47 protein-coding genes and 1 pseudogene (1 of these 48 only partly in view) are annotated in these 57,671 nt (G+C 48.7%); 14 read left to right on the top strand and 34 right to left on the bottom strand.

The genetic code is table 11. From position 1 onward, the window contains the following. Positions 1 to 206 precede the first annotated feature (206 nt). From IMY23_RS19710 to IMY23_RS20380, 7 genes are all read right to left on the bottom strand, one after another. Positions 207 to 659, bottom strand: a complete 453-nt coding sequence (locus IMY23_RS19710) for an OsmC family protein (RefSeq protein ID WP_186631834.1) — start codon at positions 657 to 659, stop codon at positions 207 to 209. A 24-nt stretch (positions 660 to 683) separates the two neighbouring features. After that, positions 684 to 2,078 (bottom strand): dihydrolipoyl dehydrogenase, encoded by a 1,395-nt coding sequence (gene lpdA / locus IMY23_RS19705; RefSeq protein ID WP_186631831.1) that lies wholly within the window; start codon positions 2,076 to 2,078, stop codon positions 684 to 686. 199 nt (positions 2,079 to 2,277) lie between these two features. Beyond that, positions 2,278 to 4,230 carry a heavy metal translocating P-type ATPase gene (locus IMY23_RS19700; protein ID WP_186631895.1) on the bottom strand — a complete coding sequence of 651 codons (1,953 nt, stop codon included), beginning with the start codon at positions 4,228 to 4,230 and terminating at the stop codon, positions 2,278 to 2,280. Between the two features lie 93 nt (positions 4,231 to 4,323). Next, positions 4,324 to 4,944 (bottom strand): hypothetical protein, encoded by a 621-nt coding sequence (locus tag IMY23_RS19695; RefSeq protein WP_186631828.1) that lies wholly within the window; start codon positions 4,942 to 4,944, stop codon positions 4,324 to 4,326. 37 nt (positions 4,945 to 4,981) lie between these two features. After that, complete coding sequence (locus tag IMY23_RS19690; RefSeq protein ID WP_186631825.1) at positions 4,982 to 6,229, bottom strand: efflux RND transporter periplasmic adaptor subunit; 1,248 nt, start codon at positions 6,227 to 6,229, stop codon at positions 4,982 to 4,984. 1 nt (position 6,230) lies between these two features. Further along, positions 6,231 to 10,625 (bottom strand): CusA/CzcA family heavy metal efflux RND transporter, encoded by a 4,395-nt coding sequence (locus tag IMY23_RS19685; protein WP_192823919.1) that lies wholly within the window; start codon positions 10,623 to 10,625, stop codon positions 6,231 to 6,233. A gap of 109 nt (positions 10,626 to 10,734) precedes the next feature. Further along, positions 10,735 to 11,052 (bottom strand): DUF6660 family protein, encoded by a 318-nt coding sequence (locus tag IMY23_RS20380; protein ID WP_369426491.1) that lies wholly within the window; start codon positions 11,050 to 11,052, stop codon positions 10,735 to 10,737. A gap of 850 nt (positions 11,053 to 11,902) precedes the next feature. Here IMY23_RS20380 and IMY23_RS19680 point away from each other — a divergent pair. After that, a complete protein-coding gene (locus IMY23_RS19680) occupies positions 11,903 to 12,490 on the top strand; it encodes a hypothetical protein (protein WP_192823918.1) in 588 nt (195 codons plus the stop codon). Positions 12,491 to 12,534: 44 nt separating this feature from the next. On the opposite strand, the gene IMY23_RS19675 is transcribed toward IMY23_RS19680, so the two are convergent. The 6 genes from IMY23_RS19675 to IMY23_RS19650 form a co-directional block, all read right to left on the bottom strand. Then, positions 12,535 to 13,581, bottom strand: a complete 1,047-nt coding sequence (locus IMY23_RS19675) for a cytochrome-c peroxidase (RefSeq protein ID WP_186631816.1) — start codon at positions 13,579 to 13,581, stop codon at positions 12,535 to 12,537. 11 nt (positions 13,582 to 13,592) lie between these two features. Beyond that, the gene (locus IMY23_RS19670; RefSeq protein WP_192823917.1) at positions 13,593 to 14,360 is read right to left on the bottom strand and encodes an MbnP family protein; all 768 of its coding nucleotides are present in this window, start codon (positions 14,358 to 14,360) and stop codon (positions 13,593 to 13,595) included. Between the two features lie 258 nt (positions 14,361 to 14,618). After that, the gene (locus tag IMY23_RS19665) at positions 14,619 to 15,734 is read right to left on the bottom strand and encodes a cytochrome-c peroxidase (RefSeq protein WP_186631808.1); all 1,116 of its coding nucleotides are present in this window, start codon (positions 15,732 to 15,734) and stop codon (positions 14,619 to 14,621) included. Positions 15,735 to 16,101: 367 nt separating this feature from the next. Next, positions 16,102 to 16,968, bottom strand: a complete 867-nt coding sequence (locus tag IMY23_RS19660; RefSeq protein WP_186631805.1) for a phosphatase PAP2 family protein — start codon at positions 16,966 to 16,968, stop codon at positions 16,102 to 16,104. A 301-nt stretch (positions 16,969 to 17,269) separates the two neighbouring features. After that, positions 17,270 to 18,058 (bottom strand): histidine phosphatase family protein, encoded by a 789-nt coding sequence (locus IMY23_RS19655; RefSeq protein WP_186631803.1) that lies wholly within the window; start codon positions 18,056 to 18,058, stop codon positions 17,270 to 17,272. A 749-nt stretch (positions 18,059 to 18,807) separates the two neighbouring features. After that, complete coding sequence (locus IMY23_RS19650) at positions 18,808 to 19,137, bottom strand: YnfA family protein (RefSeq protein ID WP_186631799.1); 330 nt, start codon at positions 19,135 to 19,137, stop codon at positions 18,808 to 18,810. A 126-nt stretch (positions 19,138 to 19,263) separates the two neighbouring features. Here IMY23_RS19650 and IMY23_RS19645 point away from each other — a divergent pair, with 126 nt between their 5' ends. Then, positions 19,264 to 20,145: a nucleotidyl transferase AbiEii/AbiGii toxin family protein gene (locus tag IMY23_RS19645; RefSeq protein ID WP_192823916.1), complete on the top strand. Its 882-nt coding sequence runs from the start codon at positions 19,264 to 19,266 to the stop codon at positions 20,143 to 20,145. Here IMY23_RS19645 and IMY23_RS19640 read toward each other — a convergent pair. Further along, positions 20,132 to 20,998, bottom strand: coding sequence for a hypothetical protein (locus tag IMY23_RS19640; RefSeq protein WP_192823915.1), 867 nt, complete (start codon positions 20,996 to 20,998; stop codon positions 20,132 to 20,134). The two genes, IMY23_RS19645 and IMY23_RS19640, sit on opposite strands and share 14 nt — an antisense overlap. Positions 20,999 to 21,439: 441 nt before the next feature. On the opposite strand from IMY23_RS19640, the gene IMY23_RS19635 reads away from it, so the two are divergent. From IMY23_RS19635 to IMY23_RS19625, 3 genes are all read left to right on the top strand, one after another. After that, positions 21,440 to 21,865, top strand: a complete 426-nt coding sequence (locus IMY23_RS19635) for a hypothetical protein (RefSeq protein WP_192823914.1) — start codon at positions 21,440 to 21,442, stop codon at positions 21,863 to 21,865. A 441-nt stretch (positions 21,866 to 22,306) separates the two neighbouring features. After that, positions 22,307 to 22,750: a DUF6122 family protein gene (locus IMY23_RS19630; protein ID WP_192823913.1), complete on the top strand. Its 444-nt coding sequence runs from the start codon at positions 22,307 to 22,309 to the stop codon at positions 22,748 to 22,750. Between the two features lie 205 nt (positions 22,751 to 22,955). After that, entirely contained in the window at positions 22,956 to 23,204 is a 249-nt protein-coding gene (locus IMY23_RS19625; protein ID WP_192823947.1) for a plasmid recombination protein, read from the top strand. Between the two features lie 14 nt (positions 23,205 to 23,218). On the opposite strand, the gene IMY23_RS19620 is transcribed toward IMY23_RS19625, so the two are convergent. Next, positions 23,219 to 24,430: a peroxiredoxin gene (locus IMY23_RS19620; RefSeq protein ID WP_192823912.1), complete on the bottom strand. Its 1,212-nt coding sequence runs from the start codon at positions 24,428 to 24,430 to the stop codon at positions 23,219 to 23,221. Between the two features lie 101 nt (positions 24,431 to 24,531). Between IMY23_RS19620 and IMY23_RS19615 the strand changes: the two genes are divergently transcribed. From IMY23_RS19615 to IMY23_RS19585, 7 genes are all read left to right on the top strand, one after another. Next, positions 24,532 to 25,248 (top strand): IS1 family transposase, encoded by a 717-nt coding sequence (locus IMY23_RS19615; protein ID WP_192820093.1) that lies wholly within the window; start codon positions 24,532 to 24,534, stop codon positions 25,246 to 25,248. Positions 25,249 to 26,114: 866 nt separating this feature from the next. Continuing rightward, a complete protein-coding gene (locus tag IMY23_RS19610) occupies positions 26,115 to 26,567 on the top strand; it encodes a hypothetical protein (RefSeq protein ID WP_192823911.1) in 453 nt (150 codons plus the stop codon). 121 nt (positions 26,568 to 26,688) lie between these two features. Continuing rightward, a complete protein-coding gene (locus IMY23_RS19605; RefSeq protein ID WP_192823910.1) occupies positions 26,689 to 26,958 on the top strand; it encodes a hypothetical protein in 270 nt (89 codons plus the stop codon). A gap of 216 nt (positions 26,959 to 27,174) precedes the next feature. Further along, the gene (locus IMY23_RS19600) at positions 27,175 to 28,719 is read left to right on the top strand and encodes an efflux RND transporter periplasmic adaptor subunit (protein ID WP_192823909.1); all 1,545 of its coding nucleotides are present in this window, start codon (positions 27,175 to 27,177) and stop codon (positions 28,717 to 28,719) included. A gap of 14 nt (positions 28,720 to 28,733) precedes the next feature. Next, the gene (locus IMY23_RS19595) at positions 28,734 to 31,835 is read left to right on the top strand and encodes an efflux RND transporter permease subunit (RefSeq protein WP_192823908.1); all 3,102 of its coding nucleotides are present in this window, start codon (positions 28,734 to 28,736) and stop codon (positions 31,833 to 31,835) included. Beyond that, complete coding sequence (locus IMY23_RS19590) at positions 31,819 to 32,169, top strand: DUF3147 family protein (RefSeq protein WP_192823907.1); 351 nt, start codon at positions 31,819 to 31,821, stop codon at positions 32,167 to 32,169. The genes IMY23_RS19595 and IMY23_RS19590 overlap by 17 nt, the downstream gene beginning before the upstream one ends. 16 nt (positions 32,170 to 32,185) lie before the next feature. Continuing rightward, the gene (locus IMY23_RS19585; protein ID WP_192823906.1) at positions 32,186 to 33,370 is read left to right on the top strand and encodes a TolC family protein; all 1,185 of its coding nucleotides are present in this window, start codon (positions 32,186 to 32,188) and stop codon (positions 33,368 to 33,370) included. Positions 33,371 to 33,578: 208 nt separating this feature from the next. Here the strand turns inward: IMY23_RS19585 and IMY23_RS19580 are convergent, their stop codons facing one another. The 6 genes and pseudogenes from IMY23_RS19580 to IMY23_RS20085 form a co-directional block, all read right to left on the bottom strand. Beyond that, positions 33,579 to 33,875, bottom strand: coding sequence for a helix-turn-helix domain-containing protein (locus IMY23_RS19580; RefSeq protein WP_370589924.1), 297 nt, complete (start codon positions 33,873 to 33,875; stop codon positions 33,579 to 33,581). 169 nt (positions 33,876 to 34,044) lie between these two features. Beyond that, on the bottom strand, positions 34,045 to 36,450 hold the full coding sequence (locus tag IMY23_RS19575; RefSeq protein WP_192823904.1) for a TonB-dependent receptor: 2,406 nt from the start codon (positions 36,448 to 36,450) through the stop codon (positions 34,045 to 34,047). A gap of 440 nt (positions 36,451 to 36,890) precedes the next feature. Continuing rightward, a complete protein-coding gene (locus IMY23_RS19570) occupies positions 36,891 to 37,592 on the bottom strand; it encodes a TVP38/TMEM64 family protein (RefSeq protein WP_225986689.1) in 702 nt (233 codons plus the stop codon). Positions 37,593 to 37,703: 111 nt separating this feature from the next. Next, positions 37,704 to 38,288, bottom strand: a complete 585-nt coding sequence (locus tag IMY23_RS19565; RefSeq protein ID WP_192823903.1) for a LysM peptidoglycan-binding domain-containing protein — start codon at positions 38,286 to 38,288, stop codon at positions 37,704 to 37,706. A 486-nt stretch (positions 38,289 to 38,774) separates the two neighbouring features. Next, entirely contained in the window at positions 38,775 to 41,075 is a 2,301-nt protein-coding gene (locus IMY23_RS19560; RefSeq protein ID WP_225986848.1) for a copper-translocating P-type ATPase, read from the bottom strand. A 50-nt stretch (positions 41,076 to 41,125) separates the two neighbouring features. Then, positions 41,126 to 44,290 (bottom strand): annotated as a pseudogene (locus tag IMY23_RS20085) (efflux RND transporter permease subunit). A 935-nt stretch (positions 44,291 to 45,225) separates the two neighbouring features. On the opposite strand from IMY23_RS20085, the gene IMY23_RS19545 reads away from it, so the two are divergent. Next, positions 45,226 to 45,426: a hypothetical protein gene (locus tag IMY23_RS19545; protein WP_192823900.1), complete on the top strand. Its 201-nt coding sequence runs from the start codon at positions 45,226 to 45,228 to the stop codon at positions 45,424 to 45,426. A gap of 134 nt (positions 45,427 to 45,560) precedes the next feature. On the opposite strand, the gene IMY23_RS19540 is transcribed toward IMY23_RS19545, so the two are convergent. From IMY23_RS19540 to IMY23_RS19515, 6 genes are all read right to left on the bottom strand, one after another. Beyond that, entirely contained in the window at positions 45,561 to 46,031 is a 471-nt protein-coding gene (locus tag IMY23_RS19540) for a DUF4440 domain-containing protein (protein WP_192823899.1), read from the bottom strand. Positions 46,032 to 46,192: 161 nt separating this feature from the next. Next, positions 46,193 to 48,544: a multicopper oxidase domain-containing protein gene (locus IMY23_RS19535; protein WP_192823898.1), complete on the bottom strand. Its 2,352-nt coding sequence runs from the start codon at positions 48,542 to 48,544 to the stop codon at positions 46,193 to 46,195. Then, the gene (locus tag IMY23_RS19530; RefSeq protein WP_192823897.1) at positions 48,541 to 49,707 is read right to left on the bottom strand and encodes a DUF2231 domain-containing protein; all 1,167 of its coding nucleotides are present in this window, start codon (positions 49,705 to 49,707) and stop codon (positions 48,541 to 48,543) included. Before IMY23_RS19530 ends, IMY23_RS19535 begins: the two co-directional genes overlap by 4 nt. 663 nt (positions 49,708 to 50,370) lie before the next feature. Beyond that, complete coding sequence (locus tag IMY23_RS19525) at positions 50,371 to 51,030, bottom strand: DUF305 domain-containing protein (protein ID WP_192823896.1); 660 nt, start codon at positions 51,028 to 51,030, stop codon at positions 50,371 to 50,373. 26 nt (positions 51,031 to 51,056) lie between these two features. After that, the gene (locus tag IMY23_RS19520; protein ID WP_192823895.1) at positions 51,057 to 51,347 is read right to left on the bottom strand and encodes a DUF6122 family protein; all 291 of its coding nucleotides are present in this window, start codon (positions 51,345 to 51,347) and stop codon (positions 51,057 to 51,059) included. Positions 51,348 to 51,383: 36 nt separating this feature from the next. Next, on the bottom strand, positions 51,384 to 51,719 hold the full coding sequence (locus IMY23_RS19515; RefSeq protein WP_192823894.1) for a four-helix bundle copper-binding protein: 336 nt from the start codon (positions 51,717 to 51,719) through the stop codon (positions 51,384 to 51,386). 460 nt (positions 51,720 to 52,179) lie between these two features. On the opposite strand from IMY23_RS19515, the gene IMY23_RS19510 reads away from it, so the two are divergent. Beyond that, the gene (locus tag IMY23_RS19510) at positions 52,180 to 52,938 is read left to right on the top strand and encodes a DUF305 domain-containing protein (RefSeq protein WP_370589918.1); all 759 of its coding nucleotides are present in this window, start codon (positions 52,180 to 52,182) and stop codon (positions 52,936 to 52,938) included. Positions 52,939 to 53,068: 130 nt separating this feature from the next. On the opposite strand, the gene IMY23_RS19505 is transcribed toward IMY23_RS19510, so the two are convergent. The 7 genes from IMY23_RS19505 to IMY23_RS19475 all read right to left on the bottom strand — a co-directional run. Beyond that, positions 53,069 to 53,401, bottom strand: coding sequence for a four-helix bundle copper-binding protein (locus IMY23_RS19505; RefSeq protein ID WP_192823892.1), 333 nt, complete (start codon positions 53,399 to 53,401; stop codon positions 53,069 to 53,071). A 113-nt stretch (positions 53,402 to 53,514) separates the two neighbouring features. Then, the gene (locus IMY23_RS19500; RefSeq protein ID WP_192823891.1) at positions 53,515 to 54,081 is read right to left on the bottom strand and encodes an AraC family transcriptional regulator; all 567 of its coding nucleotides are present in this window, start codon (positions 54,079 to 54,081) and stop codon (positions 53,515 to 53,517) included. Positions 54,082 to 54,131: 50 nt separating this feature from the next. Continuing rightward, positions 54,132 to 54,740 (bottom strand): DUF2911 domain-containing protein, encoded by a 609-nt coding sequence (locus IMY23_RS19495; RefSeq protein WP_192823890.1) that lies wholly within the window; start codon positions 54,738 to 54,740, stop codon positions 54,132 to 54,134. A gap of 45 nt (positions 54,741 to 54,785) precedes the next feature. After that, the gene (locus IMY23_RS19490) at positions 54,786 to 55,589 is read right to left on the bottom strand and encodes a PepSY domain-containing protein (RefSeq protein WP_192823889.1); all 804 of its coding nucleotides are present in this window, start codon (positions 55,587 to 55,589) and stop codon (positions 54,786 to 54,788) included. 173 nt (positions 55,590 to 55,762) lie between these two features. Next, positions 55,763 to 56,452: a hypothetical protein gene (locus tag IMY23_RS19485; RefSeq protein WP_192823888.1), complete on the bottom strand. Its 690-nt coding sequence runs from the start codon at positions 56,450 to 56,452 to the stop codon at positions 55,763 to 55,765. A 38-nt stretch (positions 56,453 to 56,490) separates the two neighbouring features. Next, the gene (locus tag IMY23_RS19480) at positions 56,491 to 57,567 is read right to left on the bottom strand and encodes a YncE family protein (RefSeq protein WP_192823887.1); all 1,077 of its coding nucleotides are present in this window, start codon (positions 57,565 to 57,567) and stop codon (positions 56,491 to 56,493) included. Between the two features lie 10 nt (positions 57,568 to 57,577). Next, positions 57,578 to 57,671, bottom strand: the 3' portion of a protein-coding gene (locus IMY23_RS19475; protein ID WP_192823886.1) for an efflux RND transporter periplasmic adaptor subunit. Its footprint extends 1,238 nt past the window's final position; only the last 94 of its 1,332 coding nucleotides appear in the window; the start codon falls outside the window, past its right edge; the stop codon is at positions 57,578 to 57,580.

Genomic DNA, 57,671 nt, shown 5'->3' with positions numbered 1-57,671 from the left:
TCCCGCCACCTCTAACGACCCCTAATGCCCCTTAAAGGACAGCGTGCGCCGCTCTTTTTTGTTGCCCGGGTCGAGTTGCGGTTCTTTTTCTTCTTGTTCCTCCATTTCTGCTCTTTCAAGGGAACAGCTCACCTGGGTTTTCCGATTGGTGACTGCTCCGACGGTTCATCGGCTCATCCAAAGACTCTAAAGATTAAACCATTCATCTATACCACCGGCTTTACGATTACCTCTGTTAAGACCGAATTGGAGATAAAGCAGTCGTTATGAGCCCTGTGATGCAGGGCGGCTATCTGGTCAGGAGTGGGCAGATTCTCTCCGCTAAAAGTCACCTTGGGGTTTAAAGTAACCTGTAAAACCGCCATCTTCCCTTGGGCATTTTTACCCACCGAAGCAACCGCCTCGTCTTCGTAGCGCCCTACGGTAAATTTCTGAAAGGCAGCAAGGGCCAGAAAGGTGAGCAGGTGGCAGCTGGCTAGGGAGGCGGCAAAGGCTTCTTCCGGATTGACCAGTTCGGCCTTGCCTAAGTACTCCGGCGCAGCAGAGGCTTCTACGGCACTGCCCCCGCCAAAGGTCCAGGTATGGGTGCGGCTGTACGTTTTATACGTGAAATCGGTATTGGGACCCGACCATAGCAGGTTTGCTCTGTATTCGCTCATTTCTTTGTTAATTATAGGTTTTTATCAAATATGGATGGCCTGGTTGTTTACCGCCAGGCAAGCCTCTTTCAATGTCTCGTAAAAGGTAGGGTGCCCATGGGACATCCGGGCGATATCCTCAGCAGAGGCACGGTAGCTCATCGCGGCGACGGCCTCCCCGATGATGTCGCTGACCCGGGGGCCGATCATATGGATACCCAGGATTTCATCCGTTTTAGCATCGGCTAGTACTTTAATCTGGCCATCCAAATCGTCATTCATCCGGGCGCGGGCATTGGCCCGGAACGGGAATACCCCGGTCCGGTAGGCGCGCCCGTTAGCCTTCAACTGTTCTTCTGTATAGCCCACGGTGGCTACTTCCGGCCAGGTGTACACGATACCAGGGATAAGCAGGTAATCCAGGTGCGGCTTCTGGCCGGCCAGGCGTTCGGCCACATAGACGCCCTCCTCTGAGGCCTTGTGTGCCAGCATCGCCCCTTTCACCACATCGCCGATGGCATAGATGCCCGGCACATTCGTTTCCAGGTATTCATTTACCTCGATGCGCCCCCCTTTGTCGGTTGTGATGCCAACGTTTTCCAGTCCCAGTCCCTCCGTGTAGGGTTTTCGGCCCACGGCCATCAGGCAATAATCCCCCTCCAGGTTCAGGGTATTGCCCGCGGTATCCTCCGCCGTGACGGTTACCCCAGTTTCGGTGCTTTGGGCGCCGGTTACCTTGTGGCTGAGGTAGAAGTCCATCCCCAGCTTTTGTAGTGACTTTTTCAGTTCCTTACCCATGGTCAGGTCCATGCTGGGGATGATGGCATCGGTATATTCCAGCACACTGACTGTGGAGCCAACGCGCGCATACACTGACCCCAGCTCCATGCCAATGACCCCGCCTCCGATTACCAGCAGGTGCCGGGGGATTTCCGGTAAAGTCAGTGCCTCTGTGGAGGAGATAATCCTTTTCTTATCGATGGTGATACCAGGCAAGGAGCTGGGCTTGGAGCCCGTCGCCAGAACAATGTGCTTAGATTCAATTACTGAAGGAGGCCCTTCCGCTCCCTGAATGCTCACCGTCCGGGGTGTCAGCAAGGTTGCTTTGCCGCGTAAGACCTCTACCTTGTTCTTTTTCATCAGGTAGTCTACCCCCGCCACTGTTTTCTGGACCACGTCCGCTTTGTGGGCGAGCATCTGGGGGAAATCCAGTTGCAGGTTCTCCAGTCGGATGCCATGGTTTTTGAATTTGTGCTGGGCATTGTGAAAATGCTCGGAGCTATCCAATACAGCTTTGGAGGGGATGCACCCTACATTCAGGCAAGTGCCGCCCAAGGTGTCATATTTCTCTATGATAACTGTCTTGAAACCTAGTTGGGCGCAACGTATGGCTGCGACGTAGCCGCCCGGGCCAGAACCTATGATTGCAACATCGTACATAAGCAATTGAATTTAGAGGTTAATAGATTTTTGAAAACCACAGCGCGCGGATTAATCAAAGCGGTATAAAGCGCAAACATGAGTAGTTGCACTGCCATTTTGAAACGTGCAAAACCGTGCAACAATTTTTAAAGAGGTTAAATAACCCACATGGTTGTCCCTTGTCACCCGTCGTAGACCTGAATAAGCCTAAACCTTCCTATACTTTCATTCGCTGAATCCGCACCGCATTTAAGATGGCCAACAGAGCGACGCCCACATCGGCGATAACAGCCTCCCACAGGGTGGCCACACCCCCAGCACCCAAGGCCAGCACGATTACCTTGACGGTCATCGCCAAAATGATGTTCTGCCAGACGATGCTGCGGGTTATCTTCCCCACCTTGATGGCGGACACGATCTTAGACGGTTGGTCGTTCTGGATCACCACATCAGCGGTCTCTATGGTGGCGTCGCTGCCCAGGCCCCCCATGGCGATCCCGGCATCGGCCAGGGCCACCACCGGCGCGTCATTCACACCGTCACCCACAAAGGCGATGTGCCTGCCCTGGTCCTTCAACGCCTGCACCTTGGCCACTTTGTCCTCCGGGAGGAGGTTCCCGAACGCGGTGTCAATGCCCAGTTTTTTGGCCACTTCATCGACCACCGTCTGTTTGTCACCGGAGAGCATCACGGTCTGGATGTTCAAGGCGTGCATATCCCTGATAGCCTGGGCCGCATCCTCCTTTATCTCGTCTGCAATGGTGATATACCCGGCGTACAGCCCGTTCACCGCCACCACCACTATGGTGTTGACGATGCCCTCGATCTCCGCAGGGTAGGGTATGTTGAATTTCTTAAGGAGTTTGGTGTTGCCCGCCAGCACCTGCTTCCCATCAATCGTGCCTTTGAGCCCGTGGCCCGATATCTCCTCTACCTGCTCTATTCTGGAAGCCTGGGTGGCCTGGGCCCCGGCGAATTCCGCAATGGCCTTGGCGATCGGGTGGGTGGATTGCGTCTCGATGGCGGCGGTCAGGCTGATAAGCTCTTTTTCCTCCAGGCCATGGGCCACCACCTGCTGCACTTTGAAGACGCCGTGCGTCAAAGTGCCGGTCTTGTCCATCACCACCGCATTTACCCTGGTCATCACATCCAAGAAGTTTGATCCCTTGAAAAGGATCCCGTTCCGGGAAGCCAGCCCGATCCCACCGAAATAACCCAGGGGAATGGACACCACCAGCGCACAAGGGCAGCTTATCACCAGGAAAACCAGCGCGCGGTAAAACCAGACATTGAAGTCATAGTCGTCCATTATGAAATAGGGCACCGCGCATACGGCCAAGGCCAGAAAGAAGACGATGGGCGTGTAGACTTTAGCGAAACGGGAGATGAAGAGCTGGGTCTGCGACTTTCTGGCCGTCGCATCCTGCACCATTTCCAAAATCCTGCTCAGCTTGCTGTCCCGAAACAAGGAGGTGACCTGGACCTCGGCCACGGTATTGAGGTTGATCATCCCGGCGTACACTTTCTCTCCCTTCGCCTTTGTGTCGGGTTTGCTCTCCCCGGTCAGGGCGGCGGTGTTGAAGGATGCCTTCTCTGAGAGCAGCTCGCCGTCCAGGGCCACTTTCTCCCCGGATTTCATCTGGATGGTCTCCCCAATCTGTACTTCCTTTGGGTCCACTACCATAGCTGTTCCGCCCCTGATGACAGAGACCTCATCGGGGCGTATATCCAGCAACGCCTTTATGCTGCGCTTCGCGCGGTTGACGGCCGCGTCCTGGAACCACTCCCCTATGGAGTAGAAGACCATGACGGCCACACCCTCGCTGTAGGAGCCGATGGCGAAGGCACCGAGCGTGGCGACGCTCATCAGGAAGAACTCATTGAAGAAGTCGAGGCGCATGGCCTTGCGGAAGGCGAGGTCCAGCACTTTATAGCCAGCAAGCAGGTAGGCAGCGCCGTAAATGGCAAGGCCCAGTGGAGCGGGTGGGACGTAGCCGAAGCCATACTCCAAAGTGAGCATGACCACTAGGACTGCCAGGGACAGTAGAAGCGCCCAGTGGCTTTTCCACCCTGAGGACTCCCCGGCTCCATGGTCATGGCCGTCATGGTCACCGTTCTTCTCCACGTCGGCGTGGTTGACCGCATGCGGGTCTTTGTCTTCGTCCATCATCTTCTGGGCCGTTAGGAATGCTGTATTATAAGTTGGTTTGCGCTCTTCGCCGCCGTGAGATTCCTGTATCATATAAGTGGAATTAAAGATTGACTATTCATAAAAAAAGGTGGCCAGTCCCAAGACGATCAGCACGCCACCCATGATGGCGTGCCCGTGCCTCTCCAGCACCACTCCTCTGAAGCGGCCGATGCCCCGGTACCCCAAAGCGACAAGCCCCAGCATTAACGGCAGCGTCACAAAAACGAAAACCGTCGCCACCAGCAGGATTCCCTGCCACCCATGGGTGGCGGCTGTCAGGAAATAGGAACTTATCTCCAAACAGGGCGAGAAAAACAGGGCCACCGTCATGGTGGTGAACCAGCTCCGGACGGAAGGCGCCTTCCTGAGCGAGGATAGGTCCTTGGGAGCCTTGTCTGGGTGGGAGTAGGCGGTACCCAGTACAAACATGCCCATTACGACCAAGGCCAAGGGGGTAGCGTTACGGGCAAAGGAGGTAAACTCCTCAGACAGCCTGATACCCAGGTACCCGATCAGCCCGCCCAATAGGAGCGTGCCTCCAATGTGGGCGAGGCCCGCCAACAGGGTGGCCCGCAGCGTGGTGGCTAGTGGCCAGCCCTCTGAGCGCCCAATAGCCACCAAAGCCATCCAGTGGCTGGGGATCAGGGCATGGATCAGGCTGATCAGGAAACTATCCAGCAGGACATGCAGCATGGCGATTGACTAAAACTGAAAATTCTCCCTAAATCGTTTAATGGCCACCGCTCTCGCCTTTGTTGCCCTGCGCCGCGACATAGTAGGCGCCTTTGGTGACGAGTTGAGAGCCAGCCGGTATAGGGTTCAAAAGCTTTACCTCCGTGTATCCGGCATCCATGGCGCCCGTCTGAACCCCGATCTTGGTAAAGACCCAGTCCGGGGCGAGTTCCCCCTCATGTTCTTCTTCTGAGCTTTCAGCCTTAGGCTCAGGAGAGTGGGTGGCACGCGTAGCGGCGAACACGAATTTCAGCTCTCCTTCTGTTATGATGGCCTCATCCGGGAGCGCCGGCACGGTCGCCTCAGAGGTAAGGATACGGCCGCTCACGAACATGCCGGGAAGCAGGGTCGCCTCCTGGTTGTCGTTGATCTGGGCGTGTACCACCACCGTCTTGGTATCGTTCTCAAAGGATTTCCCCACCGAGAAGATGGTGGCCTCATATGTCTTGGAAGGGTTGGAGGTCAGGGAGAAGAGAACCTTCTGGCCGTTCTTGACCTGGGCGATGTCCTTCTCAAAGACCTGAAGGTCAATCTGGATGTGGTGGTTGTCCACTACCTGGAAAAGCTCCTTGGCTGGCTCAACCAAGGCGCCGATGTTTACCTTTATCTGATGTACATAGCCGTGCATGGGTGAAACCACCGATACCGAACGGATCAGGGAGCCTACCCTGATGCGGCTGGCGGATATGCCAATTTGGCCCAAGCGGCTGGCCAAAGAGGAAACCTCCGCCTGACGCGCCCTGTACTCGGCCTCGGCCAACTGGTACTTTTTGGCCGCAATCACATTCTCCTTCAATAATTCCCGTTGGCGCTCATAATCGATCTTGGCATAGTTAAGGGCGCTTTGGGCTTTCAGGTACTCCTCCTGGAGCTGGATGATGCTGGGGTGTTCGATGCTGACCAACCGTTGTCCCTTTTTCACGAACTGCCCCTGGGTGACGAAGATCTCCCGCACGATTCCCTCCGTCAGGCTGGAAATGGTGGCTTTGTTCTGAGGGGGGAGGTCCAGCATCCCGTTAGCCTGTATTCCGCTTTTAAGGGGCCGGTTCTCAATGCCTCCCAATTTTATCCCCACCGCATCCATTTGGGCCTGGGTCAGCCCGATGGACTCTTCTTCCCCGGCTTCACCCTCGGCATGGGTTTCATCGGTTTTTTCTTCGGCCTTCGGCCCATCCTGGCAAGAACTAAATGCTAGGATCACGCCAAACAGAAGGGGGAAAACACTTGATTTTATATGTTTCATCATCTTAATTGCTCTTTAAATAAAACTCTAATTGAATAACGGACTGGTTGAACTGGGACAGAACGTCAAGGTACTGCAACCGGATACGATGGGCCTGGTTTATGTTTTGGATGTACTCGGTGTACTCAGTTTCCCCTAGCCTGAAGCCCTTGCTGGCATATTCAATAATCAAGTTTGCCTGCGGCAATGCCTTGTCCTCATAGTACCGCAGGGCCTGCCTGCTCCTTTCGTAATCCTGGGTGAACCGCAACAGCTCTGTCTGCAAGGCCAGCCGCCGACTCTCGTACTGAGCGGTGGCTACCTGCTCCGCAAGGGAGGCGGCCCTCACCCGGGCGCGTTGGGCCCTGGAGAAGATGGGAATGCCTACCCCGAGTTCCACGGACTGGAATCGCCTGCCGGCCCCAAAGTACTCTTCCTCCCCAGAGACATTCTGGAAACCTTGGATGGTCTGGCTCCTCAGCCCAACCGAGAGCTCGGGCAGGAGCCGGCTTCTTTCCACTTGGGTCTGGGCCTGGCTGACCGCCATCTGGTTCCTGAAAATGGCAACCTCTGGATGGCTACTGAGCCAGGAGGTGTCTGCAGGCAAGATCAGCTCCCCTGACCGTGGCTCTGGCTGGAAGCTGACCGTGTCGGGGATGAAGAGCGAGCGAAGCAGGCGCTGCTGGACGGCAGTAACCTCTGAGCGGGTGGATTCCAAGGCGGTTCGGGCCTCCATGGCCTGGGCCTCGGCCGCGATCTTCTCCAGGTAGTTGGTCTCCCCCGCTTTGAAGCGGAAACCGGCGGCGCGCTCAAATTCCTGAGCCAGACTGTCTTGGATGCTCAGCATTTTGAACCTCTGGGAAAGGATAATCCATTCATTGTAGGCAAGCTTCACATCCCGGACCACGGTCCGCCTAGTCAGCAGCAGTTGCTGCTCCATGCCGCCGACCTGCTGTAAGGCCAGCCGAGCCTGGCTCCGGTACACGCCCGGCAAAGAGAAGCCTTGGGACAAAGTCAGTGCGTTGTCATTGGCCGCACTGTTTATTTGCCCGTACTCCCCCGTCAGAACCGTCTTTGGCAGATCGAAGCTTGCCCGGCGCAGCGCCTGCTGTTGCTCCACGGCCAGGGTGCCGGCGCGAACAGCAGGGCTGTTCTTCAGGGCCAGGTCTATTGCTTGGTTAAGAGTGACAGTGCCACTCACAGGATTAGGGCTAGTCTGGGCGCTCACCGGCAGGGCCAAACCGAAAACAACCAGAACAAGCACCAGAAAGCCAACTATTCCTCCCTGGCTACTGTCACCTTCCGTCTTTTTCATTTTTTCCACATAACTGTACATGATAGGAAGAAGGAAAAGGGTGAGCAGCGTGGAAGTGATAAGGCCCCCGATCACCACCGTGGCCAGCGGTTTCTGCACCTCTGCCCCGGCCGAGCCGGAAAGCGCCATGGGAAGGAAGCCTAGTGAGGCCACCGCCGCTGTCATGATCACCGGGCGCAGCCGGACCTTAGTGCCTTCCATGATTCGAGTGTACGGATCTTTCCATCCTTCCTTTTTCAATTGGTTGAAATACCCTATCAGAACGATTCCGTTCAATACCGCCACGCCGAAGAGGGCGATGAACCCGATACCGGCGGAGATACTAAAGGGCATGCCCCGCAACAGCAAGGCGAACACACCGCCGATGGCCGCCAAGGGAATGGCCGTGAAGATGAGCAGGCTCTGCTTGAAGGAACCGAAGGTGAGAAAGAGCAGCAGCAGGATAATCGCCAGGGAAAGTGGCACGGCCACCGAGAGTCGGGCCTTGGCGGCCTGCAGGTTCTCAAACTGTCCGCCATAGGTGACGTAGTAGCCCACCGGCAATTTGAATTTGGCTTCCAGGGTCTCCTGTATTTCCTTTACCAGGTTCTCCACGTCACGCTCCCGGGCATTGATGCCTATGGTGATACGACGCTTGGTGTCATCCCGCGATATCTGGCTGGGTCCTTCCTCCAACGTCACCTGAGCCACCTGTCGAAGGGGTACCTGGGTACCGTTTGGTAGGGCAATCAGCAAGTCTTCCACGTTTGAGAGCGTCTGACGGTTGGTCTGCGCCAGACGAACCACGAGATCAAATCGTCTCTCCCCCTCATAAATGACCCCGGCCTCCCCACCAGCGAACCCAGTGCGCAAGGCTCGGTTCACATCCTCTACGCTAAGTCCCATCTGTGCCATCTGGGCACGGTTGTATTTCACAAGCACTTGGGGCAAACCGGTGGTCTGCTCTACTTTCAAATCCCCCACCCCTGCAATAGGGCGGATAAGGTTGGCTGCCTCCTCGGCTTTCTGGGCCAATACATCCAAGTCCTCACCGTAGATCTTCACCGCGATGTCCTGTTTCACCCCGGTCATCAGCTCGTTGCTTCTCAATTGGATAGGCTGGGAGAACTCGGCGTTCAAGCCCGGAATGACCGACAGCGCCTGCTCCATTTTCTCCATGAGCTCCTCCCTGGTGTCGGCGGACTCCCATTCGTCCCGGTCCTTCAGGATAACGGTCATGTCGGCGGCCTCGATGGGCATGGGGTCGGTGGGTATTTCCGAAGCACCGATCTTGCTGATCACCTCCTTTACCTCCGGGAACTGCTTGAGCAGTATCCTTTCCGCCTGGGAGAAGGTCTTGACGCTCTGGGTCAGCGAGGAGCCTGGGCTAATGGAGGATTCGATGGCGAAGTCGCCCTCGTCCAGGGTTGGGATGAATTCTCCGCCCATGCGGCTAAAAAGGAAAAGGGTGAATAGAAACAAACCAAGCGTCAATGCCAACAGCACAACCCTTATTTTCAACGCCTTCTGTAAAAGTCTCCCATAGGAAGCTTCCAATCGGGCCATTACTTTGTCTGCGAAATTGGGCTTGTGCTTGGTCTTCTTACTCAGGAACAAAGCCGAGGCCATAGGCACGTAGGTCAGGGAAAGGATCAGGGCGCCCAGGATGGCAAACCCCACGGTCTGGGCCATAGGGCGGAACATCTTGCCCTCGATTCCCACCAGCGCCAGTATGGGCAGGTAGACGATGAGGATAATGATTTCCCCAAAGGCGGCCGATTGGCGGATCTTGACGGTGGCATCCAGGACGGTGTCATCCATCTGCCGTTGGTTCAGCCGGTCTATTCCCTCAAACTGTTTGTTTACTGATATCCGGTGCACTATACTCTCCACGATGATTACCGCGCCGTCCACGATCAACCCGAAGTCAATAGCCCCCAGGCTCATCAGGTTTCCGGACACGCCGAAGAGCTGCATCATGGAGATGGCGAAAAGCATGGCTAGGGGGATGACCGAAGCCACCACCAGGCCGGCGCGCAGGTTGCCCAACAAGAGCACCAGCACGAAAACCACGATAAGCCCCCCTTCTATGAGGTTTTTGCTGACGGTGCCGATGGCTCGGTCCACCAGTCGTGTTCGGTCCAGGAACGGCTCCAGCACCACCCCAGGCGGTAGGGTCTTCTGAATTCCCTCGATCTTCGCCTTCACGTTTTCTATTACCTGCGCGGAGTTTTCACCCTTGAGCATCATGACGATGCCTCCTACCACCTCTCCCTCCCCGTTTCGGGTCAAGGCGCCGTAGCGCACAGAACTTCCTTCTTCCACGGTGGCGACGTCCCGTATCAAAAGAGGCAGGCCTGCTGTATTCTTCACAACGGTCTGCTCAATATCCTCAAAACTCGTCAGAAGGCCGATACCCCGGATAAAGTAGGCATTAGGGCCCTTTTCAATGAAGGCCCCCCCGGTGTTCTCATTATTCCTCTCCAGCGCATCAAAGATGTCGGAGATCGTCACATCGAATGCCCGAAGCCTTTCCGGGTCCACGGAAACCTGGTACTGTTTAACCATCCCGCCGAAGCTGCTGACCTCGGCCACCCCGGGCGTGCCGGCCAACTGCCGTTTCACGATCCAGTCCTGGATCGTCCTTAGTTCCGTGGGTGAGTATTCCTTAGGCGAGTCGGGGGTGGTATGCAGCACATACTGGTAAATCTCGCCTAGGCCGGTTGAGACAGGGCCCATCTCAGGGGATGCCAACCCCACTGGAAGTTGTTCCTGGGCACTCCTGAGCTTCTCGCCCACGATCTGGCGGGCGAGGTAGACGTCCACGTCATCCTCAAAGACCACGGTGACCACGGAAAGGCCGAAGCGGGAGATGGATCGGACCTCCACCAGGTCCGGCACGTTGGCCATCTCAATCTCTATGGGGGAAGTGATGAACTGCTCGACTTCCTGCGCCGCCAGGGTGGGGGAAGTCGTGATGATCTGTACTTGGTTGTTGGTGATGTCCGGAACGGCATCGATGGGAAGCCGGCTCAGGGAGAAAAGCCCCCAGACCACCAGGGCAAGGGTGAATAGCCCGATAATCAGCTTGTTCCGGATGGAAAAAGCTATCAGATTGTCAATCATGAAACTATGGTTTAAGCCAAAAAATAGACAGCCTGGGGGACCCATAGGAATCCAGGCAAAATGGCTAAGAGAAGGAGTCTACCCAATCCCAGCGGTCAATAAATAAGGCTTAAACTTTGGGGGGTTGCCAGATGGAGGCATGGACGGCCAAGTGACGTTCCCGGTAGAAGGCAAGAAGGGGCGTCCGATTAAAGAAAGCTTTCGCCTCAATTTGAAGTGAAGCTGAGGTTGGCTGTGAGAAACCTGCGCAGCAGCTGCAGATGCAGAGCGGCGTGCACATATCCCTGGCCTCTTGGTGGTTCTCGGTGACAGGGGAAGGGGTCACAGAAGTGCCTGGTGTCGTTTCGGCATAACCATAGACGTCGCTGCAGGGCATACAAGCCATGAAGGTCATGAAAACAGCGAGGATAAGGTTAAACCACTTCATCAGGGCAAAAATACGGGATGCTAACTCAAATACAAAGAATCCGGTGGGATGATTCTTAACCGAAACATTTCCTTATACCGGGTTTGCTTCCAAAACGTTGTTACAATGATTGCTTGGTCATTCCTTCTTGGTGGATTCCCTGCTGACGTCCATCTTAGGAAAGCTGAGGTGATATCGGAATATAAGGGATAAAGATACCTGTTATCTAGCGTCCGCATGGCCTAGGATCAGATGAATTCCTAGCATGTTCCTGATTCCCCTAGGTAAAGAGCTTTATTTGGCGTGGGAGGAGTAAAAATGCCAGATGCGTAGACAGGCAACGGTCAAAAGCAAAGCTGCCAGAATAAAGTAGAAGATTATTAGCACGATCTTTGGCCTGGAATTTTTAGTTCTTTTGTTTTTCGTCATTGTTGTAGAATATCTTATATTCCTATTATAGTCAATTTAAACATCGGAAATTCGATCTTAAGTTAGCATTACAGGAGAAAATGTAGCTAGGAAAGATCGCCCTTTTTACCAACCTGTTTAGTGAAGGAGGGCCTATCTTATATATTAACCAACCTTTTCTTCTTTCTTTTGCGTTCTCCGTGACGAATAGGTAAATTTAGTGGGGAAGCTGGCCTTTTTAAAACCCAAGCTACTACCATTGGGGAAAACCAGCCAAATCGTTTGATTGTTACTTCAGTTACAATTGTTTGAAACTAGGTGGAACTGATAATGCTTAGCCGGGTAACCCGAGGGATCCGTATAAGCATTATCATTTATGGCCTTTTACGGAAGTACCACCAAACCAGCAGTTCCAAAGGCAAAGTTGGCAGAATGCCAGGCTCTTGCTCTTGCACCCCGCAACATGTTAGTCAAAAAACTCATCAAGAGTTTCTCTGTTTTACCATTAGTATGGCTGTTTTCCTTGGCTAGCTATGGACAGAGCAATGTGAACCTTAAATTTTTTGGCGTCAGCCTTCATCCCAAAGGAGAGATTAATGCACCATTGATGCCTTTGAATCCAGACAAAAAAGGGTATTTGGTGTTCAATTTGGGTGGGGCGCTAGGCTATGAACATTTCCTCAGACGGGACAAGTTCTCCGTCAAAGCTATCCAGGCGTTGTATGCTGATTGCGCACTGCAGGTGGGGGGCTTTTCCCATGTGGGGGTTCGATGGGTCGTCTTCAAAAAAGGCCGGCATTCCCTCAACGGGGGGATAGGTCCTACCCTGGTGTTTCGGCGCAACTGGTATCGTTTGAAAGGATACCAGTATTCCGGTTTTTTCAGGGGGGACAAGAACGACCGGTGGCAGTACAGGCTTATTCCCCTGGCGGGAGAATTGGAGTATAATCTGATGGTCAGTGAGAGGTATGAACTGTCTACAGGCCTTATCCCTGGATACCCAAGCCTGATAAGTATTTCGTTCGGGCTCCGGCGGTGGATTAATCCCTAGCCCAAGAGAATATGCTTAAAGGCGGGGCAACAGGAATACCGCGCTCATGGGCGCGGCGCGGCAAACCGCTTATTCCCAATGAAGGACTGATCCGTCAGGGATTGCAGGAAAGCGAGCAGCTGCCTTTTCTCCGCCTGGGAAAGTTGGATGCCCGGGGTTGGCCCATCCAAGGCAGGGTCCAGAGTGGCGGACCGCCTTACCCCGGTATCATAATGCTCCAACACCTGCTGCAACGTCCCAAAACGGCCGTCATGCATATAGGGGGAGGTAAGGGCCACGTTGCGTAGGCTCGGGACTTTGAACCGGCCGACGTCCGTCGGAGACTCGGTAACCAGATGCCTGCCGGTATCCTGGGGAGTGTCAGCGTCCAGCCCGTTGTTCCGAAAGGAATGGTCGGTGAACAGGCCCGGTTGGTGGCATGTGCCGCACTTTCCCTTGAAAACCACCAGGCCTTTTTTCTGCTCCGGCGTAAGGGCCTCGGCTTTCCCATTCTGGAACTGGTCATAAGGGGAGCCGGCAGACACCAACTCCCCCATGAACTGGGCCAAGGCCCTGAACAGCTGCTGGCTGTTCACCGTGTCCCGGTGCTGGAAGGCCTTCCTGAAAGCCTGGACATATTCCGGGTCGCGGTTCAGTTTCCTGATCACGCTGGAGAGGTTCTCCCCCATCTCCAAAGGATTGGTGATGGGGGCAAGGGGCACCAACTCCAGGTGGTTTCCCCCACCGTCCCAGAAAAAGGCTCGGCTCCAGCGCAGGTTGGCCAGCGCAGGAGTGTTCCTGGACCCTTCCTTTCCCCCCACGCCCTGAGTCACGGGGCTCCCCGGGTCGGCGAAGGCGGCCTCCTGCCGGTGGCAGCTCCCGCAGGAAACGGAGCCGTCCTTTGAGAGAATAGGGTCGTAGAAGAGGGCCCGCCCCAGCTCGAACCCCTCCTCTGTCACCGGGTTGTTCCGGTAGCTATAGATAGGCTCCGGAAAACCGGCCGGGAATGACGGGCTTTCCGCGGGGGTAATATCCTGCTCAGAGCCGCACGCGGCTATCCCTAAGGCAGCGCACAGGAGCACATATCTACGGCCCAGACGAAAGCTACTCAACGACATCCCGCTTATTCCCGCATGTGACCAACGGTGAACATCCGGGTGTAGTTGTCAGCCACTTTCACCGAGTTCGCGCCTCCCATGGTTGAGCTCAGTTCCGAGAACCGGATCGTGTTCACCCCTTGGAATAATCGTAGCACGTCCGCTGACAGGGAGACCCGTGGTGTTCTGGAGGCTTCCACCCGCAGTTTCTGACCCGCCAGGAAAGGGAGGGATACTGTCCGGAGGGAATTGTGCGGGGCCTGGAAGCCCCCTGTGTGGAAGACCAGGCCTCCGTTTTTGGACTGAGGGGACGTGCCCTCCAGCTTGAGGAACACGTACCCGGTGTTCCAGGACCAGAACATACCGTTGGCTGGGTCCAGGGCCCCAGTCTGCGCGCCGGCCACGTTCCGGGCACTGTCCACCCCGATGGTGAAGGAGAGGCCGCTGTAGTCCCCTGGGGGGACGTCCTTCACCGATACCAGCTTGGAGGAAGGGATGCTTTCGTCCACTAGGTAATAACTCTCCGGCTGGTGGTACTCAGTGCCGTCTGCTTTTCTGAAAACGAGGTTACTGATGTAATACTGGAATTTGGAGACCCTGAATCCGTCCCCGTTGGCGTTGGTGTACTCCAGGTCCTCCAGAGAAAGCGGGAAGTTGCCTACTACATGGTCAAATACCAAAGTGACTTCCCCGGATTGGGGCACCGCCTCCGGATCTTCGCTGCAGGAAAAAGACAGCATTAACGTCAAGATAATGGATAAGAGAGCAGCCTGTCTTGGCATAAGGGACTTCATGATAAATTTAAAGGGAAAATAAGAAATATAAAGTCTTCACAAGTTGACTCAAGTGGGTTGCATACCCATGAAATCTTTATTGGCTATCTTCCGATTTACAAACAGTATCCAGTCAAAAAAGGGGAAGCATGGTCGTTGGAATAGACACATATTCTGAGAAGACGCTGGTGGAGATTAGCGGTCCAAGGAGTAAGCTTTATCATGCGCAGTAACTTGGCCCCTTTATTCTCCACAAGTGCCGTGCATGTCTTATTTCAATTATCCAGGGTTCACTTTCTTCTCAGAGAAACGCTTCTCTTGGATGAAAGTGCTGTCCGTAAGGGTATGGAGGAACCTTATTATTTTCCCTTTCTCCTCCGCGGTTAAACCCAAGGAACGGCCATCATAATCATTGGAGGCTTCCATAATAAGGGGATCCAGATTAGGGCTGCCACTCCGGATATGCTCGTTGTAATGGTCCAATACTTCCTCCAGGGTCTTGAAACGCCCATCATGCATGTAGGGGGCCGTAAGGGCGATGTTGCGCAGGGTCGGGGCTTTGAATTTGCCTTGGTCTGTCGTCTTGCCGGTCACCAAGCCCCTGCCCAAGTCGGTAAAGGAAAGGTCCAGTCCGTTGTTATGGAACTGCTGCAAGGTGGTGAGGTCACTGCCATGGCAATCCCCGCAGTTGCCACCCCGTATCCTCCCATCGGGGTTCGGGTGGGTCAGAAACAAGACGTAACCCTCCAGCGCTTCGGCTGGAAGGCCCTTCTTCCCTTCCCGGTATAGGTCAAAGGGCGAGTTGGAGGAAACTAAAATACGTTGGAATTGCCCCAGGGCTTTGAAAACCAGGTCAGCCGTGATAGTGGAGGTGCCGAACGCTTTCCTGAACATGGGGGGGTAGGCGGGGATACTCTGCAGCTCCCTGACGGCCTCCCCCATGTCTTGGTTCATCTCCAAAGGGTTCTCAATCGGAAAACGGGCCTGCTCCTCCAAGGAAGCGAAGGCGCCGTCCCAGTTGAAGGACCGGTTATAGGCCAGGTTCGCCAGCGACATGGCATTGCGGTGGGAGATTTCCCCCCCAACGCCCACGCTCAGAGACTTTCCATCGGTGAACGCGCGCTTCTGCTGGTGGCAACTTCCGCAGGACAGGGTATTGTCCCCCGAGAGTCTTTTCTCATAGAAAAGCGCCCGGCCGAGGCCAACACCTTCCTGGGTCAGCTTGTTCTGATCCGGTATGCTGGGGGAGCCGAAACGGCTCGGGAACGTCAGGTCGTAGACAACATCTTCGACGGGCTCCTGTGTTTCCGGGATGGGGAGCTCGTCACTATCCCGGCAAGCGGTGAAGCTTGAAAAGATAGTGAGCCAGAAGCACAGCATTGCCTTTTTATCCATCAGATTATGTGTGACACTTAATAAATAACTGAGGATATTTAATAAAAATTATGCCCTTTTACAAAAAAGCTGTTTTAGAGTTTCCAAAAAGAGTTCATCCCGCATGTAGCGGATAGTTTTCACTTCTGATTTTGGTCTTATTTTCAAAAAAGAGGCAGAAGACAGAAATATTGACAAACAAATACTTTAAACAGTGGACTGTGCTCAGCATTTTAAAAACCTTTAATCAGCTTTAAGATCTTAGTTAAGAAATTAGAGAGAAAAATGCCTAACGAAAAAGAGATGTCATTCTAAATAGTAGATTGAGTCAATCGTTGAGAATCGAACCATTGTGCAGCAACAAACGAAAGGTAACCCATGGTTTATATCAGTTCAAGGTGTACCTAAGTAAGTCAGGACGGTTTTTCCTTTTCTTGTAGTCATCCAAGTTCAGTGAAAATGCGAATCCGGGCACACCGTAAATATAAGTGGGTGACGCAACAATAGACGGTTTCCTTCCCCAGCGGTTACGGTGCGACAGGTAGGCCAGATGGGAAGAGAGCATGCCTATGCCGGCACCTACGAAGACGTCTGATTGCCAGTGTTTATTGTTCAGCATCCGGAAAACCCCTACGCTGGTTGCAATAGTGTATGCCCCGACACCGTACCAGGGGCTTTTGTGCTTGAGCTCCGTATTGAGGATAGATGCCGCAAGGAATGCCTGGGCCGCATGGCCAGAGGGCATGGATTCCCGGTTCTCCCCATTGGGACGCTCCTGGTCGGTAACCTGCTTCAATCCATAGACAGTGACGGCGAAAATGGCCTCCGCCTTCAGAATCACGATGCCAGTGTTCAGAAAGTCATTTTTTGATTTGACGTTCAACAGGTTGGCCAAGGCAAGCTCCACATAGGGCGCAATAAGCAAGGGGTTGTCTATTGTGGTTTTAAAATTGGGGAAATGCCTTTGGATATCCCGTTTGGCGTCATAACTGCTGTAGAGGCCGTTGTCCTTGACCGTGCTCAGCCCGTACCCAATCAGAAGGGCCGGAATGATAGTCGCTTTGAAAGCCTTGGACTTGAAAAAGGGTGCCTTGGCGGAAGGGGCCGAAACTGAATCCTGATATTTCTTCAGCGTGTCTGCCGCCACCGTCTCTTGGGATACTTTGAGAGAGTCAATTTCTTGTGCTTTCAGCTCAGGGCTGATAGCCCCAATAGAAATAGACAACACAAACCATAGGCGTAAAATTTTTTTCATAAGCGATGGTAAAGTGAGAATGGAATCAATCACTTTACCACAAGCTGTTCAAAAGGTTGCGTCATAACTTTCCCTTGTTTAGCCACTCAACCTTTAATACAAGCGAAGCTGAATATTTGCAATGCCAAAATCAAGAAAAGAAAGACGAGCCAACCTTTCATTATTAACAGCTTAATGACGCTTCATCGATTTTACTGGTAGTAAGGGAAACGGATTTAAGGGTTGGATCTTATCTTTCAAAAAACATTAGCTGGGGTAAGCAAATTTATTATAAGACATAGCCAATGGAAGGCTAATCAGATTACAGCTTAACTAAAATAGTTGTCCCTAAATAGCCAGTGCCTCCATTCCGCACCACATGCCATCCCATTTTTTCCAAATTTTCTTGGATATAACGGTTTAGCAACCCATGTGCCACAAGGGCGACATTAGTCTTTTCTTCTGACGCATCGGCTAGAGTTCTAGCCGCCGCCTTTGCCCGTTTGCGGGCTTCAGCGAAACTTTCCGCGCCTTGCCGGTCTATGCCTAGTACCCACTTTACACGTGCGGCGGAGGTCCATAGATTAATCGGTAATCTTATATTGGGGCTATGGTGACCCATGGATGATTCAAATTCCCTGAAGATTGGGGATATTATCGTCTCACGGTTTATTCCAAAGATATACTGAGCGGTAGCTTTTGCCCTGTTGATAGAACTGGAGAAAACTTTAAGCTGATTAGGGTTCTGAATGTTGAAAAAGGAAGTATCAGGCACTATTATCCCTACGCTATCATAATCGGCGGCAAACTGGTTTGCCTCACGGTATGAAAATTTACCCACTTTCCGCAGATCCGGTTCTCCATGGCGAATAAGGGCAATCTGTCGTACCTTACTGCCGACAGGAAGTGCTAGATCCTCCTCATTGAAGAAGGAGATGCGTTGCGCAACAGGTTTTCCATTGGCGGTCACGTAAGAGGCATTCCTGCTTAATTCCGTAAGCCTTGCCTCGATGCTTTGGATTGTCTGATGAAGTAGCTTTGTGCCTTCCGCTTGCACCGACAATAGGGTTATAAGAACTAAGGTGGGTACTAAAAACAATCTTTTAAGCATAAGGTCTACTAGATTATTGTATATAAGTATAACCTCAGGCGGAAGGAGGTAGTTCCCGTTGTCCCTTTGACTCTGTATCTATTGGTCAATTACCTGATCAATAATCAGCTAATCATAGAATGTATTGTACTGCCCTCACCTAAACTGGTATGTAGTGTAGTAGCGGATGCTAAAGTTAGTAATATTAAAAAAGGCTTTTCCCAGAATTCACTTTCATAATACTGGAATTTATTGGAGGGCTTATTTCAGGCAGCGTTGCCATTCTTTCTGACTCCATTCGTGATTTTTCCGATAGCATTTCCTTAGGTTGATATTCCCAATAGAATCGAGACAAGGCAGCAATTCAGATATATGTACGGATATAGGCATTCCCCTCCTTAGGGTTATAATCAATATGGTCATATTGTTGTCAGGCTCCATTTATTATAGATCCTGTTCTGGGGATTGTTGCTACCCGCATCATCTTGGTTGTTGCCATGAAAATGAAAGAGCTTAAGGGACTCTGAAACTATCTCTGCATTGTGTACTTGAGAAAGTAAATACAGCACTTTTTAACAACTTATACTTTACATTAAGAGTGTTCATCCAATATGAAATATAATACATTGAAAAAACTTATTGATATATCTCCTATTTCAATAGGCTTGCTATGACAGCTTTTTGTTTATATAGGCAGAAATACAATGTGATATATGAATGTTTTTACAGGATTGAATAAGTAACTACCATGAATTTCTGCTGGTCTGTCCTTACTTTCTAGGCATATACAGTATTAAGCAAACCCCAAATAGGGCTATTAATGCGCCAATAATATCATAGCGGTCTGGCTTAAAGCCGTCCACTTTCCAAGCCCATACCAAGGCCATCACTATGAAAACGCCGCCATAGGCAGCATACACCCTCCCGAAGCTGGCTGTCTGCCAGGTAGCCACTACCCCGTACATAGCCAGAATAATACTACCCAGTATGCCATACCACAAGGGTTTCTCTTCCTTCAGCCAAAGCCAAACCAGATAACCCCCACCGATTTTACAAAGCCCGGCTAGGAAAAAAATACATAGTGATTTGATTATTTCCATAGTGGGTGAAGGTAGTCATTTCGAATATTTCTTTTGATTACTAGATTTGAATACATAGCCTTCAAATCTAGTAATCAGAAGAAAGAGGTTGTTTTATCGTACTTTCGGTTTAAAAACATTTCGCTGATGAATATTGATTTAATCAACCAAATTAAGCGGTTGGCCATCATCGCCCTTGCTTCTGACGATGAACTCATCGAGAACATTGTTCTGAAAGGTGGCAATGCCATTGATATTGTTTACCATGATAGCAGTTCAATCTCCAGAACTTCCTATGACCTGGACTTCTCCATAGATCATGGTGATTTTAAAGAGGAAGAGGGAATCATCAGCAAGCGGATAGAAAGCACCTTGGTGAAGACCTTCGCGGAAAATGGAATGGTTGTTTTTGATTATACTTTCCTCCCCAGGCCCAAAGTCGTGAAGGAAGCAGTGGCGGATTTTTGGGGAGGTTACCAAGTTACGTTCAAGGTGCTGGACCAGAAAACCTACGATACCCATCAGGGGAATTTAGAGCACCAGCGTCGAATCGCTGTTCCGTTAAGCGCAGGGCGCTCCACTACTTTTGAGTTGGAGTTCAGCAAGTTCGAGTATGTCGCAAAAAAGGCTCAGACGAAGGTGGACGGTTATACAATTTATGTCTACACACCGGAAATGATTGTTTTTGAGAAGTTACGGGCCATTTGCCAGCAATTACCGCAGTACTCTGAAATTATTAAATCGCGTACCGCCCGCGCCAGGGCACGTGACTTCTATGATATTCACCTGATTATGGAATCGCATGGCATTGATGCGACCACCGAGGAAAATAAAGAACTGATTGCGAATATTTTCGAGGCCAAGCGTGTGCCTCTTTCTTTTATACAGGAGATAGCCAATCACAAAGCCATCCATAAAGATAACTGGGAAAGCGTGAAAGATACGGTGGCCCGTTCGAAAGAGTTGGAGAGCTTCGATTTTTACTTTGACTACGTGGTCAGCACGTTCCAAGGGGTCACATTCCCTTAGGGAAATATAGCTGCCAGTCTTCCGAGAAATCCTTTTCCTCCATATCATAGGTGAGATAGAATCGGAACTCTTTCTTCCGGCTGCGCAGCTCGTCCAGTTTTCTGCCGGTATAGCCTGCCCGTTCCAGGTAGAACCCAACAGCTTGGTGATAAGGGTAGATAAAATCGAGGTTGTCTAACGTTGCCACCAGTTTATTCAGGGAAATACTGGCTAGGGCGTACTGGTAAGCTTCTAATACCGAATACACCCCGCCAGCATAGCTTGGTCGCACCGTAATATCAATCAGAGTTCGCTCCAGGCTGGTTACTGGTATGTTTTCTATCAAATGAACCCCGGTTCTGCCCGTGTACATGCCATTAAGAATAAGAAAGGAGTAATCACCATACATGGCTTCGGTGACTGCTTTCCGCTGTGGCTTGGAGAAAGCCGCATCAATGCCTTCTTGTTTCAGTTGGCGGTTACCGTCCGGTTTCTTGCTTTGCTCAAAGGTGACATAAATGGTTTTGGGTACTTGGGTGGTCAGGCTATTCAGAAACATGGCGCTGTAATGGGACAGGTAAGATTTGTTAATCAAAGACACCGCTATCTCCAGTTCATTGGCATCCTGGGTGATATACCGCTCCTTCTTGTTGATGTAGCCGTCAAACAGGATTTCAATCTTGGTGAGGATTCCCCTTTTCTGCAGCTGCTCAATAAACCTGAGGTCTGTGGTGGTAACCGGCAGGTTCCAAGCAGCTTTCCTTTCCTCGAAAATCCCACTAAGTTGCTGGCGGGAGAAGACGTTGCGGGGATTCTGTTTGAAGTAAGACTTAATACTGCTTTCAGCAATAACAAAGCGGGACTTACTTGGCATGGCCGTATTGTAGGTTTGTCAGACGGAAAGTATATATACTTTCCGTAAAGTTAATCCTTTAGAAGGATACATGCAATAGGTAACCATCTAATGTTGAAGGAAAGAACAGGCAATTAATAAAAACAAGCAGTATATAAAGTATATAAAGTATATATACTTTATATACTGCTTGTTAAACGTTCTGTTTGATATAAACAAGTAAAAAATATAAGATATATACCAAATTGGATGGGCAGTTGGAGAAACATAAAACAATGTATTATCAAATGCGTAAAGTATATATACTTTACGCAAAGTTATATTTGTTTTTGCCTAAAGTCAAGTTTTTAGCGTAAACCTTGTAAAGTGGGTTTATTATTTTGTCAATAATTAAAAGGGAATACCTTAAAATCAAAGTAATGCAAATAAAGTAATGGTTATCAATCCATTACTATCAAACATATGACCCTCAAAGAAAAAAGCCAACTGGTTGAAGTGATAGGTACTCATCTACAGGGAAAGTTCACAGCTGCCCAAATCAACAGCTTGCTTAAGCGATACAGAATATCCTTTGATAAGCAAACCATGGTCAGAAACAAAAAGCTCTATGCTACTGGGATAATTGGTCCACAATCAGATGACGTGATTATTAAAATTGCCAAATACCTAAAGCTGGATATACCAGAGGAATACAAAACCAAGCCAAAACAGCCTAAGGCGCCTACAAAAAGCCCAGTAAAGAGCGCTAGGCTGCAAAAGTCAGTGTTCCGTCAAATAACTGGCAAGAAGGTTTTCATAAGCCACACCAGTGCTGACAAAGACATAGTAGAGAAGGTGATTGACCTGTTGAAAGGGGCCTACACAGCGGAACGCCGGGGCGTTAAGTAGACTATGAGGTGGTCGGGTAGAAATGGACACGGAGAAAGCAGCTTTCCCCTGTCATGGAAGCAACAAAACCAGCCGGAAAACGGCAGCGAACTAAATATGATGCGGCCCTTCGGACCAAGGCAGTCCGCCTTACGCGTCATCCTATCCATCGTTGCTGGCCTGGTCTTGGTCGGTTGCCGGTCATCCATTGTAGTTCCTCAGTTTCCAGCCGCCGCCGGGTACCGCCCCCCGCTGTCAGCACAGCGCTTCGATACAGCGACGGCCATCGCCACCCACGATTATTCCACCACCCTGCCGAGGCGGGTAAGTATGGAAGTGCGGCCCCAGGTTATGAGCACGCGTAACCACGCACCTAGGGAGAAACGAGAGCCAGCAGGCAAACTAGGCAGCAGGTATGCAGAAGCTACGAACGAAGATACCGCTAGCAGTTCAACCCGACCGATGGCACTGCGCGAGTCACGTCAGTACTCCTCGCCCAAGCTATTAAGTGCCCAAACGCTGGTGCACTATGGCCTACATTTTGTTTTCCCAGTTGTGTTGGCGCTGGTGTTTTTTTCCTTGATGTGGCAAACCGCTTACCTGACTATGTTGGCCACGATGCTCATTGACTTGGACCACCTGCTGGCCAAACCCATCTTTGACCCGCTACGTTGCAGCGTGGGTTATCACCCGCTGCACTCCTTTTACGCCATACCGGTATATGCGCTGCTGCTCCTGCTGCCAGCGACGCAAACTATCGCCGTGGGCCTGCTTTTCCACATGTTCACGGATACGGTGGACTGCTTGTGGAGCTTCAGCCACTGCCGCGAGTGCTACCTCAACTCCCGTATTTACGCATTGCGCAACTGGGTGCGGAAGCTATCGGGCCGCGAGGTAGTCAAGTAAGTTAGGAAAGCAATACGTATTGAATTGCAGTTGGACTTCGACAGGCATCCTTTTTCGTGGCGATGAACAGACTTGGTTTTCCTGACCGATGACATTACCTAACTCTACACGCGCGCAGCGCACTTTTTAAAAGCGGTGCGCACCAGCTCTCCCTACCCGAGGCCATCAACCAACGGATTGACGAAGGTTACCAGGGGAAAAGGCCATCCGGAAAGATGCCGTCAAGTACCTGTCGCTTGTTTTAACTGGCAGCCATGAGGACATGGTGAAGCTGACCAGTGAGCCGGCACGCTTCAAAGACTGGCAGCAGGCCAACTTTGATTTCGTGGCCCAGGAGTACGGCAAAGCCAATATGGTGCGGTTTACGCTCTGTATGTACGAGAAAACGCCCCACATTCACGCAGTCGTGGTGCCCTTGACTGAAGACGGGCGCCTGTCAGCTAAAGACCATTAGTTAAAAAAAATAAATTATTCTTTTACCAGCTCTTCTACAATAGCTTGGTGATCTGCTTTCCATTGCTCGAACAAGGGGCCTGTGCTTGGTCCGTTAAAACCTGAATGTACTTTGCGTAGTTGGCCGTTTTTATCAATGTATAAGGTAGTTGGGAAGTATATGGGGCCATCGATGGTAGGAAAGGCTTTGCTGACATCTTTTTCATGCCCGGCAATGAGAAAGGTATAATCGGCATTCAGCCTGTTTTTAGACTTTTCTACCCTGGTTTTAGCGTATTGAAAATCATCTTTTTTCTCAAATGCCAGTGCTACAACTTCTATCCGTTCTTTGTTATCGTTATACCATTGCCCTAGATACTTGGTTTCGTCCATACAACTTGGGCACCAGGAACCGAAAATTTGCACAATAAGAGGTTTGCCCATAAACTTCTGATCGGATAAAGAAACTATATTGCCTTGTAGGTCTGGAAAGCTGAAGTTAATGGTTTGAGTAGATACATTTCTTTCTTTACTGGCCAGCCGGAAATTTTCATTCGGTTTTGCGGTAAAAGAATAGTTGCCCGTAAGACCATTTAAGTATTTTCCTATGAGCTCACCTGAATCGTTTAGCCGCCCGATAAAAAGTTTAGCCTCTTCACCATTAAAGGTGCTTAAATAAAAAGTACTATCACTTACATTGCCTTCCAAGTACCTGAAATCTCCTGAGGCCAATGCAAAACTCCCGGAAATATGGTTACCCTCCTGGCGGAAATTGCCTACCGCTGGCCTTGGCTCACTAGAGCCAAGGCTAAAATATGTTTCCCATTTCCCTGTAAAATTATGAGCAGGCTTGCCCTCAAGCTCAAACCTTTGCTGTCCGTTGATCGGTACAGCTTTAAAGGGAGCCCTGTAATTCTTTGCATAATGCTTTACCCACTCGCCCGTAAGGATAGTATCAGTATATTTTGCACGCAAGCTTGCATCAAACACGTTTATATCCATAATAATGGAATCTTCTTTTATTAATACATCTGTTTCCAGGCGTTCATCACTGTTAAGTATGTAGGCCTTTAAATTGGCTCCTTCTCCCTCAAACTCAACAAAGAAAGGGACTTCATTCCCCTGTAGTTGAATGGCCGCCCGGTACTTTCCTTGGGGGGGACTTTGTTTTGAGGTAGATGTAGAAGTGCTTTGGCAACTAGCCAGTAAAAGCATAAAAGATGCGTAGGTTAAAAGTTTTTGCCACATGAGCGAGTAAGTTATTTCTATAACAAATATATTAAATTATGGTAGTGGTTTAGAAAGTATGATGGGATAAAAGCTGACAGTGAGTTGTTTAAGATGATGGAATGTTCGAAGTCCTCATCAAAATAAACTGTCCCCACTGCCAGAGCAGTAAGGTAGTAAAAAACGGAAAGAAAAAGAACGGTGCCCAGAACCTGCTATGCCACAGCTGCAGAAAGCAGTTCCAGGCCACGTACCAGTACAAAGGCGCCGATCCGGCCACAAAGCAGCTAATGGTGCGGCTTTTGGAGCGCAACAACGGCATCCGCGACATAGAGGCGCTGCTGGGGGTGAGCCGCAAGTGCATACTGGACAACCTGTGCCGGCAAGGCAGCCGACTCAGCATCGCACCGGCGCGGCGCTGCTACGAGTCGGTGCAGATAGACGAGGTCTGGAGCTACGTGGGCAGGCGCAGGAAAGGGAAGTACTGGCTTTTGTATGCCTACTGCCCCGAGACGGATGAGGTTTTGGCTTACAGTTGCGGCCCCAGGAGCGCAGCAACTGTGAGGAAGCTGCTCAAGAAGCTGGAGAAAGCACACATTGGAGAATACTGCACCGACCATTGGAGAGCCTTCGCCCAGGTGATACCTACAGAGAAACACAAGGTGGGCAAGGCTTACACAAAAAATATAGAAGGGGTAAATACCTGCCTCAGGGCCAGGAACAGGAGGCTGGTCAGGAAAACGACCTGCTTCTCCAAGAAAAAGGAGAACCATGATGCGAGCTTAAACCTAATGTTCAACTACCGAAACAACCAAAAATCAAAGCATCATACATTGTAAACCACTACCAAAATTATAATTTATGTTAGTTTATCAACTAAAAACTTAGTTTGTTTTGCCTAGGATAAAATATTGCCCGTGCATTTGACGATTACCTCCCTGCGAAAGTACCAAAACCGGCACCCTCTCTAGCTGGCTGGAAAGGCATTTTCTCTCATAACCGTTACTATGTTCAATACTCATCATAAATTTTTGAATAAAATTTAGAATAGGGAAGGAAAAATCTTTATACTTAACATAATGTAATTTATAAGACAAATTTAAAACTATGGATATCAATAATTTATAAATTACATTATGTTAAACACGTATTAAAGTATAGGTAAGCCTGATTGTAGTTTCAGGTAAACTTGGATAACCAAATTTTTCAACTTAGCCGGCATTCTTTATCATGAAGAACACCTACCCTCAGCCTCATTCTTTCCTCTCTCTCCTTCTTTTATGGTTGAGTGAAAGAAGGAGTGGTTATTATATCCAAGTATATGGTGGGTCTCAATTATCCTTCTCAAAAACAAGAAATATATTTGATTTACGAGACAGCAATAAGAGACGATCTAAAGCAATCAGGGCAAATATCTTCTTAACTACTGCCTGTTTCAAGAACCGGCCGTTTCATGAGACGGTTTGCCTAGGCACTTACTGAGAAACTAGAAGCGTTTTGTAGGCCACACAAACAGCTTCCATTTATTTTGTGGGTAAGGATTACATGGTCAGCGTTGTGGTCAGCGCTACTGCTAATCATTTCGAAATAAGTACCATTATGCTATGTCTCCAAATAACTCTTTTTAATTTATCTGTTTTAGGTTGATAAAGCTCCTTAGCTCAAAATCAAACCCTCTTAAAAATAAATAGTATATTTAGGGCACATGAATAAAAAACTGGCATCAGTCTTTTTACTCTTATTTGCCTTCACCATAATGTTGGCCCATAATGTGGTGCCTCACCATCACCATGATGGTGCTCATCCAAAAGCCAACAGCGATAATACTGAACATGCCCATGAGCACGATCACCAAAAGGGGCATAATGAACATTCTCCAGTAGAGTCTGGCCAAGATGACCATCCGGTTCCAGATGCAAACCATCTTCTGAGCAACCACCAGCATAGTTTTGCTGACAATACTTCCCACTATTCCTCTGACCAATCCAACAGCTCTTTCAATAAAAAGCAGCTACAGGTTGCCTTGATTACAAGTTCCTATTATTCTCCCCCCCAGAAATGGCGACCGGAGAAAATGGCCTTTCCTCCTAGCGGCGTAGAGCCCGGCCTTCGGCATTACAGCGAACCAGGGGGCCTGCGAGGCCCCCCTGTAGCCTAAATTCCCTTATTCCCTTGTTGATGACTGGTCCTTCCGAGGCCCGGGCTTTGGTATTTCACGCCTTTTGGTTTGAGACACTGTCCCCTTTTCACTAAAACCAATCTTTAAACTTCAATTTCATATGAAAAAGCAAATCCTATCCATGGCCGTATTGGCACTGTTAAGTTTTGGATGCTCTCAGAACTCGACAAAAGAAACAGACCATGACGAGTCCGTGCCGCATGAGCACGCAGAGGAGGCTCATGATGAGTCTGTTCCCCATGAGCATGCCGAAGACAAGGAGGCACCATCACCCCAACAGGAGGAATTCAATGTGGCGACGGATTCTGCCAGCTCAAAGAAAACATCTAAGACCCACTCCCATGACGGTGAGGCTGAGCACGGTCACTAGTTGAGATTAATGCCTTATTAGGAAGGCAGAAGACATTCTCTGCTTCCCTGATAAGGCTATTTCACTAGACCTTCTACCCTTTACGGAATCTGTTTTCCACAAACAAAAATACTTCTTGAGACCTCGGCTAACCCTATTGAACTGCTATCGGGAAACCTGATTTTATGAAAGCTAACATCATAGCGTCTGCAGGTGAAAACTAAAAATTCTTTTTAAATGACCTTATCAAAACTATATACCTCCATTTTCACAGCCTGCCTAGCGCTTTCAATAGCCGGTTGCAGTGATCCTAAAGGGAATGAGGGGAAAGTCTCAGAGGAACAGGCCAACAGCGTTGATGATGCAGAGGCGCTGGAAGACTTGTCCTACACCCTTTACACTGGCCAGACAGAACTGTTTGTGGAGTTCACCCCCTTGATAGTGGGCCAAACATCCAAATTTGCGGCTCATCTCACTAAGTTGGGCCCAGCCTTCAAGCCCTTCACCGAGGGACAGTTGACTGTTAGCCTGGTGAAAGGGAATAAAGGAATCAGGCATACCGTAGATACCCCGCGCTCTCCAGGGATATTTGGCCCCAAACTGCAACCTACTACCGCAGGAGAAGGATATAGGCTCATCTTTGATGTGAAAGCCGGGGCCTTGACAGACCAATTCGTGATTGAGAATGTGACGGTTTACCCAGACTTGAAAACCGCCATCGCCCAGCAACCTAAACCAGAGGAGAAAGGGAATGAAATCAGTTATCTGAAAGAGCAGGCCTGGAAAGTAGAGTTCGCCAACCAAGAGGTTAAAAAAGGCCCCTTTTATGAGGTCATCAAAACCTCAGGTCAGGTTATGCCCGCACAAGGCGATGAGGTTGTCCTGACAGCCAAAGCTGATGGAATTGTGGAATTTGTAGGCTCAGGTCTGTTGGCCGGTAAGACTGTTACCAAAGGACAGCCCTTGTTCACCGTGAAAGGCGGCGGACTAGCAGACGACAACCTGAATGTAAAGCTGGCGCAACTGAGGGCAAACTACCAGAAAGCTCAGGTGGACTACAACAGAGCCTCTGAACTGGTGAAGGACCAGATAATTCCCCGAAAGGAGTATGAGTCCATCAAACTCCAGTATGAAACCGCCCGAAGGGAGTATCAGGCGCTGGCAGGGGCCTTCAAAGGAGGGGGCTTACGCATAGGTGCCCCTCAGAGCGGATTTATAAAAGAAGTAGCCATCACCTCAGGGCAGTTTGTGGAGGCGGGACAACCCATTGCCACCATTTCCCGGAACAGAGGCCTGGTTATCAGGGCAGACGTCCCGCAGCAGTACTTCTCCCAGTTGAGCTCTATCTCCTCGGCCAACTTCCGGGCCTCAACCGGCAAGGAGGTGTTCAGCCTGGAGGACCTAAATGGAAAGCTGGTCTCCTATGCTAAAAGCACCGCCCCTGATTCCTACTACACCCCTGTGTTTTTCCAGATAGACCCAAACAAGCAACTCCTGCCGGGGGCTTACTTAGAGGTGTACCTGAAGTCGAAATCCGCCGGAGAGGCCATTGTAGTACCGGAAAGTGCTTTACTGGAAGAGCAAGGCGTCTATTACGTGTATGTGCAGACGGCGGGTGAGTCTTTCGAGAAAAGGGAAGTAAAATTGGGGACCAGTGACGCTTCCCAGGTGCAGGTCCTGTCGGGCGTACGGGAAGGCGAGCGCGTTGTCACCAAAGGGGCCTATCAAATCAAACTGGCTACCTTGTCCGGTGCCATGCCGGCGCATGGCCATGAGCATTAACAGGAACTAGCACTATGTTAAATAAAATCATTCAATTCTCGCTCCATAACCGCCTGTTGGTGATGGTAGCGACCACGTTACTGCTCTTGTTTGGCTCCATCACAGCCGCTAGAATGGACGTGGACGTGTTTCCTGACCTGACCGCGCCCACGGTGGTGATTCTGACGGAGGCACACGGCATGGCCCCAGAAGAAACTGAGCGGCTGGTCACCTTCCCTATCGAAACTGCTGTGAATGGGGCAACGGACGTGAGGCGCGTGCGCTCCTCTTCCTCTGCCGGTATCTCCATTGTCTGGGTGGAGTTCAACTGGGGTACAGACATTTTCAAAGCACGGCAGATTGTCAGCGAGAAGATGATTAGTGTGGCTGAGAGACTGCCACAGGGTGTTGGTAACCCAACTTTGGCTCCTAACTCCTCCATTATGGGAGAGATAATGCTCATCAGCGTCACAGCAGACAAAACCAGCTTGATGGACCTGAGGTCTCTATCGGATTGGAACATAAGACCCCGCCTACTGGCGATCGGTGGCGTGTCCCAGGTGGTAGTCATCGGGGGAGAGTACAAGCAATACCAAGTCCTCGCCTCGCCTCAGCGCATGGAATTCTATGATGTCTCCCTTGCCGAATTACTGCATGCCACCCAGCAGGCCAATACCAATGCCGCCGGAGGGTTTATGAACCAGTATGGAAACGAGTACATCATAAGGGGCATGGGCCGAACGAATGACTTGGCCGAGCTGGGCAACTCCGTCATAAAGATGAGAGGCGATATGCCGGTTAAGATTTCTGACGTGGCTGATATGAAGATTGGGGCCGCCGTCAAAATTGGGGATGCCTCCATGAAAGGAAACCCGGCGGTGATACTCACCGTCATGAAGCAACCTAACACCAATACGCTTCAATTAACGGAACAGATTGACCAAGCCATTCTGGAATTGGACAAAAGCCTGCCAGAGGACATTCACCTGAACACCCAGGTTTTCCGGCAGTCTGACTTCATCAATGCGTCTATCAGTAATATCCAGAAGGTACTGATAGAGGGCTCCATTTTCGTGGTCATTGTTCTGTTCCTGTTCCTGATGAACTGGCGGGCTACGGCTATTTCACTGGTGGCCATTCCTATTTCCTTGGTGACAGCCATGCTAACCCTCAAGTGGCTTGGCTTCACCATCAATACCATGAGTCTGGGCGGAATGGCCATTGCTATTGGCGATTTGGTGGATGACGCCATCATAGACGTGGAAAATGTGTTCAGGCGATTGAAGGAGAACGCCCACAAGCCTGAGGCAGAGCGACAGAACAAACTGAGGATTGTCTATGACGCCTCTGTTGAGATAAGGTCGTCGGTCATCAACGCCACTTTTATCATTATAGTAGCGTTTCTTCCACTGTTTTTCCTTTCCGGCATGGAAGGAAGGCTATTGGCTCCGCTGGGAATCGCATTTATCGTGTCGCTCTTCGCCTCTTTGATTGTGGCCATCACCGTCACCCCGGTGCTTTGCAGTTTCCTGCTTACCAAGGACAGCATGCTTTTGCAACAGCACCATGAGAGTTGGCTGGTCAGAAAACTGAACCACGGCTATGAGAAGGCATTGGTGCGGGCCCTGCACTATAAGAAACTAATCCTAGGCGCCACCGCCGCTCTTTTTCTGGTGGCGATGCTTTTGTTCTTTGGGTTGGGGAGGTCCTTCCTGCCTGAGTTCAATGAGGGTTCATTGGTGGTGAGCGCGGTCAGCTTACCGGGCATCTCCCTAAAGGAATCCAACCAGATTGGCTCAAATATAGAAAGAGCGCTCTTGCGCGTACCTGAGATTAAGATGACCACGCGCCGTACAGGCCGGGCTGAGTTAGACGAGCATGCGCAGGGCGTGAACGCCTCTGAAATTGACGCGCCTTTTACCTTAGATGAAAGAAGCCGGGAAGAATTCATGACCGATGTGCGGGATAAGATAGCCATGGTGGGCGGAGCCAACATCACCATCGGGCAGCCCATTGGGCACCGCATTGACCATATGCTGTCCGGCACGCGCGCTAATATCGCCATCAAGATTTTCGGCCCTGACCTCAACCAGTTGTATGCTCTCTCCAAACAGGTTCAGACAAGCATCGCCGGCACAGAGGGCCTAGTGGATTTGAGCATTGAGCAACAGGTGGAAATTCCCCAGATTCAGATAAAGGCCAAAAGGGAGATGCTGGCCAGATACGGCATTCCCATAGGGGCTTTCACTGAGTTTGTGGACGTGGCCTTCGCCGGGGAGAAAGTGTCAGAGGTGTATGAGGGAAACCGCACATTCGATTTGGTGTTGCGCTACAATGATGAGAACAGAGGCAGGATAGAAAGCCTGCGAAACAGCCTGATTGACACTCACTCAGGCGAGAAAGTCCCTCTGCACGTGGTGGCGGATGTGGTTTCCGCCACTGGCCCCAACACTGTGAACCGTGAGAATGTTCAGCGGAAGACGGTGGTATCTGCCAACGTGTCTGGGCGGGACCAGAAAAGCGTGGTAGCTGAAATCCAACAGAAGATAGGCGAAACTGTCAAGCTCCCTGAGGGGTACCGGATTGAGTACAGCGGTCAGTTTGAGAGTGAGGCGGAAGCCTCCCAGACACTGCTATATGCGTCGCTTATCTCCCTACTGGTGATTTTCCTGTTGCTTTATGGGGAGTTCAAGGAGGTAAAGCTTTCCTCTATCATCCTACTGAACCTGCCCCTGGCCTTGATAGGCGGCGTATTCAGCATTTACCTGACGTCCGGGATTCTAAGCATCCCTGCCATTATCGGGTTTATAACCCTTTTTGGCATCGCTACCAGAAACGGAATCCTTCTGGTCTCGCACTACCAGACCCTGCAGAAGGAAGGCTATTCTTTGGAAGACACCATCATCATTGGTTCAAGGGACAGGCTCAGCCCCATCCTTATGACGGCTTTGACGGCGGGTCTGGCGCTGATTCCATTGGCTATGGCCGGAGACCTGCCGGGCAATGAGATACAGAGCCCAATGGCTAAAGTCATTTTGGGCGGACTGCTCACCTCTACCCTGCTCAATGTGTTTATCGTACCGATTGTCTATGCCATGACCCACCCTAAAAAAGAAAGAAATGCAGATACTGTTTAAGGTAATCATCACAGCGCTACTGATAACGGGCATCTCTGAGCTGGGGAGGCGATACAGCACCGCGGCTGCGGTTCTGGCGGCCCTGCCCATCACGTCCATCCTGGCCATGGTCTGGCTCTACGTGGACACCAAGGACACCGGCAAGATAAGCGACCTTTCCTACGGTATATTCTGGGCGGTCCTGCCTTCGCTCCTGTTCTTTATCGCCCTGCCTCTGCTACTGAAGGCGGGCTTGAAGTTCCCATTGGCCATGCTACTGTCCTGTGTTTTGATGGCGGGCTTTTACTATATCTATGTACTGTTTCTGAGGAAGCTGGGCATTCAAGCATTATAACCGAAGCTGAAAGAGAATGAAGAGGAAAATAAATCTATTGTGTCTGCTGGGGTGCCTGGCTTTCACCAACGTGATAGCCCAGCAGACTATGCCTGAGGTGTTGAAAGCGGTGGAGCAGAACAACAAAACGCTGGCTACCCAGCAGCAGTACCTGGAGACACAGAAAAAGCAATTCAGAACCGGGTTGAATCCGACCAACCCAGTGATTGACTATGATTACCTGAAAGGAAGCCCGGCCAACGCGGGGAACCAGACGGACATAACCTTGACGCAGGCGTTTGACTTCCCCACGGCGTACGGCAGGAAAAGGAAACTGGCGAATGAACAGACCCTTCAGGCTGAAACTGAGCTGACTGTTCAGCGGCAACAGATTCTCCTGGAGGCCCAACTCACTGCCTTGGATTTGATTTACCACAACAGGGCCCGACAAGAATTGAGCAGGCGGATTCAACGGGTAGAGAAACTGGCAAACAATTATCAGAAACAGTTGGACAAGGGAAACATCAGCATTCTGGATGTGAACAAGGCCAGGTTGCAACTTATCCAAATTCAACAGAGGGACCGACAGCTGGCCGGAGAGCAGTTGCGCCTTGCCCAGAAACTGACGGAATTGACCGGGGGGCAACCTATTGCGGTCGCAGATACAATTTACCCAGTTGCCCAAGTTCCTCCAAACTTTGAGGTTTTGGACAGCCTGATAGAGGCAAATGACCCGATTGTGAAACTGTATGAGCAACAAAAGAAGGTCAGTGAGCGTCAGGTCTCGGTGACCAAGGCATTAACCCTGCCCAAGTTGGAGACCGGTTACCACTACCAGTCCATTCTAGGGCAGACGTACAAAGGCTTGCATCTGGGGGTAAGCATCCCGCTCTGGGAAAACAGGAACATGGTGGCTGCCCAACAGGCAGTGGTCGGTTGGAGGGAAAGCCAACTTCAGGAGCACCGGTTGGAGCACCGGTCCCTCAATAGGCAGCAGTACTCCCAATATGAAAACTATCAGGCTAGCCTGGAGGCGTATAGGAGGGTGTTTACCTCCGCTAACAATACGCCGCTATTGGAAAAAGCGCTTCGGCTGGGGGAGATTTCAACGGCCACCTTCTTTCTAGAGCTTACTTACTTGTATGACAGTGTGGACGATTTCTTGATAACTGAAAGAGATTACCATTTAACTCTAGCCAGATTATACAAGTTTAGGTTGTAGAAACTAGGTTGCGGAGTTAGTATTAAATTAACCATTGACCAAAGAAATATGCTAATATGCTACATTCTTATTTAATGTTCAATACGTGTTGCTGACTTCCCTTATTTTTCAAGCTCTTTCATGCCACCCTAAAACCTTGTGCTAGCTCAGAAGACGGCCCTCTACCTTAACAGTCAAACAATTGATCACCATTGGGCTATGCTAGCCGTCACAACCCTCGCCCATGGGAACGGGTACTCTGCAGGCGAAGAAGCTTTTCCCTTGCCAAGTCAAGAGTTTCCAAGGAGCATCCGCTTATTAACAACTCCTGGGAGAATTTATCACTGAAGTACTGCCTCTTAAGCTCCTCATATTCCGTATCAAGCACCTTGGCCATCTTGACAAGGTCAACCTCCCTAGTCAGAATCTCACCAGCCTCCAACCTGCTCAACTGGCCGGCTGTTAGCCCCACCTCCTTTGCGAACCTTGCCTGGGTCAATTTCTGGCCTTTACGCAAGTGCCGTATTAGTTTACTGAATGAGTCTATTTTATTTAACCTTGTTGACTAAGGAAAAATCAAAAATAATGGATACTCTCAGATCTAAGATACTCTACTGATTAAAATTAGGAGTCCTTGGCCGTTCCCGAATTGGTAAAGCCAAGGACTCTTGATTTTAAAGGAAGACAATGAAGACCTAGAACCTAAAGGAGGCGGTCGTCACGAACTGGCGGGGTGGAATAGGGTTTACGCTGTAATTTTCATGCACCAGGTAATTCAACTCGTTGGTAATGTTAGAAAGCTTGCCTAAGATGGAGAACTTGTTGATTGAGTACCCTAATGACAGATCAAAGCTAGCAAATCCACCTACTGGGATAAGGCGGTTAAACTGTTGCACTTGGCCTACCTGGTTGTTCCAGCCAGCATTGCGCTCTCCAGTGTAGAATCCAGAGGCCCCTACTTTCAAGCCTTTTAGAGCAGACGTCTGCAGTGTATAGAAGATAGAGGCATTGGCTGTGTGCGATGGGTTACTCACCAAGCGCTCTCCTTCAATGTAGCTTCCCTTAGAACCTGGAGTGTCTGTGTAGCGCATGTGGTTGTAGCTGTAGCCGGCCAAGAAAGTTAAGCCTGGAGAAAGCGTTCCTGACAAGTCTACCTCTGCCCCGTCACTGGTTGTCTGACCAGTGAACTCCTTGATGGTGGCATCTGTGTTCACAGAACCGTCTGCTAAGAATTGAGCCTGTAGCGCCAGGTCATTGTTGATGATGCGATAGAATGTGACGTTGATAGACAGCATGTCTTTTACCAGGTCATTCTTCACGCCTACCTCATACTGATCTACAATAGAAGGCTTTAGGTTTTGTTGGTATATGTCCTTACCGGTATTTGGAACAAAGTTGTTAGAATAGCTGGCAAACAACGAGGTGGTAGTAGTGGGTTGGTATACCAATCCTACACGAGGTGAGAACGCCTTATCTACTTTGGTAATGGCAGTAGGGCTGTTTTTTACCTCATTATTGGCCAGGTCATACAGTTTGGCAACTTCTACTTTCTGGTAAGACCATCTAAGACCAGCCAACACTTTAAATTTCTCAGAAACACTAATCAAGTCTTGGAAGTAGGTACCAAAGCGGTAGGTGGGCGTTTCGGTGCGGATGGTAGCCTTAGCCAATGGCTCATCTGTTCTAGCCTGGAACTTGGCCGGATTCAAGAGGTTGATAGAGTCATACACATCACCTTTCCATAGAGAAGAGATTTTGAAAGTATGTGAAGTGTTTAGATAACGCTCCGCGTCAGCGCCCACCAATAGCGTGTGGCCAATGCCCAAGGTCTTGAACTCACCATTCAGGTTTACCTGACCGGTGTAGTAGTTCTCAGAAATATCAGAACGGGTTAGTTTGCGGCCCCAGTCACCGTCTGCATCAGCCTGGATGCGTTCTGTTGAGAAATAGTCTCTGTTGAACTGTTGCTGAGACCCAATGAAGTTTACTTTCCAGATGTCATTTAGCTGGTGCTCCACGCTGGCAGATGCTGTATTCTGGCGCACCTCATTGTAGGCCCAAGGGGTGTTGAAGAAAGCGGAACGGTCAATATTCGTCGGGATTTTTCCATCCAAGGACCCAATCCCAAAGTCTGGCGTGAAATCATGGCTTAGGTAATCACCTTGTACCAAAACGGTGGTTCTAGACCCTAGCTTGTACAACAGGGAGGGGTTCACATAGTATTTCTTTGACTCTACGCTGTTGCGGTAGCTTTCTGCGGCCTCAAAAGTACCTACCACCCTGAACGCCAGGTTCTGCGTGATTGGTCCGTACACGTCTGCTATGGGCTTGTAAAAATCATAGCTACCTGCACGCATGGCCACTTCACCGCCGTACTCAAATTTAGGCTGTTTGGTCACCATGTTGATGACCGCCCCACCAGATACGTTGCCAAACAACAAGGCGGCACTACCTTTTAATACTTCTACTCTTTCTAGGGTGCTTGCCTCTGGAAGAACGGCTGAATTGGAGCGTGCTCCATTCTTGAAAATGTTGTTGGCGCCCAGGTTGTACCCGCGGGCAAAGAAGGTTTCTGAGGTACTTCCGCGGGAAGTGCCCAAAGACACCCCGTTCACATTTTTAATAACGTCGCTCAGCTTAGAAGCCTGCTGATTGGCAATCACCTCACTGTTGACGATGGTCATGCTCTGGGGCATGTCCAGCGGCGAGATGGCAATCTTGCCTATGGCCAAGGGCTTTTTGTTGACGGTCCTGCCGGCAGTCACCACTACCTCAGAGATGCGAGCGGCGTCTTCTGTCAGCGTCAGGTCAACTTTGGTATTCTTCCCTGCTTCTATAGTAACCGCTAACTCCTGGCTTTGCAGTCCTACAAAGGAGCATCTCAAGGTATAGGTGCCCGGCTGTATGCCTTGGATGGAGAATGAACCGTTCTCAGCAGAAACAGCACCTTTATTCACTTCAGGAAGCGCTACATTCACATAAGCGGCTGGCTTGCCGTCACTTGATTTGATAACGCCACTTAATCTACCTGTTGTTTGCGCGTAGCCAGAAAGCGCTAATATTGAAAAGCTTAATAGAAGGAGGAAGTACTGTTTTCTCATGTCTCTTTATTTAGACCAATTCTAATTTGATGCAAATATAGAGACAGAAGCATTGCCCGCAAATATTATTAAGATTTAATCTAAATAGATAGCTATAAACATAGATATAGCCTAAATAAAGCCAAGGGAAGGATATTTTAATAAGAGTTATAAGGTAGATTTACTATCATTATCTATAAGCCTAGAAATAATCTGCATCACCTTCCATTTCAATAGGTATCATAATTGTCTGTTGCCATAACATGCTATGGGTCTTGTACAAGCTCATTGGTGATGATTGCGGGCAGTGGGCCCTACCTACTACTGCTGGATTTTATTAGGGCAACTGATTGCCGTGGCATAAAAGTCGTTGAGCTCCGTTTCGAAGTGGGCAACAATTTGAAGCTAAGAGTTTAGGAGGCTGATAGAATAGAAAATTGACCCTTAGTTCCTATTCTTTCCTAACTGACAGAATGCCGCGATAGGGCTTTTTTCAAAGCACGGTTGAATAAGTAATATAATCCGAAAACGGAAACAGCAATAAGAGCAATCAAAAGGAATTTGCCACTGGTTCCGGTATCTGAATTTTGAAGTAAGAGGAGGATATCCTGGGCTTGGTTGCCTAACCAGAAGAAAAATAACGTTCGGGGCAGCATCCCGGCAATACTGGCCAGTAAAAACTTGCGTTTATCGACTTTTATCATGGCCAGGATAAAAGTCATTAGGGCAAAAGGAAGGACCGGTGAAATTCGGGTTAGTATTATCAAGCCCCAGCTTTGGTGCTTAAGTTCTTCCATCACAATGGCAGCTTTTTCAAAATGGTTTACAAACTTCAAGAGCTTGCCCTGATCGATAGCCTTGGCTAGAAAGTACCCGATCAAGGAAACCGCGGCATATGATATTACCACCCCAGGGAACCCGGGCCATCCAAGATAGAAGCCCGAAAGTATGGCAACAAAGGTGGTAGGGGTCAAGGCAAAAGCCATGGTTAGGGAAACCGCCAGAAAATACAGTATTGTTTGAGGTATGGCTAAATTCAATAATAGGTCCTGGTATTGGTACAACAGAACAGCCAAGGATGAACTTACCGAAACCGGTACGATCACCAGCATAGCCATGGAAACTAAAGCCCCGATATTTTTCTGCAAAAGCTGTTTTAGCATGGGTCCAACCTCAATGGTTTAGTTTAGGCATAACCGGTCGTAGCTGCCTTTTAATACCATTGGAAATAAAAGTTAAAAGGGGTAGGCTGGGAAGTCTTTAGAAAATTCATCTTACTTAAAGGTCAGATTGACCTGTACATCGTGGTATTCGTACCGCTCGAAGAAGCCTAATTCATCATAGACTATCTGGACTAGAGGGAGATATGATTTTTTGTCTATATAAAGAATCGTATTCCTAGCATAAGCGTTGGAGAGAACCAACACCTGGCCAGCTTTCAGCCCGGTGTAACCGTCCAGCTTGTTTAGTTCTTTTATTTTAAATTCATTCAGGAAAAGTCTCTTAGCAATACTAAATACATCTTCCCCGGATTTTACTTTGTAATTATATAGTTTATAGGGAGTATAATCCACTACAACCTTGTAGCAAGACTTGCCGTCAAACAGGACATCCCCCTCATGTTTAAAGATTGACGGAAAGTCCTTCCCCGCTTTTTGGTAAGTATCTCTAATGATATCAGCGGTATAATTTGGATTTGCGGCAAATAGATTATGATGGCTGCCACTGCGCACCAGATTACCGTTGTAATCAAGGTTCAAACTGACATAAGGAAAGCGGGGTATACTAAAACCTTGTTGTTGTTCTCTCCCTGCCAGTATAGAGTCTCTACCCCTTTGCTGGGTTTGCAATATAGGCATACAGCCAAAAAGGCGATATGTTTATTTTAATATGCTGTTCCCCTCCCGGTTTCGGTTCTCCCGGCGTTCCCAATCCCGCATGACAAACTTGATTGTCCGCACTTGCCGGATGGCCGAGAACATATTATCGATAATCTCCTTACTGGAGATTTTACCCATCGGCTTCGTTTGGGGAAAGCTTGTTAAAAAGGTTGGTGAGAAGAGAAGTAAGAGAGGACAAAAAAAACGATAAATTTCCCCCTATGCCAAGGCTTGCCCATATTATCCGTTTAATGGTGGTTGTTTGCAATACGAAAATATAGTTAAAGCGGCTTAGCTACTGCTTCCAATAATGCAGCAAAAGAAAAATTCTATATCATAAAAACTTCTGCCTTATCAGGGGGCTTAACTTCCTTCCCTAAAAAGGTTATATTATACTGTTATTATGCCCCACTCACCCCAATTACAAGTCAATAGATGATCATCGAGGCTTCAATCTCTATCTATTTACCCCTTCACTTTCAGCATACTTGCATTAATGGCCACTACCACTGTGCTCACAGTCATTAAAACTGCACCTACAGCAGGAGTTAGCAGAATCCCCTGATTGTATAAGACGCCTGCTGCCAACGGAAGCGCCACTAGGTTGTAACCTGTTGCCCAAATCAGGTTTTGAATCATTTTTTTGTAAGTGGCTTTGCCAAATAAAATCAGGTTCACCACATCTTGTGGGTTGCTGTTTACTAATATTATACCAGCGGTTTCTGCCGCTATGTCGCTGCCGCTGCCTACCGCAATACCAATATCAGCAATCGCTAAAGCGGGGGCATCATTTACCCCATCACCAGTCATGGCAACAAATTCTCCTTTGCTTTGCAACTCCTTTACCTTATCTAATTTCTGATGCGGTAATACTTCGGCAAAATAACTCTCCATGCCTAAAGCATCACTTACACTTTTTGCTACTTTAGCGTTATCGCCAGTAAGCAATATTGATTTGATGCCGTTTTCTTTTAAGGTTTTGATCGCATCTGCCGATTCAGGACGAATTTCATCTGATAAAGCTATGTAACCTGCCAGGGCCTTATTGATAATCACAAACACAACCGTTTCCGTATCATTGGCCGTGAAGCCTTCTGGAATGGCAATATTATTCTCCTTCAAATAGCCCGGGCTAACAACCAATATTGTTTTGCCTTCTACTGTGGCTTCAACGCCCTTGCCTGTGATGGCATTAAAGTTTTCTGTTGCCGGAATTGGGATAGACAAGTCTTTTACTTTTTGTAGGATACCAGTGGCAATGGGATGCTCAGATTGTTGCTCCAAGGCTGAAGCCAAACGAATAACCTCGTTTTCAGGTAAATCTTTTTGCAGCGAAACGATTTTGGATACAAGGAATTTCCCGATGGTAAGCGTACCCGTTTTATCAAATACGATGGTCGTGATTTTCCTTGCATTTTCAAATGCTGTTCTGTTCTTGATAAGCAGGCCGTTCTTTGCTGAGATGGCAGTTGATTTTGCTACCACCAATGGCACAGCCAGCCCTAATGCATGCGGGCAGCAGATTACAATTACCGTAACCATTCTTTCCATTGCAAAAGCTAAAGATTGCCCCGTCAAATACCAGAACAGAAATGTGCCAATGCCTGCCACTATGGCAATGGCCGTTAACCATTTAGCGGCCGTATCTGCCAGCAACTGGGTCTTGGATTTTGACTTTTGGGCATCGCTAACCAGCTTAACCACCTGCGATAGATAGGAGTCTTGTGTGGCATGGGATACGGTAACTTTAATAGAGCCGTTCCCATTGATAGCCCCGGCAATGACTTTGTCACCTTTTGTTTTTTGTACGGGCTTCGATTCGCCTGTAAGCATACTTTCGTTCAGGTAGCTTTCACCATCTACTATTATTCCATCGGCAGCCACTTTTTCGCCGGGCTTGACAAGTACTACATCAGCCGCTTTAAGCGTTGCTGTTTTCACGTCGGTAATCGTTTCACCCTGAACCAGATGAGCGTCATCGGGCATTAACTGGACAAGCAGTTCCAGCTCTCTTGAGGCGCCAGCCACTGATTTCATTTCTATCCAATGCCCTAATAGCATGATGAGAATAAGGGTTGCGAGTTCCCAAAAGAAATCCATGCCCTGTAACCCAAATACAGTTGCCACGCTGTAGATATAAGCAACCGAGATGGCAAATCCAATCAGGAACATCATACCCGGGTTCTTCACCCTTGCTTCATCTACCAGGCCTTTTAAGAACGGCCAGCCGCCGTAGAAGAAAACCACAGAGGACATAGCAAGTAATACATATTTTGAACCTGGGAAATCTATAGAGAGATTTAGCCATTGCTGTATCATTTCTGATAACAGCATTATTGGGATGGTGAGCGCCAGTACTACATAAAACCGTTTCTTGAAATCAGCTATTATTCCGGTGTGCATTCCCTTCCCATGTGAATCAGACGCAACCGGCTCTAAGGTCATTCCGCATAGAGGGCATTTGCCCGGCGCATCCTGCATGATATGCGGATGCATAGGGCAGGTATATTTCTGTGCACTAAGTGCGGGTTTGTCCAACTCAACATTCACCATTTTGTCATGCTCGTTGGTACCGGCAGACGTGCTAATTCCTGCTGCGGTGAGGGGTGATTTGCTTTCCTCATGTTGGCCGTGCGAAGGGGATGCCTTTGCCTCGTCCTTTGCAGGTACCATGTTCATTCCGCATTTTGGGCACCTGCCTGGTGTATCCTGAACAATTTCAGGATGCATAGGGCAGGTGTATTTTTGTTGAGGCTGAAGTTCCATTATTAATTATTGAAGTAATTTATGTTTGAAGCTTATATAAACTAGATTTTTTAATCTTTTAACTCTGCAATTATTACCCTGCCATTCTTCTTTAATTCGTTTTCCCGAACCAGTGCGTACATGGCGGGTAGGACAATCAAAACAAAAAAGGAGGAGGTGACCAAGCCAAATATAAAAGGGATGGCAATGGGCTTCATGACATCGCTTCCGGTTCCAGTTGCCAGCAAGAGTGGCAATAAACCAAAGATATCTACCATTACGGTCATCAGCTTGGGGCGTAGCCGGAGGGCGGCCCCTTCGTAAACAGCCTCCTCAATGTCCTGGTTATTCAAAGGCTCGCCGGATTCCTTTTTTCTGGCGACCTTGTTGAATAGAGAGTTGTTAAGGTACACCAGCATCAGCACCCCCGTTTCTACCGCTATACCAAACAAAGCAATAAAACCCACCGCCACCGCTACCGAAAAATTGACATCGAAAAAGAAAAGAGAATAAGCACCACCCACCAGGGCAACGGGGATGCTGGAGAGGACAATCAATACCTCGCGGTAAGTATGGAAGGTAAAATATAAGATGACTGTAATAATGACCAGAACAATGGGTATCAGAATTTTTAGCCGCTTCTCGGCCCTCACCTGGTTTTCGTACTGGCCGCTCCATTGTATGTAATACCCTTTCGGTAACGTTTGCACAAGGCTTTCCAGTTTCTCTTTAGCGTCATTGACCGTGCTTCCTATGTCCCTATCCCTTACATTAAAGAGCAAGGTGCCCCGAAGCATGGCATTTTCCGAGTTAATCATGGGAGGGCCTTCAGTTATGTACACTTCAGCGACGGCAGACAAGGGAATGGAACCTGCCGGACTGGAAACCAATAATGACTTTAAATGCGATAGATTATTACGGAAATCCTGGGCAAAACGGGCATTTACCGAAAAGCGTTGCCGGCCTTCCACCGTTGTGGTAATATTCATGCCCCCGATGGAGGATTCAACCACCAGATTAACATCATCCACACTTAGACCGTAACGACCAATTTCCTCCCTTTTGATTTTTATCTCCACATACTTCCCGCCCACCATGGGTTCCACATTCAAATCTTTAATACCCTCAATACCCGCTAACGCTACTTTGAATTGCTGGGCCAGTACATTGATCGAATCGAGGCTTTGCCCATAGATCTTAACGCCAACATCCGTACGGATACCGGTTGAAAGCATGTTGATGCGGTTGATAATGGGCTGGGTCCAACCATTAATTACGCCGGGAATCTGGAGCTTTTCATTTAATTCCTCGATGATTTTATTCTTTGTCATGCCCTCCCGCCACTCAGATTGCGGTTTTAACAGAATAATGGTTTCTACCATGCTGAGCGGGGAATTGTCGGTGGCCGTACTGGCTCGCCCGGCTTTCCCCAATACATTGAGCACCTCAGGTACTGTTTTAATCAGTTTATCCTGTATCTGCAAAATGCGTTTTATCTCAGAATTGGAAATATCCGGCAAGGTTACCGGCATAAATAAGAGGGAGCCCTCGTCCAAGGGAGGCATAAACTCCGAACCTAACCGCATCACAAAGGGGATGCTTGCGGCTACAAGCACAAAAGCTAGGGCTATGGTTACTTTCTTCCAGCGGAGACACCAACGGATGATGGGATTGTAAAGCCAAAGAAAAAACCGAGACACCGGATGCGTTTTCTCGGAGCGTATTTTGCCTTTCAGTAAAAAAACCATCAGTACAGGCACTAGGAAAATAGCCACCAAAGCCGACCCCATCATGGCAAAGGACTTGGTAAGGACCAAAGGCGTAAACATTTTTTTTTCCTGACCCTCCAGAAAGAGTATCGGGGCAAACGAAACTAAGGTGATCAATATGGAGTTGAACACCGCCTTCCCTACCAAAACAGAAGACTTTTCAATCCGCTTTACTCTTTCCGCTTCTTCAATCATGGTGAATGCTTATTCTGTATCTTCCGCAATAGACTTTAAGGCATTTTCGACCATCACAATTCCGGCATCTACCAAGTCGCCTACTGCCAGGGCCACCCCGGCAAGCGACATAATATTGGAGCTCACATTAAACCAACTCATCATAATAAAGGAGATCAACACACTCATGATAATGGTTATTACTACTATCAAGGCGCTTCTTACATGCAGCAGGAATATGAACAGCACGATGGCCACCACAACAACCTCCTCAATTACCGCCTCTTTTAAAGTTGCTATAGTGGCTTCAATCAAATCTGAGCGGTCATATGCCACATGGAATTTTACCCCAGGAGGCAAGCCGCCTTCGATGCTTTTTAATTTTTCCTTGACCTGGTCAATTACCTCTTTGGCATTCTCTCCGTAGCGCATCACCACTATCCCCCCTACTTTTTCCCCTTCACCGTTTTCTTCCACTATTCCCAGGCGCAGTTCCCCGCCCATCTGCACCGTGGCAATATCTTTTACCCGCACTGGAATAGTGCCTTGGGTCTTCAATGAGATTTCTTCAATGTCTTTTATCTGGGCAATGTAGCCAACCCCTTTAATGATGTATCCCATGCCGGCCAGCTCAAATTTCCTACCGCCCACATCATTATTATTGGCTCTCACCTTCTGGATAACCTCATCTGCAGAAATATTAAAATAGCTAAGCTTAAGTGGGTTAATGATAATCTGATACTGTTTTTGAAAGCCCCCAAAAGAGGCCACCTCACTGACACCCGGCACTGTTTGCAATGCAAATTTGATGTACCAGTCTTGCAGGGCCCGCAGTTCTCCTAAATCATAAGACGGAGCGTCTAAGGTATACCAGAAAATATGTCCTAAACCGGTGCCGTCGGGGCCCAGGGTAGGGACGACGCCTTCGGGGATGAGCCGCTGCGCATAATTAAGCCGTTCCAATACTCGTGTCCGGGCCCAGTAGATGTCAACGTCGTCTTCAAATACTACAAAGACAAAGCTCATCCCGAACATTGAATTAGCCCGGATATTTTTAATTTTAGGGATGCCCTGAAGGTTACTTACCAAGGGGTAAGTAACTTGGTCTTCCATAATCTGGGGGCTCCTCCCCATCCACTCGGTAAAAATGATCACCTGATTTTCCGATAGGTCAGGTATGGCATCTACTTTGGTATTATTTACAGAATGAAAACCGTAGGCGGCTACGGCCACCGCTATTACCAATACCACCAACCGGTTATTTAGAGCCCATTTAATCAAATGTCCAATCATAATTTTCCATTTAAAAGGGATGGCTCGCGTAAATAGGGTTGCTTTCTTTTGATTAAAACTACCCTATCGTTTTTTCGGATGAGTCGGGGAAGCCTTTTATTAACTGTTGTAAAGATAAGCTACCTGGAAAGTTTCAAAAATGACCTTCATCAATTTAATATATGATATAAACTTGAGCTTCTTATTAATGGTGATAAATTGATATATTATATAGTTGACATTATAGCGATGCGATTCTGATTAATTCTTAAATATGACATCTAGGTAGAGGTTTATTTCAAACCCCGCTTATTTAAAAATTAATTACCTGTTTATTTTTTTTGTCAAATGCCCTATCACCGGTTTTTTATACAACGACTTCACTTAAGGAATTTCTATTTATAAGATATAGTCGAAATTCATCCTAGATGAAACGGCCTTGACCTATGGACAATAAAAGCTCAACTTAACTGGGCAAATGGTTATGCAGTCCTACCACTTGTTAGAGCATTTTGCCATGAACACGTTAGCGGAAGAAACTGACCAATAACAGAAGACTACTTCAGCATGTTTCGACTACTGGCAGTTTCTGTAGTAAAATGATGATCCTCATGGTGAGAATATGCCGGACATACGAGTAGGAAAATGAAAAAGGGTATAACAAAAGTATGCCCTGATAATGGCTATACAACACAATGGAGACCTTTCCATGGCTCAGGAAGAACTGACACCGGGCACAAATTATGCTAGTGGATAAGAAAAGGATGCCATAATCAGCTCAAGAGAAAGAACATGACATACTGCATAAGGTTGTGGGTAGCCAAACCAGTACGCCATACGAGACATGCCCTTTCTTTGAAGCTGATGCGCACATAAGGGGTGGCTTTAAGCCAGATACTAACAAGAAATCGTAAATCAATAAGTTACGGAGTGTTGTTACAAGTGCCTATTGATCTATGATCAAAGTAAGCAGTGTTTATAAAGAGTTGGTACCATGCCACTCTCATAGAAGTATAAAAATACTGGTCGTTCCTATGCCAGCTTTAATTAAATTAAACACAGTTGTATTGAACGATATAGGTGAAGGGACCATCACGGCATCAATTCAATCTGATGCCAATGAAGCCAGATATACTGGGGCGGAGGATCCTTTATAAGCCATCCTTCACCTTGTTAATGTCTTTATAAAATATACCCGCAACAAGGAACTTTGAAAATCACTGCTTAAGTCTGTACGCTGTCCGATAAACGACTTTCCGCTTTCTAATTAAGTAGGCGCCTTAAAGTTCTCTTATTTGGTATTACGGGAAGAACTGTGGGTAATAAGTATCTGCCATTTACCATTCACTTTTTTGAGGGTGGAGGTAGCAACCCCTTTCTTCTTGATGGTGCTCCCGTCCTTTGCCAGAACAAGGGTATAGACATAAGTCTCAGTCGCGAAGGCATAGTTCCCGTCTACTGTTACCTCTGGCTTGTAGTCACTGTATTTGAATGATTTGAATGCTTTGAACTCTGGTCCCAAATGGTGTTCCAGATAATGAGCATAGGTGCCTTCCACCCCTCCGGATTCATATACTTGGGAGTTAGCGGCAAAAAGAGCCGTAGCCTTTGTGCCGTCCAGTGCCTCCACAGCTTCCTTGTAGGCACGCAATACTTTCTTCACCTCTTCAGCCTCACGGCTGTCCGTTGACTGAGCGAACAGTGGGTTACCAGAGGCAAACAGGAAAAACACGAATACGATGCGGTAAAAATTCGATTTCATTTTATTGGTTTTAGGGATTAATTTGTTTGGTCAGAGAATGAAACAATAGCCTAGGCTGTGTTTTTTTCTCATCTGAACCTTCATTAAAGGCAAATTACAATTTATATGGATTTTATCTCTGATTATTTACAGTACATGACTAGCAGGGATGCCAGAAAGAGTCAATAGTGCAGGGTGAAACCGGCCCCCCACTTATAGTCGCTGTCATAGTTGGTGCTTAGCGAGATGTATTTGCTCACCATGTAGCGGAAGCCCACACTGTATTCTTTTTCAGTATTAGCCCTCAAATCCATGAAAAAGTTGTTGCTGAGCGGCAAATCCCTTCTCTCCAATTGTAGCCGCAGTTGTCCTGTGAGGTCCGTGCGGAATTCTGCCCGCACCAGCATGGGCAGCATATAATATGCACCCACCTCTAATTGCTCCCTCTTGTTTTTAGTGTTCTTCTCCGTCTCCCCCTCCGGAATTAAGTTTCTATTATTGCGGTAATCAAACCCGACGAAAGCGGCAAGGAACTGGCGGTTATCCAGATAGCGGAGCAGGTGAGTCTCGGTTTCAAAATCGCCTTTATAGTTGACCCGCCCCTCAAACTCCAGCGCATTGTAATTGTTAGAGACAGTGCCTTCCAAATATACCCCTTGGGAGTGTACTGACAAATCAAACCAAGGGTACAGAACGTTATCCTCTTTCTTGAGCGTCTTGTAATCATTTTTGGCAAACTCGTTCTGCGGGCTGCCCTCGTAGCTGATAATGCGGGCCATACCCGCCATCATGTGGTAGAGGATATGGCAGTGAAAAAACCAGTCCTGCTCCTCATTCGCCTCAAACTCAATTGTTACGGTGCCCATTGACTGAACATCAAAGGTATGCTTCAGGGGCGAGTACTCACCCTGGGCATTCACTAGGCGGAAGAAGTGCCCGTGCAGATGCAACGGATGACGCATCATGGTTTGGTTCTGGAAAACCATGCGCACGTTTTCGCCCTTTCGGATTGGGATTTTATCCGCCTTAGAAAGTGGTTTATTGTCAAAGGACCAGACGTAGCGCAACATGTTCCCGGTGAGGGTGAGCTTAATCTCCCGCCATTGGTTGGTCGAGTCCAAGGTAGTAGGGTTAAGGGCCCGCAGCTGGTTGTAGTTGAAGTCACCCCCCATGCCGCCCATATCCATGCCTGGCATGCCGCCCATATCTTGCATGGTGCCTATGCTTTTGCCGTTCTTTTCCTGCATGTTCACAGGGCGGTCCTTAGGCGAGGGAGCAGTAACGGCTGGCATGGTGCCATGCTGCATATCCATTCCTTTCATCTGGCCGTCCGTCTTCCCATTCATGCCGTTCCCTTGCTCTACCATACCGGCGCCCCCCATATCCATGCCGCTCATGTTCTCCATGCTGCCCATCTCGCGCATCATCTGGAAATAGTTTAGCCTGGGCAGGTCAGGGGCCTTCATGACATCACCGTTCCCGAAATAACCGGAAGTGAACCCTGTAATGTCTGAGGAGGTGGCCCGAAGCTCAGCAGCCCCCATTTGCGGCACCGTAATTAGCACATCGTATGTTTCAGCGGTGGCAATTTCCAGTTTATTGACCGGGAAGGGCTCTACATTAATCCCATCGGCGGATATGACCTGCATAGGCCCGCCTGCATACTGTAACTGAAAATAAGAGGAGGCACTTCCGTTTATGATGCGCAGTCTGACAACCTCGCCAGGCTTGGCATCTTTAAAGTAGCTCTTCTCCTGCCCGTTCAGCAGGAATTTGTTGTAGTAAACGTCCGTCACGTCCATGGCGGGCATCCGGCCCCACTCCTGCCTTACCTTGTCTTTGAAGTAGCCGGCGGCAATGGCCTCCCCGTAGCTTTGGGTGGCCCCTTTCTGCACCGCGAACCATTCGCCGGCCCGTTTAAGGTAACGCAATACCTCATCTGGGTTTATATCTGTCCAGTCAGAGAGCACCAACACGTACTCTTTCATGTTGTATTCAATCTCCTTGGGTTGGATAACTATGGAGCCGTACAGGCCTACCTGCTCCTGCACCATGGTGTGGGAGTGGTACCAGTAGGTTCCGCTCTGGATCAAGGGAAATGTAAAGGTGTGCGTTTTGCCCGGCAGAATGGGGGCCGTGTTCAGGTAGGGCACTCCGTCTTCCTCGTTGGGCAGAAGAATACCATGCCAGTGCACGGAGGTTTCCATATCCATCTGATTATGCACCCTTACAATGGCGGTATCACCTTCATTGAAGGTAAGGGTGGGCGCCGGAATCTGGCCATTGATGGCGATGGCCATGCGGGTTTTACCGGTAAAGTTTACCTGCCGATCATCTATATACAGATCATATTCTACGCGCTTACCAACGTACGTGGTGCGGGGGCTGACTACCCTTCCCAATTGTTCCTTTTCAGGAGGCGTCGCGTTGGTTAGGTTGGCATCTTTGTCTTTGGGCACTGACTGCTGTTGGTGGGATTGCCCCAGCGCCTGGAAAGTTAAAAACAGAAAGGCTATTATGAATAACTGCTTCATTGCGGGGCTTGGTTTTTCTTGGAGGTTTGGCGGGCAGGGTTGTTGTCCTTGAACTTGAACTTGTCCATAAGGCTTGGCATACCCATATTGGACATGTCTTTCATTTCACCTTTATTCTGCGTATTCCCCATATCCATTCCTGCATGGTCTGGCATATTATCCGTTTTGGGCGTACCAGGCGCAGTGGCTTTTCGGTTCATTCTAGGCATATTTTGCATAGACTTAGAATTAGTAGAAGTTTTATTGTTCAGGTCCATGCCCGGCATATTGGCATGGTCCATGGAAGGTGTATTCTTCATTTGGGTTGAAGGGTCTTTCTTTTTTGGCTGGGTGCTCATGCCAGGCATGGTGCTATGGTCCATGCCGGCCATGTTCTTCCCCTTTGCGGCATTCTCTTTTTTAGAGCCAGACATGCTGGGCATATTCCCCATGGTTTGCTTCCCTTGGCTGCCCGTGGCATGATCCATTCCAGCCATATTTTTCATATCAGTACCTTGATCCATATTCCTGTTACCGGAATTGGTCTCCTGTCCCGTGCCGGGCTTTGTATTGGCATTATCTCCTTCAGGCATATCCATACTAGGCATATTATCGATGCCAGTTTCAGAATTTCCGCCCTGAGAGTGATCGTCGCCTTCCATTCCGGTGTGACTTGAATCCTGCTTCCCTTCACCCGGTTCCATATTTTCCATTTCCTCACCACCGTGATGGCCGCCTTTCATTAGTAAGTTCCCCTTAGGCCCTACCCCCTCCACATAAACCAATTGTGCTCCCCGGTGGCCGGCCAGGGATAAAACCACAGCGGCTGCCAAGGCGAAAACCAGTACCAGTATTTCATAGGGGCGACGGTAAATCTTGAAGAACTCACTAATACCCCGGAGCAGGAAGGTGATGCCTGAGAGCCAAAGGGTATAACTGGAATATGTTTCGTGCTCGTTGAAGACCACCGTTGCCTGAGCGGACAAACCTGTTGGCATGGCATGGAAGATGGTGCTGGCCGCCAGAGCGCCGGCGAAACCTCCTCCCATGATAACCAGAGTACCCCAACGCACCTGTTGCCAGTCTTTGAAGACCATTAATGCCTGTAGGCCCGCGCCCAGCAGGATCAACACAATGGGGAAATGCACAACCAGGGGATGCAGGTTAGGAAAATCTGAGAACATGTTTTGCTATTTGCTTAAGCCAAACTCACTTTATATAAAAATAAAAGCCGTATTGTATAATAGCCTTACTGATCTGAAGGTTAAAATACATTGTCTTGCAGTTGCTCTAGGAGGTTCACTTTTCAGAAAAATATAAGATCAGCTTCCAATGTCAAGCCCTGTATTTGTACTTGCCCCTATTTAAAGCTACTCACATTAGCTATCACCAAGTACCTCTTTTTTAAAAGGTTGCCCAGGATCATGCGCCAACAGAGAAGTTGAGAAAATGGAGCACTTACAGTGTATTTATAGTAATCTTTGGCCTAGACCCTCCAACATATTTATGGGTTCGGTGTGGCTTGGCAGCTTCATGCTTATCCTACACTCTGTCGGATTGCTTTATATCATGTTACGGACACATTAACTGCAATACGAACTGCAATACGAATTTCAGGGAGTTTGAATGATTGTTAGAATTAAGATCCTGAAAGGATTTATTGGTTTCCCAAGTTGCATAGAAACTTTCCGCAGGTAAGAAAGCCTTAGAAGTTTATACCAAACGCAATAAGTTGCAAGCAAGCTTAGCTACTTCAGGATTACTTATTGATTAGGTGCGAATATGACACCCCCCAGTGGGAGGTGCCTTACCAACATGGAAAAAATAATTTGATCTTCAATTATAGACTAATATTCCTTGTTTGCCAACAGCCATTCCTGAAGCTCTTCGATTTCCGCCATTTGGGCGTTAATCATCCTGTGAGCCATTTCCTTGATCATAGTGCTTGTGCCGTGCTCTTGTACGGCGCGGGCATTCTCAATCGCCGATTGGTGGTGCACTATCATAAGCTGGGCAAAATCCTGATCCGTGTCCCCGGTTAATACCTGTAGGTCACTCTGGCGGCCTGATTTCTCCATCGACTCCATCAGTTCCATGTTGAACATGTTGCTGGTCGCCTGATCAGGCTGATATGAGCTGATAAAAGCTTGCAATTCTTGGATCTCCTTTTGCTGGTCGGTTTTCACTTTCGTAGCTATGGCTTTAATAGCCGCATCATCCCCGCTGCTTAGTTCCTCATTGGCCATGTCGATGGCTCCCTGGTGATGCATGATCATCATTTGGGCGAAGACGACGTCAGGGTCTCCGTTCATCTGCATCATTTCCATATCATCCATCATATCATGCATGATGCCCATCATTTTGTTCTGGTCGTGGGGCTGGGTCTCAAAGCCGTCCTCGTCATCGCTGCAGGCACCTAAAGAAAACAGGAGACCTACTGCTAATATTTTCATTAGATTAGATTTCTTAAAGGAAAAAGGCCTGGGGGGTAGTGCATTTTTTTTCATGGTAAGCAGGTTTTAAGTTAAAACGACTAAAAGCAATCTAAATAATCAAGCGCCATGTGAATCAATAGACCCAGGGCTATGATTCTTGTACGGTTAGGGAACAATAAAAGGACATACAGGCCAATGGCCCAATAAGAATGCAAAGGATGGAAACCGATACCGCACCTATCCGGGTCATACATGGGGGTGGCCAACAGGTGGTCTAAATCGACTAGGTAAGTAGCCACCAATATTAAACTCACTCTTACCCAGTTTTTTCTAAAAAAAAGCCAGGCAACCAAACCTGGCACAATTATATGCAAGAGCAGATGCAGCAAAATCTTTTAGGGGAATAGGTATGAAGTGTACTGAACCTAAGATTGTACAGCAGATCGGCAAGCCTCCTCACAACGGCGGCAGGACGCTGCGCACTCCTGACAGTGTTGCATGTGTCCATGCTTCTCGCACTCATCCCCGCAAGCTTTACAGATTTCGGCACAGGCCCTAAGGAGCGCCTGGGAAGCCGGAGAATTCCTGGTTAATGCACTGGCCGCCAGCCGGCAGATATCAGCACAGTCACGGTCCAGCCGAATACAGGCTTCCATCATTTTCACATCCTGTTCCTGAAGGCAGGCATCAAAGCAATGGTCACAGGCCGCAGCGCATTCGATCAGCGCTTGGATGATATTCTGGTTTTGAGAGGTATGCATATAGTATAAGATTTAGGTAAATGTTTACAGCTACTGTTTACTCTATTGCAACTTGTAAGTTTTATACAATCCTTGATATAATTGATGATATTCTGTAGCTAAGAGAGACAATCCATCCAAACGCTAATAAAAATCTGGTGCATAATTATATAATTACAGAAAATGTTGTACAATGATGCTAACCCGAATGATAATTTTATATAAATTATATACTCACTATTCCGCATAAGGCTTATAAAAGGGTATTACGATGCATATATACTACTTTACGCTATAATCTATTACTTATTGAACTCCTCGATTTTCCAGCCGTATAAAAGGCTTATAATTATATTTATAGGTGATTAATAATTCTAATAGTTCTTAGCCTATTTACTATAATTTTCTATTGTCTGAGAAGGGTAATGTTCTATACTTAAGGCTTTTGTTTTTAGATTAATTCTCGGAAATTAGCCTGAAAATGTTGGTTAAAATACGCTTACAGATAAAGGGCTCTTTCTCCTTGCATCAACTACAAAATAATTTATCTTATACTTATACAGCTATGAAAATCAAACAATTGACTAGTAAGTGGACAGTTTTAGCCATTGGTGTGTCCCTAGTTTTTTCTGCCTGTAGCGGAAACTCTGAAAAATCCGAATCTACTTCCGCTGACCAAACAGAGGAACACGCTGGTTCTGGGCATGACATGTCAGCCTCCGGATCCAATAACAAGATGATGGACCTCATGCATGACAACATGAACGATATGCAAAAAATAAAATTGACGGGAGATCCAGACCGTGACTTTGCCCTATTGATGGCGACCCACCATAATGGCGCACTTGACATGGCCAAGGAAGAAGCGGACAGTGGGCAGGACACCATGCTGGTGGATATGGCGAAGAAGACCTTGCAGACGCAACAGGATGAAATGGACAGGTTGGAGCGGTTCGCCGACGCCCAGAAAAGCGCTAAAGGAGACACCTCTAAAACAATGCAGATGATGGCCCCCATGAAAGACATGATGGCGAAGATGAACCACGACATGAAGGGAGGCATAGACCATCACTTCGCCTCGCTCATGAGCATGCACCACCAAAGCGGAATTGACATGGCCAAGGCTTATATGCCACAAGCGAAATCAGCGGAAATCAAGGCGATGGCCCAGAAGATTATAGACGAGCAACAGAGGGAGAAGCAGAAGTTAGACGACTGGTTGCTGGAGCATCAACAGTAGTCTTGCAGCCAAAAGCCTTTTAATTTAGTTGATTAGGACAAAGAATACGTTGAAACAAAATCATAGTAAGGGTTGAAGCCCCGCAGGCAACACTGCTCGAGATTTCAACCCTTACTATGTCCTCCTGTTTTTAGAATGCACTACGGCAGGCCTCTTCACAAGCTTTACAGGCCTCAGCACACTGTAGGCAGTGTTGCATTTCTTTATGGCTAGCGCACTCAATCCCACATTCTCGGCATATTTCGGCACAGGCCTGCAACAAAACTTTTGCTGTCTCTGAGTTTCGTGCAAGCGCACTGGCGGTAAGCTTGCATATTTCTGCACAGTCACGGTCAAGACGGATACAGCGGGCCATCATTTTCACATGCTCCTCCTGCAGGCAGGCATCATAACAATGGTCACAGGCAGCGGCGCAGGCATTCAAGGCCGCAATTACAGATTGATATTGGTTTGAATTGTGCATGGTTGGATGAATTTTTAGTTAATAAATAATACCACTGCACTATTTTACCATCATTCGTCTAGTTATGTTTTGTACAGTCCTTGTTTAGACTTGCATAATTACGGGTCAAACACTTAGCTGACCTGGTCAAGGGGCAAGCGGTTCATTATCTGTAGCTTCCTGTATTCAGAGGGGCTATACCCAGTCACCGCCTTGAACTGTTTGGATAAATGGCTCAAGCTTCTGTAATGCAGCCTCGTGGCAATCTCCCCCAGCGAAAGCTCCTCGTACTCCAGCTGGGCTTTGATATACTCCACCTTCTGTAGGATGATAAATTTCTCAATGGTAGTGTTCTCCAAAGATGAGAACGTATGGCTCAGCGTACTATAATCCCTGCCGATGGACTGAGCTAGGAAAGTAGAGTAGGTTAAGCCTGTCTTTTCTTTACGATAATGAATCAGCTCAATCAGAAGGGTCTTTATCCGCTCCACCAGTTTCGCTTTTTGGTCTTCCAATAATTCAAACCCATAGTCCCTCAGGAAAATGTCCACCTGTGCCGTTTCCTCAGGAAGCAATGGACGCTCTAAGTCAACCTGGCCTAAACGCACCTCAACCACAGGAAGACCCATCGCTTCAAACTGCTCCTTCATGATTCTGATGCAGCGAGGGCACACCATGTTTTTAATGCAAATGGTGGTCATATTTTGGTTTTTTGATTCCATCCTACTTACCTGGGAAAGCCCCAACTGCTTTACTCACCGGCAACGGGTAACCTGATTCCAATTTTTTCCCAGGAGATCCTGATTCCTGCCTCTGCCTCCCCGCTATCCTCAACCCTGTACTTCAGTCTTTCCTGAGGATGCTTCAAGCTGTACGGCTTCACTTTTGTCCGCAGAATATCCTCGTTCTGGTCATATTCATCTGCTAAGTGCTGGTCCCAATTCTTATTAAGAATAATTGTCCACTCCTCTCGGCCTGGAATGGTGAAAAGCGCATATTTCCCCGGGGCAACCGATTTTCCTGCTATCAACAAGTCCTTGTCGAACTCTACGGTGGTGGCTTTATGCGCACCGGTCACCCAAACCTGATCATAAGGCACCAACCCGCCCCAGACTACCCGGCCCTTCACCCCCGGGGAATGGTACTCGATTTTTATTGTGGCGTCCCCTATCCTCCCAATCGACTCAGAGGGGATGCTTTTTTTGATAGTGTCCTGCACCATATCGGCACTGTCAAGTTCTCCAATATTCTGAGTCGGCGCAGATGCTTCTAACTGTTTTTTTGGGCTTTGCTGGTTGCAAGCGACCATGGTAACTGCCAAAGCGGTAGTCAATGACAGAAGGGTCAGTGTTCTTTTCATTTCGATGTATTAGAGATATGAATTTTATGAAGTCAGTTTAGTGGATCAGCTACCTGTTCTCCTTTTCTTTCGGAAGGTTGGAGAAGACACAAAATAGAGTGCAAAACCAGAGAGGACCGTGACCAGACCCAGCACTGAGAAGACTTTCAGAAGGAGATTCCCAAAATTATCCCTGCCCTGGAAGTCCATGGTGTGCAACATCCACAGGAAGTCAAACACCCGCCACTGGTTATGCCTGATGGCCTGAAAGGTGCCGTATTCTGCGGAGATGTAAACGGTGCAGCTAGGTTGCTTAAACGTAATGGCCCAAGCAGGCAAAGGCTTCTCACGGTACTCATGGTGAGACCCCACCTCAGTCAAGTATTCAACCTTTCCGACCAGGGCAGGCTCCACCACATTGTATTGGGCAAGTTGCACAGCCTCGTCTTTGCCCAGCGCGGATCTTAGTTGCCCGGTCTCTGCGTTGGCCAGTCGAGTCTTGCTTCCGCCCCCAGCATGTCCTCCCCCATGTGCACCAGATAATCCTAAGCCTTTTTTGACATCCTCTGTTTTGGTGAAATAACTCATCTGATAGGTAGGAACACCTAAAATCTCTATCAGTTGAATTGCTTTGATGGAATCTACTGTGGCTGTCTTCTTCAGCTCTTGTAAAGCCACTTGCGGCGAAACCAGGTTCAGGTTGGCTGGCAGGAAACGTTTTTCTTTCCTTAGTTGGTCTCCATGCACTTCATCTATATTGTTCCAACTGAAATACAGCCCCCCCAAGGTCCAGAACAGAAACTGGACACCCAGTATAAGCCCCAAATACCGGTGGAGTTTGCGTATGTAATAGTGTTTACCCTTAGCCATGTAGCTTGATTTGAGTGTCCCATTTGCCAGCTCAGGCCTTCATTTTATAAGCCAACAGTTGAAAAAGTTATAATTTATTCAGAACACTAATCCGTTTTCGGCCTCCCTTTTAGAAAACAAGCCAAAAACAGATTAGTGCTTCTAGAACTAATAAAGCACCCGTACAGGTGTTTTTAATGATGCTGTTCCAAGTATTTCCCCTGAGGGCCCACGCCTTCAATATGCACCAGTTGTGCTCCGTAGTGGCCCGCCATTGCCACGGCATACCCCGCTCCTATCAGGATCACGGCAGCCACGGCAATACTCCAGCGCTTGCCCTTAAATATAAACAGACTTAAGAGCTGTGCCACCAGCCCTAGCCCGGACAGGTAGATAGTATAGTCGGCGTACTTGTCATGTTGCGCCAGAACAAGCTCGGCGTGTTCTGTAAGCCCGTCTGTGTGGGGGTGTGACCAGTGGGTGGAGGCGTAAGCGGTCACAAAACCTAGCAGTACCATGATGGTCACTGACCAGTTCAGCACTTTGTTCTGGAAAAGGATGTTCACGAACTGCATCGCAGCCGCGATCATTAAAAGCATGATCGGGAAATGGACAATGAGCGGGTGAATGTGCGGGAAGTCAGCGATAGAGGCATGGACTTTTGCAGGGTTTGCCTTGTGCTCCGCATGATCTGTCGGAGCCACCTCACTAAATACAATAGTGTCTTGGGCAACGGCAGTCGTTTTCTTTAGTGAGTCTACTTGCGCCACTTTGGCTTTTTTAGGGTGCTTTTCCCCTCCGTGCGCAGAGGCCCCTTCGGGAATCATTAGCGCAGAAAGGAATATAAGGCCCAGAAGGGTCAGGAAGGTGAATTTTTTTTTCATTGTAAGGATTATTAGGTTTAGTAGTAGTTAAGTTGAGCCTATGGTCGGAGAACTATTCCGTTCGGTTTTTTCCCAACCGAAATGGCGGTGCGTACACTATGTTCAGAAACATTGATAACGGAAACTGTGCCGGCCCCCTGGTTTGTGACATAGGCTATTGTGCCATCTGGGGAAAAGGCTATGGCGTGGGCATCTGCGCCCGTGGTGATGGCTCCTTGCCTGGCCCAAAGGCCGTTTGCCTTCTTGTAGTAGACCACCTTACCATTGGTGGCATCACTCACCCATAGCTCTTGCTGGTCAGGATGGTAGGCCACGTATCCCGGTTTAAAGCCTAGGTTAATTGTCTCGGTGACCGCTCCGGTCGCTACATTTATCTCGGTGACGGTCTGGTCTGTCTCATTGTCCACGTACACATGTCCATTGGCAGCTGGCCAAGCTCCAACCGGATCCTTGCCCACCGGCACTGTACCCATCACCATCTTAGTGGCTGGGCTGATGATGGAGACGGTGGCGTCAGCCGTATTGGCAGCAAACACTTTTGAGCCGTCAGTTGAGAACGTAACCTCAGACAATCCCTTCCCCACCAAGATGGTGTTCTTCAACGCCCAATTCCCAGTGTTATATACCAGTACTTGGCTCCTCATCTCATCCTCCTGTGAGACCCACAGCTCAGAACCGTCTGCGTTAAAGGCGGCGTTATGCGGCATCTTAGGGAGCACAATCTCCTTCTCAATCTTGCCGGTGTAGCTGTTGAGCACAATGACCTTCAGGCCGCTCATCCCGTCCATGCCTCCGCCGTCATGCCCGGCGCTCAGGTCAGTGCTGGTAATGGCCACGGCCAGCTTGGTTCTGTCCGGGCTCATGTTGATGTGGTGCGGAAAAGTGGCTCCGTTAAGGCTGATATGGTCTTTGTGGGTTAGGTCATTCAAATTAATGACATCCACATCATTGGACTCCCCGTTCACCACGAAGGCGGCCGGGTAGTTGATGTTCAATTCCATCCCGTCCATATCTTCCTCCATGTCTCCCATATCATCCTCTGTATGAAGGTTACAGGCGGTGAACACCATTAAGAAAGAAGTGATAAGTGGCAATTTAAATGTTCTGTACAGCATAAGATTACGTTTATTGATTAGATTGATGGTTGTGTCCAGCCATCGGGTCTGCCCCTTGCTTTAGTACATATTCGCTGTACAGCAGATAGGCGCCCGTCACTACC

It is taken from the genome of Rufibacter sp. LB8 (assembly GCF_014876185.1).
Taxonomy (GTDB): domain Bacteria; phylum Bacteroidota; class Bacteroidia; order Cytophagales; family Hymenobacteraceae; genus Nibribacter.
Note: the sequence above shows the minus strand (reverse complement) of the source record. Positions and strands in the feature narration are given on the sequence as shown.

What these genes read in the sequence shown, in the direction of transcription:
- IMY23_RS20380 (WP_369426491.1), bottom strand. Translation starts at nt 11,052, where the DNA reads ATGAAGTGGTTTAACCTTATCCTCGCTGTTTTCATGACCTTCATGGCT.
- IMY23_RS19655 (WP_186631803.1), bottom strand. Translation starts at nt 18,058, where the DNA reads ATGCTTAAAAGATTGTTTTTAGTACCCACCTTAGTTCTTATAACCCTA.
- IMY23_RS19500 (WP_192823891.1), bottom strand. Translation starts at nt 54,081, where the DNA reads ATGACCACCATTTGCATTAAAAACATGGTGTGCCCTCGCTGCATCAGA.
- IMY23_RS19535 (WP_192823898.1), bottom strand. Translation starts at nt 48,544, where the DNA reads ATGAAGCAGTTATTCATAATAGCCTTTCTGTTTTTAACTTTCCAGGCG.
- IMY23_RS19540 (WP_192823899.1), bottom strand. Translation starts at nt 46,031, where the DNA reads ATGAAATCGAATTTTTACCGCATCGTATTCGTGTTTTTCCTGTTTGCC.
- IMY23_RS19635 (WP_192823914.1), top strand. Translation starts at nt 21,440, where the DNA reads ATGACCCTCAAAGAAAAAAGCCAACTGGTTGAAGTGATAGGTACTCAT.
- IMY23_RS19600 (WP_192823909.1), top strand. Translation starts at nt 27,175, where the DNA reads ATGACCTTATCAAAACTATATACCTCCATTTTCACAGCCTGCCTAGCG.
- IMY23_RS19590 (WP_192823907.1), top strand. Translation starts at nt 31,819, where the DNA reads ATGCAGATACTGTTTAAGGTAATCATCACAGCGCTACTGATAACGGGC.
- lpdA (WP_186631831.1), bottom strand. Translation starts at nt 2,078, where the DNA reads ATGTACGATGTTGCAATCATAGGTTCTGGCCCGGGCGGCTACGTCGCA.
- IMY23_RS19480 (WP_192823887.1), bottom strand. Translation starts at nt 57,567, where the DNA reads ATGCTGTACAGAACATTTAAATTGCCACTTATCACTTCTTTCTTAATG.
- IMY23_RS19665 (WP_186631808.1), bottom strand. Translation starts at nt 15,734, where the DNA reads ATGGATAAAAAGGCAATGCTGTGCTTCTGGCTCACTATCTTTTCAAGC.
- IMY23_RS19530 (WP_192823897.1), bottom strand. Translation starts at nt 49,707, where the DNA reads ATGTTCTCAGATTTTCCTAACCTGCATCCCCTGGTTGTGCATTTCCCC.
- IMY23_RS19615 (WP_192820093.1), top strand. Translation starts at nt 24,532, where the DNA reads ATGTTCGAAGTCCTCATCAAAATAAACTGTCCCCACTGCCAGAGCAGT.
- IMY23_RS19545 (WP_192823900.1), top strand. Translation starts at nt 45,226, where the DNA reads ATGATCAAAGTAAGCAGTGTTTATAAAGAGTTGGTACCATGCCACTCT.
- IMY23_RS19680 (WP_192823918.1), top strand. Translation starts at nt 11,903, where the DNA reads ATGTTAGTCAAAAAACTCATCAAGAGTTTCTCTGTTTTACCATTAGTA.
- IMY23_RS19660 (WP_186631805.1), bottom strand. Translation starts at nt 16,968, where the DNA reads ATGAAAAAAATTTTACGCCTATGGTTTGTGTTGTCTATTTCTATTGGG.
- IMY23_RS19650 (WP_186631799.1), bottom strand. Translation starts at nt 19,137, where the DNA reads ATGGAAATAATCAAATCACTATGTATTTTTTTCCTAGCCGGGCTTTGT.
- IMY23_RS19510 (WP_370589918.1), top strand. Translation starts at nt 52,180, where the DNA reads ATGTTGGTTAAAATACGCTTACAGATAAAGGGCTCTTTCTCCTTGCAT.
- IMY23_RS19610 (WP_192823911.1), top strand. Translation starts at nt 26,115, where the DNA reads ATGAATAAAAAACTGGCATCAGTCTTTTTACTCTTATTTGCCTTCACC.
- IMY23_RS19670 (WP_192823917.1), bottom strand. Translation starts at nt 14,360, where the DNA reads ATGAAGTCCCTTATGCCAAGACAGGCTGCTCTCTTATCCATTATCTTG.
- IMY23_RS19490 (WP_192823889.1), bottom strand. Translation starts at nt 55,589, where the DNA reads ATGGCTAAGGGTAAACACTATTACATACGCAAACTCCACCGGTATTTG.
- IMY23_RS19515 (WP_192823894.1), bottom strand. Translation starts at nt 51,719, where the DNA reads ATGCATACCTCTCAAAACCAGAATATCATCCAAGCGCTGATCGAATGC.
- IMY23_RS19640 (WP_192823915.1), bottom strand. Translation starts at nt 20,998, where the DNA reads ATGCCAAGTAAGTCCCGCTTTGTTATTGCTGAAAGCAGTATTAAGTCT.
- IMY23_RS19575 (WP_192823904.1), bottom strand. Translation starts at nt 36,450, where the DNA reads ATGAGAAAACAGTACTTCCTCCTTCTATTAAGCTTTTCAATATTAGCG.
- IMY23_RS19620 (WP_192823912.1), bottom strand. Translation starts at nt 24,430, where the DNA reads ATGTGGCAAAAACTTTTAACCTACGCATCTTTTATGCTTTTACTGGCT.
- IMY23_RS19690 (WP_186631825.1), bottom strand. Translation starts at nt 6,229, where the DNA reads ATGATGAAACATATAAAATCAAGTGTTTTCCCCCTTCTGTTTGGCGTG.
- IMY23_RS19560 (WP_225986848.1), bottom strand. Translation starts at nt 41,075, where the DNA reads ATGGAACTTCAGCCTCAACAAAAATACACCTGCCCTATGCATCCTGAA.
- IMY23_RS19630 (WP_192823913.1), top strand. Translation starts at nt 22,307, where the DNA reads ATGGCACTGCGCGAGTCACGTCAGTACTCCTCGCCCAAGCTATTAAGT.
- IMY23_RS19585 (WP_192823906.1), top strand. Translation starts at nt 32,186, where the DNA reads ATGAAGAGGAAAATAAATCTATTGTGTCTGCTGGGGTGCCTGGCTTTC.
- IMY23_RS19570 (WP_225986689.1), bottom strand. Translation starts at nt 37,592, where the DNA reads ATGCTAAAACAGCTTTTGCAGAAAAATATCGGGGCTTTAGTTTCCATG.
- IMY23_RS19710 (WP_186631834.1), bottom strand. Translation starts at nt 659, where the DNA reads ATGAGCGAATACAGAGCAAACCTGCTATGGTCGGGTCCCAATACCGAT.
- IMY23_RS19495 (WP_192823890.1), bottom strand. Translation starts at nt 54,740, where the DNA reads ATGAAAAGAACACTGACCCTTCTGTCATTGACTACCGCTTTGGCAGTT.
- IMY23_RS19485 (WP_192823888.1), bottom strand. Translation starts at nt 56,452, where the DNA reads ATGAAAAAAAAATTCACCTTCCTGACCCTTCTGGGCCTTATATTCCTT.
- IMY23_RS19685 (WP_192823919.1), bottom strand. Translation starts at nt 10,625, where the DNA reads ATGATTGACAATCTGATAGCTTTTTCCATCCGGAACAAGCTGATTATC.
- IMY23_RS19695 (WP_186631828.1), bottom strand. Translation starts at nt 4,944, where the DNA reads ATGCTGCATGTCCTGCTGGATAGTTTCCTGATCAGCCTGATCCATGCC.
- IMY23_RS19565 (WP_192823903.1), bottom strand. Translation starts at nt 38,288, where the DNA reads ATGCCTATATTGCAAACCCAGCAAAGGGGTAGAGACTCTATACTGGCA.
- IMY23_RS19505 (WP_192823892.1), bottom strand. Translation starts at nt 53,401, where the DNA reads ATGCACAATTCAAACCAATATCAATCTGTAATTGCGGCCTTGAATGCC.
- IMY23_RS19605 (WP_192823910.1), top strand. Translation starts at nt 26,689, where the DNA reads ATGAAAAAGCAAATCCTATCCATGGCCGTATTGGCACTGTTAAGTTTT.
- IMY23_RS19700 (WP_186631895.1), bottom strand. Translation starts at nt 4,230, where the DNA reads ATGATGGACGAAGACAAAGACCCGCATGCGGTCAACCACGCCGACGTG.
- IMY23_RS19595 (WP_192823908.1), top strand. Translation starts at nt 28,734, where the DNA reads ATGTTAAATAAAATCATTCAATTCTCGCTCCATAACCGCCTGTTGGTG.
- IMY23_RS19645 (WP_192823916.1), top strand. Translation starts at nt 19,264, where the DNA reads ATGAATATTGATTTAATCAACCAAATTAAGCGGTTGGCCATCATCGCC.
- IMY23_RS19525 (WP_192823896.1), bottom strand. Translation starts at nt 51,030, where the DNA reads ATGAAAAAAAATGCACTACCCCCCAGGCCTTTTTCCTTTAAGAAATCT.